Raw genomic sequence first — 57671 nt, 5'->3', positions numbered from 1 at the left:
TCACGCACTACGCCCTCACCCTCGACTACACCCCGGACGGCAACCACCTGACGGGCACCGCCGTGATCACCGCACGGGCCACCCAGGACCTGTCCCGCTTCACCCTGGACTTCGCGGGCCTGCGCGTGCGCCATGCCGACATCGACGGCTCGGACGCCCGCTTCAGCAGGAAGAAGAACAAGCTGACGCTCACTCCCGACCGGTCCATCGGCAAGGGGAAGACCTTCAAGACCACCGTCCGGTACGGCGGGACGCCCAAGATGCTCACGGCGGAGGACGGCGGCGACGAGGGCTGGATCGAGACGGACGACGGCGTGGCGGCGCTCGGCGAGCCCACCGGATCCATGACCTGGTTCCCCGGCAACCACCACCCGTCCGACAAGGCGACGTACGACATCGACGTCACCGTGCCGTCCGAGTACACCGCGGTCAGCAACGGAACCCTGCGCGAGACCCGGCAGCGGGGAAAGCGCACCACCTTCCACTGGCGCAACCCCGAGCCCATGGCGAGCCATGCCGCGACCGTCGTCACCGGCGTCTTCGACATCTCCACCGGCACGACGGACGACGGCCTGCCCGTCTACACGGCCGTCGACCCCGACGAGGCGGACGGGCCCGTCGACGTCCACGACCTGGTGCCCGAGGTCGTCGACTGGGCAACCGACCGCTTCGGCCCCTACCCCTTCTCCTCGACCGGCGCCGTCGTCGACCACCTCCCCGATCTCGGCTACGCCCTGGAGACGCAGACCAAGCCGTACTTCGAAGAGGCACCGGACACCCGCCTGGTCGTCCACGAACTGGCCCACCAGTGGTTCGGGAACTCCGTCACACCCCGCGCCTGGCAGGACATGTGGCTGAACGAGGGCTTCGCCACCTACGCCGAGTGGCTGTGGGACGAGGAGCACGGACACCGCACCGCCCAGGAGACCTTCGACTCCTTCTACGACGGCTCGCACCCGGAGAGCGAGGGCATCTGGGACTTCCCGGCAGCCGACCCGCCGAGCGCGACGCGGGTCTCCGACTCACCGGTGTACGGCAGGGGCGCCATGACGCTGCATCAGCTGCGCAAGGCCGTGGGGGACCGCACCTTCTTCGCCATCCTGCGCACCTGGACGCGCGAGCACCGGCACGGGAACGCCGACACCGAGCAGTTCATCGCGCTGTGCGAGAAGAAGTCGGGGAAGGATCTGTCGGCCCTGTTCGAGACGTGGCTCTTCTCGGCGGACAAGCCCTAGGGACCGCGGGTAAACCCTAGGGACGGTCGAGGTCCCGGCATGTGTGCTCGTCGGGGAGCAGGGGCCTGAACGCGACCGCATAGAGCGTTCCTCCGCTGCTCCAGCGGGTGTTCTGCCTTGTCCCCAGGGCGAGTTGACGGGCGCGTACGAGATCCTCGCCCGTCACCACCTCGCACCGGCCGGCAATCGGCCGCAGTGGCCACGGTCGCGCCGTGGCGTCGTCGGCGCCGACCCCGCCGGTGGCGAGAATCGCCAGGGCGGCCGGGCGGTAGGCGGTGGCCCCCGGCGGGGGAGTGTCCGAAGGCGCGGGCGGGACCCGGGTGCGTACGAAGTCCAGGACGCGGCCCCGGTCGCCGTCGCCCCCTGCTTCGGGCGCGATGACGCGCGTGCTGCGCAAGCCGTGCGGGGTGCGGTAGGTGACCGTCAGGAGGGAGGCGTCCGTGGACGTCGTGTCCTCGTGGCGGCGGGCGTGAGCGAGGCCCGCCGCGTGGGCCGCGTCGGTGAGTTCGCGGTAACGGGCTGGCGTCAGGCGGTACTTGACGGCCGTACGCAGCGCGCCCGAGGTCCGGGCGGGGGCGATCACGTGGCCGCCGCCGTAGAGGGAGAAGCGGGGCAGGTCGCCGCGTTCCCAGGGGCGTGGCGAGCTGTGGAGCTCCTGGACGCGCAGGACGAGCGTCCGGGGGTCCGAGGGTGGGGCGGGCGCCGGTGGGTCCCCGGGCTCGGAGCCGCAGGCGGTCACGGCCACGAGCAGGAGCAGCGGGAGCAGGGAGCCGCGCATGCGGGTGGGACGGTCGGGTGTCCCCGCCGGTTCCAGCCGCATGCACGGCTCCCTGTCGATCACGGTGCTAGGACTCGGTCACGGTGTACGTGCCGGACCCGGCCTTGTTGACGAGGACGACTCCGTAACAGCCGCCCTGCGACGTGAACTTGAACGACTCGGCCTGGCCGGGACCGTTCGCGGTCCCCGACGCGGTCGCCGCGTAGCGGCCGCGGACCGCCGTGTTGGGGCTTGCCGGGTCGGAGTCCATCAGGAACAGCTCCGCGTCCTGGCTCGCGTCGGACGGCGTCGCCGTGATGGTGACCTCGGTGCCTGCGGCCGGGCACGTGTCCCAGACGGCCGTCACGTCGTCGGCGCCGTTCATCACCTTGGTGTCGGACCCGATGAGCAGCTTGCCGCTGTCGGCGACCTCGATCCGATAGTCACCTGTACCTGTGCCGCCGAGCGGACGCTTGACGACCGGGTAATAGTCGCCGGGCCCCCGCGCGTTGGAGTCCACGGCGATGAAGTCGACGGTGTCCCCGGTGGCCAGGCTGACGTCCAGCCGCTGCTGGAGCGCCTGGTCGTCGTACAGGTCGAGGTCGTAGTCGACGCCCGCCGGAGGCCGCAGCGCCACGACCGACCAGAAGCGGAAGGTGGTGTCGTAGCGGTAGTTGTGCTGCGGGTCCGGTGCGGGCAGCGTCTTGGACTGTCCGTCGGTGAGCTGGTTGCGGAAGCCGTAGTCGATGCCGTTCTGGTAGAGCGCGCCGCCGGGGCCCGAGCCCACGTCGTGGCCCTCCTGGCCGCGGTGGGTCCAGAACTCCTGGAAGGTGTTCGACCGGCGGTCGAGCAGGGTGTCCCAGATGGCGTTCTTCGCGGACTCCTGGTGGTAGTCCCAGTAGCGCTCGCCGGACGGGTCCATGAGGTCCCACAGGGAACCGGTCACCCGGCCCTCGGTGTCGTCACCGGTGTTGTAGCCGGCGGTGTCCTCCACGTGCCAGCCCCGGTAGTTGTCATTGTTGAAGATCGCCATCGGATAGAAGTTGGCGAAGCCCTCGACCCAGGCGCACCCCTTCGAGCTGCGGGTGTCCATCGCGTGCGGACTGCAGTTGTCGATGGCGGGGGGCCTGTTGTCCTCGTACACGTCGGCCATCACCGCGTGGCCGTACTCGTGCACGGTGTCGGTACGGTCGTCCGGCGACGCGGCCTCCAGCCAGACGCTCTTGTCGCCCCACTGGTAGCGGCTGCCGTCGCCCGCGTCGTCGTCGGGGTAGACGATCTCCATGCGGCGGCAGTCGCCGGTGTCGCGGGCGTCCCAGCACTCGCCGGGCGTCCAGTTCTTGGCCTGGTTCGCCTGGTCGTACGCGTGGAAGACCCGGTTCATCGTCTGGTCGCCGGGGGCGATGCGGCCGAAGTCCACCGTGCGGCCGTCGCCGATGTCGTCGCGCTGGCCGGAGCGGAACTCGTAGACGTCGCGGCCGAAGAAGTTGTCCTCGACGATCCGCCACAGACCGCTCTCGGTGCGGACCTTGACGTACACGTCCTGACCGCCGGAGGTGTCGTTGTTGTCGAAGCACATCCGGAAGCCGCCGCTGCCGTCGGTCAGCGCGGAGTCCAGGAGGTCGTCGGCGCCGAAGGAGTCGTCGTCCCAGGCCTCGACCTGGATGTTCGGCGAGGGGTGCGCGCCGCCCGGCTCGGTGTAGCCGACCGTGCCGGTGACACAGGAGAGCGCCTTCACGGACGGTTCGGTGGAGGGGGCGTCGTCGCTGTGCGGCTTGGGGAGCTTCGTCCGCCCGGCCACCGGCTCGAACGGCCGGTCCGGCTTGGCGGGGGTCAGCTCGACGTCGTCGGGGAGCTGGCGCAGCGCGGTGGAGTTGCGGCGCTGGTCGAAGCCGAGGTGCGAGGCGGCGGGCGTGGCGCCGACCGTGAGGAGCTGGAGGTGCTCGTCGCGGTCGGTGGGCTCGGCGGCGGGGCCGTCGACGCGGGCGCGCACGGAGGTGGCGGCGGCCTTGACGCCCTTGACCGGGAGCGAGAAGCGCAGGGTCTTCCCGGCCGCCAGGTCGATGGTGCGCTGGGCGCGGTGCACCGCGCCGCCGTCCTCGGGCAGGAGCTGGCCGAGTTCCTTGAACTGCCATCCGGCGGGCGCGGACGCCCAGTCGACGGCGGCGGGGAGGTCGGCCTGGACGCGGGCTCCGGAGAGGTCGACCCGGGTGTCGACGGTGATGTCGAGGCGGGCCTGCTGTCCCACGGAGGGAGCCCGGTCGAGACGCGTGGTCACGTGCACACAGCTCGACCAGTCCTTGGGCGCCGCGCAGCTGCCTTTGGGCGCCTTGTCGGCCGCCGCGGGGTCGGCGGCGGACGCGGGGCCGAGGACGGTGAGGGGTGCGCCGATGGCGAGGGCGCCGATGACGGCGACGGCCTTGGAGCGGGCACCCGGTCTTCTTCGCCGTGAGGCCGGGGGTCTGGCTGATCTTCGTAACACGAAATGATCTCCCATCGATGGCGTGATCATGACAAAAGGTGTGTTACGAGGTGAGTCTGTATCCCTGAGGGGAGTGAGGACAGGTGTGTTCCGGCCAACGGTCCCGGCGGCCTCAGTGGGCGCATGCGAACGGGGGCGGGAGTGAACTCGCCACTCCCGCCCCCGCGTTGTGCGGTTCCTTCTGGTGGATCAGCTCAGGAGCTCGACCTCCGCGAGCGTCGAGGACCCGTCCGGCACGAGCCGGTAGTGCGCGTACGTCCCCGGCTTGTCGACCGTGAACACCCGGGTCTGCTTGTCCCAGGCGAAGGACTCGCCGGACCGCTTGTCCAGCTCCTTCCACTTCTGGCCGTCGGCGGAGCCTTCGAGCACCCAGCCGCGCGGCGCCTTCGCCTTGTCGGCGGACGACGTCAGCGTGTACTGAACGGCCTTGGTCTCCTTGGCGACCGGAAGGTCGACGGCGGAGTCCGAAGTGGCGTCCGTGGCCGAGGTGTTGTCGAAGAGCGCGCCGTCACCCTTGATGGCGTCACCGCGCGGCGACGGCACCTTGTCGTCCTGCGTGATGGACGCGGGCTGGGCGTTCTTGCCCGTGCCCCACGCCGACGGCTTCGGGCCCATGTCGAACTCCAGGACACCGCCCTTCGCGATCTCCTTGTGGGGCAGGGCGGTTGAGGTCCACTTCTTGCCGTTGACCTTCAGGCCCTGGACGTAGACGTTCTTCGCGCTGTTCTTCGGCGCCTTGACGACCAGGTCGCGCCCGCCGTCCAGGTGCACGGTCATCTTGGTGAACTGCGGTGAGCCGATGGCGTATTCGCCGCTGCCCATGACCAGCGGATAGAAGCCGAGCGAGGAGAAGAGGAACCAGGCCGACTGCTCGCCGTTGTCCTCGTCGCCGTGGTAGCCCTGCCCGATCTCGCTGCCGGTGTAGAGACGGGAGAGGACCTCGCGGACCTTCTCCTGCGTCTTGGACGGCTCACCGGCCGCGTCGTACATGTAGGCGGCGTGGTGGGCGACCTGGTTGGAGTGCCCGTACATGCCCATGCGTACGTCGCGTGCCTCGGTCATCTCGTGGATGACGCCCCCGTACGAGCCCGCGAACTCGGCGGACCCGGTCTCCGGAGTGGCGAAGTACGTGTCCAGCTTGTCGCCGAGGCCCTTGCGGCCGCCGTAGAGGTTGGCGAGGCCGCGCGAGTCCTGCGGGGCGGTGAAGGCATAGCCCCAGGCGTTCGTCTCCGTGTAGTCGTGACCCCACACGCGCGGGTCGAACTTCTCCGACGGGACGCGCCAGTCGCCCTTCTTGTCCTTGCCCTGGAAGAAGCCCGGCGCGGTGCCGCCTCCCGCCGCCTTGTCGTCGAAGAGCTTCACGTAGTCACGGGCGCGGTTGAGGAAGTACTCCGACTCCTCCTTGTAGTGCTTCTCGCCCGTCTTCTTGTACAGGGCCTGGCCCATGCGCGAGATGCCGTAGTCGTTGAGGTAGCCCTCAAGCGCCCAGGACAGGCCCTCGTGCGTCTCGCTCGGGGTGTAGCCGAGGAACGGGGAGGTCTCCATGCCCTTGCGGCCGACGCCCGAACTCGGCGGCACGACCGTCGCGTTCTTGAGTGCGGCGTCGTACGCGTCCTTGGCGTCGAAGTCCACGCCCTTGACGTACGCGTCGGCGAACGCCACGTCCGAGGAGGTGCCCGTCATCAGGTCCGCGTAGCCGGGCGAGGACCAACGCGACGTCCAGCCGCCGTCCTTGTACTGCTGGACGAAGCCGTCGACCAGCTCACCCGCCTTCTTCGGCGTGAGGAGCGAGTATGCGGGCCAGGTCGTCCGATACGTGTCCCAGAAGCCGTTGTTGACGTACGGCTTCCCGTCGACGATCTTCGCGCCCGTGTGGGTGGGGGTGTCGGGACCCGTCTGCGGAGAGAACGGCGACGCGTACTGGTACTTGGACTTGCCGTCCGCCGAAGTGACCTTCTCGAAGCCCGAGTTGGGGTAGAGGTAGAGGCGGTACAGACTGGAGTAGAGCGAGGTCTTCTGGCCCTCGCTCGCGCCCTCCACTTCGACCTTGCCGAGGATGTCGTCCCAGCTCTTCTGCGCGCCGTTCTTCACGCGGTCGAAGGAGGTGCCGGACGGGATCTCGCGGTCGAGGTTGGCCTTGGCCTGGTCGAGGCTGATGAGCGAGGTGGCCAGGCGCAGGTTGACCGTGCGGTCCTTGCCCGCCTTGAAGCGCAGATAGCCGGTGACATCACCGCCGCCACCGCCTTCGAGCTTGCCGCCCGCCGTGACGGGCGAGTCGAAGGTGCCGTACACGAAGAGGCGTGTGGCGCCGGTGGAGAGCCCGGACTTGACGTCCGAGAATCCGCTGACGATCCCCCTCTCCTCGTCGAGGGTGAGGCCGCCCTTCTCCGAGACGTTGTCGAAGATGACGCTCGCGTCGTCACCGGGATAGGTGAACTTCATCATCGCCGCGTGATCGGTCGGGGCCATCTCGGCCTTCAGACCGTTCTCGAACGTCACGCCGTAGTAGTGCGGGCGTGCCGTCTCCTTCTCGTGCTTGAAGGGAAGGGCGCGCTTGGTGCGGGACGCCGACGGGGTGTCCTTGTCGACCGACGGCATCATCTGGAAGGTCTGCCGGTCGCCCATCCACGGGCTCGGCTCGTGGCTCGCGCTGAACGCCTGGATCGTCGGCAGGTTGTCCGAGTTGTTGCCGCGCGCGTAGTCGTAGAGCCAGCTCAGGGAGCCCGCGTTGGTCACCGGAGTCCAGAAGTTGAAGCCGTGCGGCACGGCCGTCGCCGGGAAGGTGTTGCCGCGCGAGAAGCCGCCGCTGGAGTTGGTGCCACGGGTGGTGTCCGCGTAGTCCGAAGGGTGGGCCTTCGGCTTCGCCGGGGCCTTCTCCTTCAGGGACACGTCGTCCACCCAGCCACGGAACTTCGCCGGGCCCTTGGGGGAGTCGTACGCGAGGAGCACCCGGTCCACGGTCCTGCCGCGCGCGACCTGCCCGATCCGGGAGGCCACGTTGTTCCACTGGTTGACGTAGAGGCCCTTCGCGGCGCCCTGGCCCTGCGGATTCAGCGGGAAGCCGTGCTGGTCCATGGCCTTGAGGTCACTCAGATAGGTGCCGTCGGTGAAGGCCAGGTCCATGGACACGTTCGTGGCGTCGTAATCGAGGTCGCCCTCCGCCATGGACGGGAAGACCCGGTACGACAGCTCGGTGTCACGCCGCACCGCGACGTTCACGTCGAAGACCTTGTTGTACGAGTAGCCGCGGGCGTCCGCCTTGTGGGTGCCCGCGTAACGCATCGCGTGCTTGCCGGTGAACCCGGCGCCCGCCTTCGCGGTCGGGGAGCCGCTGGGGCCGCGGTCCACGAGGGAGAGCATGTCCTCGGGGACCGGCGCCTCGCTGCCGCCGACGGAGAGCTGGACGTCGGCGAGCTGGAGGGCGTCGGACGCGCCGTTGTTGGCGGTGATGTCCAGGCGGAAGTGCGCGTACGCCGTGTCGTTCTGGAAGTCGTACTTCTTCGTCTGGTGGCGCTTGTCGAACGCCTCACCCTTGCGGGTGTCGAGGACCTTCCAGTCCTTGCCGTCCGTGGAGCCCTGAAGGGTCCAGTCCTTGGGGTCGCGCTCGTCGTGGTCGTTGGCCGACGTGAGCGCGTATGTCACGACCTTGGCGGGTTCGTCCAGGTCGAACTCCGCCCACCCGGTGGGCTCGAAGGAGAGCCACTTGCTGGTGGGCTCACCGTCGACGAGGTTCTCCTTGACCTCGCCGCCGCCCGCGTTCTCGTCGCTGGCGCGGACCTCGGTCACGTGGTCGTTCACACTGCCGGGGATCCCCGAACTGAACGCGCCGTTGACGCCGGCGGTCCGCTTCTTGCCGTCGGGGCCGGTCTCGACGGTGTTCAGCCAGTCGGGCTGGGCTTCGCCCTCCTCGAACGAGGAGACGAACTCCTTGGCCGCTCTGGGCGGTTCCTCCGGCTTGGCGACGGCGGCGCCCTGCGCTGTCGCGACGAGCGTGAACGCGGCCGCTCCCAGGATCGCGGCCGAACGGTGGTGTCTGAAGCGAGGTCTGCGTGATCTGTGCGGCATCCCCGAGCCCCTCCCTGCGAGTTGGACAACGTTGTCACATCGCTGCGCAAGGTCCAGTAGTGCGTCAAGTTGCCGGTGGTGTCAAGGCTGTTGGAAGGGTCGGCGGGAGCCGGAGGGGAACGGATCGGGCCGCGGGACCAGGGGGAAAGTCCAAGGGGAGTGAGGGGAAAGTCCAACGAGGTGCGTGGCGGGGGGAGGCAAGATCGTGGGCGAGGCGGCGGGGTCCAAACACCCGCAAACCTCAAGGAAACGCCGTCGATACCTCGGGTCGAATTTGCTCACGCCGTGAACGAACCGGTCCACATCTCCGCGAGGTCTCAACTAGGGAAAGACTGCTGGCCGAAGCTGCATTCGATCTTGCTCTGCTGCCGATGAGTGGACTATACCTATCGGCACCCTGAGTGGCGGGTGCGAGCCCTTGCCATGTAGTTGTCGCACGTATCGCACCACCAAAGCTTCAACTGACCCGCGGTGTCGGGCCCTTCGCCTTCGGCGAGCTGTCGGGAGCCCCGTACGCCGCCTGAGTCCTGGAAGGCGAGGACTTGAGCATGGGATCCACCAGCATCAACCGTCGTGACGTGATGAAGAGGGCGGCGGCCACCAGCCTTCTCGCAGTACCGGCCGTGGGCGCCCTGAGCTCCTGCGCGAGCGGTGGCGGCGAAGAGAACAAGGCGGAGAAGGGCGAGAAGTCCAAGAAGAATCCGCTCGGCGTGAAGGCGGACGCCGGGCTCGCCGTGGTCGTCTTCAACGGCGGTTATGGCGACAAGTACGCCCAGTTCGTGACCGACATGTACAAGAAGCGGTACCCGGACTCGGACGCCGGCCAGAAGTCGACGACGAAGATCGCCACTCAGGTGCAGCCGAAGATCGTCCGTGGCAAGCCGACGGCCGACGTCATCAACAACTCCGGCGCCGACCAGATGAACCCCGGCAAGCTGGTCTCCAACAAGCAGGTGGCGGACCTCACCGAGCTGCTCGACGCGCCGTCGTGGGACGACCCGAGCGTCAAGGTGCGCGACATCCTCGAACCGGCGGTCGAGGCGAGCGGCAACTTCGGTGGCTCGGGGACGTTCCAGGCCGGCATCTCGCTGACGGTCTACGGCACCTTCTACTCCAAGAAGCTCCTTGAGGAGGGCCTGGACTCCGCGTACCCGAAGACGTGGGACGAGATGCTGGCCGTCTGCAAGAAGGCCAAGGCCAAGGGCATCCACGGCTGGAGCTACCCGGGCGGCCACCCCCGGTACATGTTCTTCAGCATCTACACGATGTTCGCGCAGCGCGGCGGGCGCGAGATCACCACGGCCATGGACCACCTGGAGCCGGGCGCCTGGAAGAACGACGCGGTCAAGGACGTCTTCGAGGCCTGGGAGGAACTGGTCGCCAAGAAGTACGTGCTTACCGGCTTCGACGGCACCGAGGCGCACACCGAGATGCAGACCGCCTGGACCAAGGGCGGCAAGTGCGTCTTCGTGCCCAACGGTTCCTGGGTGGAGAACGAGGCCAAGGACACCACCCCGAAGGACTTCGGGATGTCGTTCGGCCCGAGCCCGTCTCTGGATTCGGGCGACAAGATGCCGTTCGGCACGATCAACGCGCCGGCCGGTGAGTTCTACGTCGTCCCCGAGAAGGCGCAGAACCGGCAGGGCGGCCTGGAGTGGCTGCGGGCGATGTACAGCAAGGAGGCCGCCCTGAACAACTTCAAGGAGCTCTCCGCCCTCCCGGTGGTCAAGGGGGCCATCGACGGTCAGAAGATGCCGCACGGTGTGGCGAGCGTGCAGGCGGCGATCAAGACCGCCGGCGAGAACGTCGTCATCGCAAAGCACATGGACTGGTACAACGAGCTGTTCCGCGAGGACTTCAACAACATGATCGCCAAGTTCATGCTGGGCCAGATCGGTACCAAGCAGGCCATGGACATCATGGAGAAGGCCGGGGCCCGGATCCTCAAGGACCCTGACGTCGTCAAGGTCAAGAAGTCCTGATCAGCGGCGGATCGACCGAGAACGCGGGCACGTGAACGAGGCGGGGCGGAGTGGCGTGAAGACTGACACCCGGGTGGACGATTCCCCACCCTCGAAGAAGGCACCGGACCCGACAGGCCGGCCCAAGTCGCCGAACGGGCTGCTGTTCCTCCTGGCAGTACTGCTGCCGCCCCGCTTCACCCCGCAGAGCGTGCGCTACGACCGGCGCTACCGGACGCTCGACAAGTACCGCTTCATCGCGGGCTTCCTGGCGCTGCCGCTCGCGTTCTACGCCCTGTTCGTGATCTCGCCCTTCATCCAGGCGATCTACTACTCGTTCACGGACTGGTCCGGTGGGCCGGTGGCGAACTTCATCGGCTTCGACAACTTCACGAAGATGTGGAACGACGAGCGCTTCTGGGACTCCCTGGAAGTGAGCGTCATCCTGGCGGTCGTCGCCCCGCTGATCACGCTTGTGCTCGGCATGTTCTTCGCGTACATGATCACGTCGGGCGGCCGGCACCGTAAGGGCCAGGCCATCGCCGGTGTCGCGGGCTCGTCGTTCTACAAGGTCGTCTACTTCTTCCCCCAGGTCCTGTCCGTCGCGATCATCGCCGTGGTCTGGGGCCGCGTCTTCAACACCAACAGCGGCCTGATCAACGGCGGGCTCGACAAGGTGGGGTTCGACGGCCCCGCCTGGCTGGGCGGCGACCGCTCACTCGCGCTCATCGCGGTGATGATCGTGCTCTCCTGGAGCTTCGTCGGCTTCTATGTGGTGCTGTTCTCCGCCGCGATGGGCGCGATCCCCAGGGACATCTACGAGGCGGCGCTGCTCGACGGCGCGGGCCGGGGACGGACCTTCTTCAGCGTGACGCTCCCGCTGATCTGGGACACCGTGCGGACCGGCTGGATCTACATGGGCATCCAGGCGCTCGACTCGTTCGCGATCGTCCTGGTCATGGTTCCCGAACACGTCCTGAAGGTCACCCCGGTCTTCCTCTACGAACGGTTCCGTGACGGTCAGTACGGCTATGCCACGTCCATCGGCGTCGTCCTCCTCGTCCTCAGCATGGCGTTCTCGCTGATCGTCATGAGGATCGGGAACCGCGACCGGATCGAATACTAAAGACCGCGGGAGCACTGCATCATGACCACGACCACCGCGCCCCGCGCCGAGTCCGCCGACACATCCCGCCGAGAGGGCGATTCGGCGAGCGGCGCGACCCTGAACGTCTTCTCGCACGCCTTCCTCGTCCTGTGGGTGGTCCTCGCGGCGGGCCCCCTGATCTGGGTCGCCCTCACCGCGCTGCGCCCCTCGGTCGAGATCCTCAGCGATCCGATGGGCTGGCCGACCTCCTTCCACTGGGAGAACTTCACCAACGCGTGGACCGAGGCGAGCATCGGCCAGTACGCCATCAACTCGGTGATCATCCTGGCGGGTTCGCTGACCGGCACCATGCTGCTCGGCTCGATGGCGGCCTATGTGATCGCCCGCTTCACCTTCCCGGGCAACCGGTTCATCTTCATGCTCTTCGCGGGCGGCATGATGTTCCCCGTCATCCTCGCCCTCGTCCCGCTCTTCGCGGTCATGGAGAACTTCGGCCTCCTGGACACCAGGCCGGGCCTGATGATCGCGTACATCGCGTACTCGCTGCCCTTCACCGTCTTCTTCCTGACGTCCTTCTTCCGTACGCTGCCGACCGGCGTCCAGGAGGCGGCGATGGTCGACGGGGCCTCGCACACGCGGACGTTCTTCCAGATCATGCTGCCGATGGCCAAGCCGGGCCTGGTCAGCATCGGCATCTTCAACTTCCTCGGCCAGTGGAACCAGTACCTGCTCCCGCTGCTGCTCAACAACGAGGAGGAGAGCAGGTACGTGCTGCCGCAGGGACTGGCCACGCTGGCGGTCTCGCAGGGGTACCGGGGCGACTGGGGAGCGCTCTTCGCGGGCCTGACGATCGCGATGCTTCCGGTGCTCGTCGTCTATGCCGTGTTCCAGCGTCAGGTGCAGGCCGGGCTCACCGCGGGGGCTCTCAAGTGACCCTGACCGCCGGTGATTTCAGCTTGGCCACGAAAGTGGTCTAGGCCTGTCGCGTCAATTCCGGCCGTGAGTAATGTCGGCCCCACGGCGCCGCGGGGGGAACCTTTTGCCCGCGTTCAAGTCGACACCGATGTCGAAGGGTTGAACAGCATGAGGAATCGAGTAATCGCCACCGGTGCGGCAACGCTCGCGATGGCACTGGGACTTACCGCGTGCGGCGGTGACAGCGACAGCGGCGACGGCAAGACCATCAAGCTCGTCGCCGCCGACTACGGCGACAAGGCCTCCAACGCCTCCAAGAAGTACTGGGACGGCGTGAAGAAGGACTTCGAGGCGGAGAACAAGGGCTACAAGGTCGACGTCCAGGTCATCAACTGGAACGAGATCGACAAGTCCGTCAAGAACATGATCCAGGCGGGCAACCAGCCCGACCTGCTCCAGACCGGCGGCTACGCCGACAAGGTCGCCGACGACCTGCTCTACAAGGCGGACGAGGTCCTTTCGCCCAAGACGCGGGAGAACCTCATCCCCACCTTCGCCAAGGCCGGCGAGGTCGACGGCACCCAGTACGGCATCCCATGGGTGTCCTCGAGCCGCGTGATGTTCTACAACAAGGCCGTCCTGAAGAAGGCGGGCGTGAAGACGCCGCCCAAGACCTGGGACGAACTCGCCGCCGCCGCAAAGAAGATCAAGTCCTCCAAGGCCGCCGACACCCCGTACGCCCTGCCGCTCGGCCCCGAGGAGACCCAGGGCGAGACGATGATGTGGGAGCTCGGCAACGGCGGTGGCTACACCGACGCGAGCGGCAAGTACACGCTCGACAGCGCCAAGAACGTCGAGACCTTCGACTGGCTCCAGAAGAACCTGGTCAAGCCCGGCCTCACGTACTCCAACCCGGCCTCCACCGACCGCAAGACGGCCTTCGCGGACTTCGCGGCCGGCAAGGTCGGCATGCTGAATGGCCACCCGAGCCTGATCCAGATGGCCAAGGACGGCAAGGTCGACTACGGCGTCGCGCCGATCCCCGGCAAGACGGGCCCGCTGGAGTCCACCCTCGGTGTCGCCGACTGGATGATGGCGTTCAAGGACGGCGGCGCGGAGAAGGAAGGCGTCAAGAAGTTCCTGGACTTCACGTACTCCAAGAAGATGCTGGAGTTCGACGAGATGTACAACCTGATGCCCGTCACCCAGGACACGCTCAAGGAGATGCAGACCAACGGCAAGCACAAGGACCTGGAGCCGTTCTTCGAGGTCCTGCCGAACGCCAAGTTCTACCCGCTGGGCGACACCTCGTGGGACGTCATCTCCGCGGAGATGAAGAAGACCGGTGGCAAGGCCGCGAGCGACGACCCGAAGTCGGTCCTCGGTGACCTCCAGAAGAAGGCGGAAGACGCCGCGGCCGCGGCCAAGTAGCCCGCAGGCAGCGCCTCTTCGTCCCGTACATCTCGTACGTCCCGTTCGCTAGGAGACCTTGTGTCACTGAAGGCCCCTCCGCCCCCGGCCGACACCGGCCGGGGACGGAGCGGGCGCGCACCCAGGCCGGTGAGCCGTCGCAGCGGCATCGCCCGACTCGGCCCGCTGCCCTGGATAGCGCCCGTCATCCTGCTGATCCTCGCCGTGGTCATCTGGCCGGTCGTCGAGCTGATCCGCACCTCGTTCCTCAACATCTCCATCGCCGGGATCGTGCGCGGCAGCGCGGGGACCGACAAGTACAAGAAGCTCTTCGACGAGACCGACTTCGGGGCGGTCCTGCTCTGGACGGTCGTGTGGACCGTCGTCGTCGTGACCGTGACGATGCTGCTCTCGCTGGCCCTCGCCCAGCTGTTCAACCAGAAGTTCCCCGGCCGCACCGTCACCCGCTGGGCGCTCATCGCGCCCTGGGCGGCATCCGTCCTGATGACCGCCATCGGCTTCAAGTGGATGCTCAACCAGACCGCGGGCGTGCTCAACACGCTGATGCTGGACCTCGGCCTGATCGACAACTCCAAGGACTGGCTCGGCAAGCCGGAGACGGCCTGGCCGTGGATGATGGCCGTCGCGATCTTCGTGTCGCTGCCCTTCACCACGTACACGCTGCTCGCCGGGCTCCAGACCATCCCTGGTGAGGTCTACGAGGCGTCGCGGATCGACGGGGCGGGCGGCTGGCAGACGTACCGGCACATCACGCTGCCGATGCTGCGGCCCGCGTTCCTCGTCGGCGTGGTCATCAACCTCATCAACGTCTTCAACTCCTTCCCGATCATCTGGGCCATGACGCAGGGCGGTCCCGGCTATGACACCTCCACGACCATGGTGTTCATGTACAAGCTGAAGGAGACCGACATCGGCGAATCCGCCGCCATGTCCGTGGTCAACTTCGCGATGGTCGTCGTGCTCGTGCTGATCTTCCTGAAGGTCAGCCGGTGGAACGAGGAGGACTGATGGCCACCGCGACGGCTCCCCGGGCGGGGTCCCCGAAGGGCCCCGCGCCCCAGCACAAGCCCAGGCCCAAGCGCACGTTCCGGCCGCGCACCCTGGTCATCACGGTGGTCGCCTGGGCGCTCGCGGCGATCTTCCTCGCTCCGTACCTGGAGATGGTGATCACCGCGCTCCGCCCCAAGAGCGAGCTGCGCGACCGGACCTACCTGCCGCAGGACCTGGAGTGGTCGAACTTCATCGAGGTCTGGAAGGAGTCGGAGCTCGGCCAGAACCTCCAGGTGACCCTCCTTGTCGCGGGCGGGGCGACGCTCCTCGTCCTCCTGGTCTCGCTGCCCGCCGCGTACTACACGGCGCGCATGCGCTACCGCGGACGCAAGGCCTTCCTGCTCCTCGTCCTGATCACCCAGATGTTCCAGCCCACCGCCCTCCTGGTCGGTCTCTACCGCGAGTTCCACCAGCTGGACATGCTCAACTCGGTCTGGACGCTGATCATCACCAACGCGGCGTTCAACCTCGCGTTCGCGGTGTGGATCCTGACGGCCTACATCAGCTCCATCCCACCGGAGCTGGAGGAGGCGGCCATGGTGGACGGCACGAGCCGCTTCGGCGCGATGGTGAAGGTGACCCTGCCGCTCGCGCTGCCGGGCGTGGTCACCGCGGTGATCTTCACTTTCATCACCTCGTGGAACGAGTTCGTGATGGGCCTCACGCTCACCACCGAGCCCGACAAGCAGCCGCTGACCGTCGGCATCAACAACTTCATCGGCGCCTACACCGTGGAGTGGAACTACCTCTTCGCGGCCTCCGTGGTGGCGATCGTGCCGGTCATCGTGCTGTTCGCCTTCATCGAGCGGCACGTGGTCTCGGGTCTCACCGCGGGATCGGTCAAGTAACGGATCGGCCCTCGCAGGCCGGGTCTGGGTGGTTTGGGGTGCATCCTCGCCGCTTGGACCCGGCCTGTCCGCTGTTCAGGAGCGCCGATTTACGTCAAGGACTTGACTGCGCCAACCCGTTCAGCAGAGCTTGGAGTTCACAACTTGTACGGGCGGCGACGTAGCTGCCACTTCATTAACGTCATACGGAATAAGGGTGGCTGAGTCAATGGAGACTCCGGGGTCGCAGTCGTCGCTGCACCGGGCCAATCTCGAGCGGGTCGTACGTGCCGTACGGCTCGCCGGGTCGCTCACTCAGGCGGAGATCGCCAGGACGACGGGCCTGTCCGCGGCCACGGTCTCCAACATCGTCCGGGAGCTCAAGGACGGCGGAACGGTCGAGGTCACGCCCACCTCGGCAGGCGGCCGCAGGGCCCGCAGCGTCTCGCTCAGCGGCGACGCGGGCATCGTCATCGGCGTCGACTTCGGCCACACGCACCTGCGCGTGGCCGTGGGGAACCTCGCCCACCAGGTGCTCGCCGAGGAGGCCGAGCCGCTGGACGTGGACGCGTCGGCCGCGCAGGGCTTCGACCGCGCCGAGCAGCTGGTCAGCAGGCTGATCGCGGTGACCGGCGTGGACCGCACGAAGATCGCGGGCATCGGCCTCGGCGTGCCGGGCCCCATCGACGTGGAGTCGGGCACGCTCGGCTCGACCTCGATCCTGCCGGGCTGGACCGGCACCAAGCCCGCCGAGGAGCTCAAGGACCGCCTCGGCGTCCCCGTGCACGTCGACAACGACGCCAACCTCGGTGCGCTCGGCGAGCTGGTCTGGGGGAGCGGTCGCGGGGTCAAGGACCTCGCGTACATCAAGGTCGCGAGCGGTGTCGGCGCCGGTCTGGTGATCAGCGGGCGGATCTACCGCGGCCCCGGCGGCACCGCGGGGGAGATCGGGCACATCACCCTGGACGAGTCGGGCCCGGTCTGCCGCTGCGGCAACCGCGGCTGCCTGGAGACCTTCACCGCGGCCCGCTACGTGCTGCCCCTGCTCCAGTCCAGCCACGGCACCGAGCTGACCATGGAGCGCGTGGTCGCCCTCGCGCGTGAGGGCGACCCGGGCTGCCGCCGGGTGATCGCGGACGTCGGCCGGCACATCGGCAGCGGCGTGGCGAACCTCTGCAACCTCCTGAACCCCAGCCGTGTCGTCCTCGGCGGCGACCTGGCGGAGGCCGGTGAGCTGGTCCTGGGGCCCATCAGGGAGTCCGTGGGGCGCTATGCCATCCCCAGCGCGGCGCGCCAGCTCTCCGTCCTTCCAGGGGCCCTGGGGGGCCGCGCCGAAGTCCTCGGCGCCCTGGCTCTCGCACTCAGCGAAATGGGCGATTCAACCCTTTTGGACGGCTCGCTGCCCGCGACCGCACCTGCCTTCACTTAGATAACGCATGGCACCGTTGTCATCTCGTTAAGGATTTACTCCTTGACGCTGGTGTGGCGGCCGAGTTGACTTCGAGCCACCTCGGCCGCAACGACGCGGCCACGTCAGGGAGGTTGGACAGTGAACACCCATCTGCGTCGTGCCGCGATAGCCATGACCGCTACCGCGATGGCCGTTTCCCTTGCCGCTTGTGGCGAGGCTGGTGGCGGTGACAAGGGAGACGGGGACAACAAGACCATCGGTCTGTTGCTGCCCGAGAGCAAGACCACGCGTTACGAGTCCTTCGACTACCCGCTGATCAAGGCGAAGGTCCAGGAGCTCTGCTCCGACTGCAAGATCAATTACAAGAACGCCTCCGAGAACGTCTCGACCCAGAAGCAGCAGTTCGACGACCTCGTCGACTCCGGCGTCAAGGTCATCATTCTGGACGCGGTCGACTCCGGTGCCACCAAGGCGTGGGTGCAGGAGGCGAAGAAGAAGGACATCAAGGTCGTGGCGTACGACCGCCTCGCCGAGGGTCCGGTCTCCGCGTACGTCTCCTTCGACAACGAGAAGATCGGCAAGCTCCAGGGCCAGGGCATCATCAACGCCCTGGGGGACAAGGCCAAGGACTCCAATGTCGTCATGATCAACGGCAAGGAGTCCGACCCGAACGCCGCCCTCTTCAAGAAGGGCGCGCACTCGGTCCTCGACGGCAAGGTCAAGAAGGTCGTCTACGAGCAGACCGGTGAGTGGGACCCGAAGATCGCGGGCGAGAAGATGGGCACCGCCATCACCTCCCTGGGCAAGGACGGCTTCGACGCCGTCTACTCCGCCAACGACGGCATGGCGGGCGGCATCGTCGCGGCGCTCCAGTCGGCCAAGGTCAAGGGGATCCCGGTCGGCGGCCAGGACGCCGAACTCGCGGGCATCCAGCGGATCCTGAAGGGCACGCAGGCCTTCACGATCTACAAGCCCTACAAGCCCGAGGCCGAGAAGACCGCCGAGGTCGCGGTCAAGCTCCTCAAGGGCGAGAAGATCGACTCGCTGGTGACGGCCAAGCTCGACAGCCCCAGCGACAAGGCGATCCCGTCGGCCCTCGTCCAGGCCTTCGTCGTCACCAAGGACGACATCAAGGACACCGTGGTCAAGGACAAGTTCTACAAGACGAGCGAGATCTGCACCCCGGACTTCGCCAAGGCCTGCGCGGACGCCGGCATCAAGTAGCCGCGTTGCAGGCAACGGACTCGTACGGCGTCTCGGTCCCCTTCACGCTTGCCCCGCTGTCGGGGGCCAGGACGCCGTACGTCTGCTCGCCTTCCTGCCTCACCCCCCTTAGCCCACACATCAACATCCCGCCGTACGCCATGTCCGTACGGCCTCCGCCGCACCCCTCGGCGGACGAAGGAGATGGTTTGCATGTCCGCTCCGCCCGTGCTGGCGTTGCGCGGAGTCTCCAAGCGCTTCGGTGCCGTTCAGGCGCTCACCGATGTCGAACTGGAAGTACACGCAGGTCAAGTGGTCGCCCTGGTCGGCGACAACGGAGCCGGTAAGTCGACCCTGGTCAAGACGATCGCCGGGGTCCACCCGATCGACGAGGGCACCATCGAGTGGGACGGCAAGCCCGTCTCCATCTCGCGCCCGCACGACGCCCAGGGACTCGGTGTCGCGACCGTCTACCAGGACCTCGCACTCTGCGACAACCTGGACGTCGTGGCCAACCTGTTCCTCGGTCGTGAGCTCGGCCGCGCCAAGGTCCTCGACGAGGTGGCGATGGAGAAGCGTGCCAAGGAGCTCCTTGACACCCTCTCCATCCGCATCCCGAGCGTGCGCATCCCGATCGCCTCGCTCTCCGGCGGTCAGCGCCAGGTCGTCGCGATCGCGCGCGCCCTGGTCGGCAACCCCAAGCTGGTGATCCTCGACGAGCCCACCGCGGCGCTCGGCGTCGAGCAGACCGCACAGGTCCTCGACCTGGTCGAGCGGCTGCGCGAGCGCGGCCTCGCGGTGCTCCTCATCAGCCACAACATGGCCGACGTCAAGGCCGTCGCCGACGACGTGGCCGTCCTGCGCCTCGGTCGCAACAACGGTGTCTTCGACGTCAAGGACACCAGCAACGAAGAGATCATCGCCGCGATCACCGGAGCCACGGAGAACGCCGTGACCCGGCGCAAGGCGCGCAACGCGGAGGCCGCGAAGTGAGTGAGACCGTGAACACCCCACCGCAGAAGGTGGACGCTCAGGCCCCGGCCGCCGCCGCCATCCCGGTCGTCGACCCGCGCCTGCTCGTCCGTGAGCAGGGCTTCGCCGGCTACCTCACCGAGTTCAAGCGCAAGATCAAGGGCGGCGAGCTCGGCTCCATACCGGTCGTCACCGGCCTGATCGTGATCTGGGCGATCTTCGAGATAACGACCGGTCGATTCCTCGACCCGTCCAACCTCAGCAACATCGCGCAGTACATCGTCGGCCCCGGTCTCATCGCGACCGGCATCGTCTTCGTCCTGCTGCTCGGCGAGATCGACCTGTCGGTCGGCTCGGTCGCCGGTCTCACCGCCGCGGTCAGCTCGGTCCTCGCGATCAAGCAGGACGTGAACGAAGGCCTCGCCGTCATCGTCGGCCTGGCGGCCGCCGCCGCGATCGGCGCCCTGCACGGCTTCTTCTTCGCCAAGATCGGGGTCCCGGCCTTCGTCGTGACACTGGCGGGCTTCCTGGGGTGGAGCGGCCTTCAGCTGTACGTCCTCGGCAACACCCTGAGCCTGAACAACCTCTCCGACGGCATCATCTACAACCTGAACAACTACTACTTCAGCGATGTCGCCGCCGCCTACGGCCTCGCGACCGTCGCGGTCCTCGCGTACGGCTACTCCCAGTGGAGCCAGCGTCTGCGCCGCAAGGCCGCCGACCTGCCGCACCGCCCGGTCAGCGAGCTGGCCCTGCGCACCGGGGTCGTCGCGGTCCTCGCCTACGTCGTGGCCTTCGTCCTGAACCAGGAGGACGGCCTGCCCCTCGGCCTGACCGTCTTCGTCGCCGTGGTGGTCCTCGCCAGCTTCGTGCTGCGCCGCACCAACTACGGGCGCCAGGTCTTCGCGGTCGGCGGTGGCGTCGAGGCGGCCCGCAGGGCCGGCATCAACGTCGTATGGATCCGGATCTCCGTGTTCACGATCTCCGGCTTCCTCGGCGGCCTGGGCGGCCTCTTCATCGCCTCCCAGTCCGGCGTCGCCGACTCGAACCTCGGCGGCGGTGACACCCTGATGCTGGCGATCGCCGCGGCGGTCATCGGCGGCACCAGCCTCTTCGGCGGCCGGGGCACCCCCTGGTCGGCCCTGCTCGGCATCCTGGTCATCCAGTCGATCATGACGGGCCTGTACATGTCGGGCAGCTCCAGCAAGGCGGTGCAGTCGATGATCACGGGTGCCGTACTCCTTGCCGCTGTCGTGCTCGACTCCGTCTCCCGCAGGAGCCAGAAGGCGGCAGGACGCGCCTGACCTGGAAGAACCCAGAGCAGAGCTGCCCGGCACCGCAATGGAGCGGTGCCGGGCAGCTCTCTGTCCGCCGCCGATGTACGCCCGTTCGCGTGACACGGAACATCCGGCCCGGACGCCGTCCTCAGCTACGGAACATTAGACTCAACAGGCCCGGCAACAATCCGGTCAACGCTTGAACAGCTCTACTGCAAGGAGGCACGGGTGCCGCTGCTGACCCGCATCAGGGGACCGCGCGATCTGGACCGGCTCAGCCCGGAGGAGCTGAACCAGCTGGCCGGCGAGATCCGCGCCTTCCTCGTCGACGCAGTGTCCAAGACAGGCGGCCACCTCGGCCCCAACCTCGGCGTGGTCGAGCTCACGATCGCCATGCACCGCGTCTTCGAGTCCCCGCAGGACAAGGTGCTCTTCGACACCGGCCACCAGAGCTACGTGCACAAGCTGCTCACCGGCCGCCAGGACTTCGGCAAGCTGCGCACCAAGGGCGGCCTCTCCGGCTACCCCGCGCGCGCCGAGTCCGAGCACGACGTGATCGAGAACTCGCACGCCTCCACGGTCCTCGGCTGGGCCGACGGCCTCGCCAAGGCCAACGAGGTGCAGGGCAAGGACGACCACGTCGTCGCCGTCATCGGCGACGGCGCGCTCACCGGCGGCATGGCCTGGGAGGCGCTGAACAACATCGCCGCCGCCAAGGACCGCCCCCTGGTGATCGTCGTCAACGACAACGAGCGTTCGTACGCCCCGACCATCGGCGGCCTCGCGAACCACCTGGCGACCCTGCGCACCACGGACGGCTACGAGCGCTTCCTGGCCCGCGGCAAGGACCTCCTGGAGCGCACCCCGGTCGTCGGCAAGCCCCTCTACGAGACGCTGCACGGCGCGAAGAAGGGCCTGAAGGACTTCATCGCCCCGCAGGGCATGTTCGAGGACCTCGGCCTGAAGTACGTCGGCCCGATCGACGGCCACGACATCGAGGCCCTGGAGTCCGCCCTGGTGCGCGCCAAGCGCTTCGGCGGCCCGGTCATCGTGCACTGCATCACCGAGAAGGGCCGCGGCTACAAGCCGGCCGAGCAGGACGAGGCGGACCACTTCCACGGCATCGGCCCGATCCACCCCGACACGGGCCTGCCCATCGCCGCCTCCGGCATGGACTGGACGTCCGTCTTCGGCGAGGAGATGGTCAAGCTCGGCAGGGAGCGCGAGGACATCGTCGCGATCACCGCCGCCATGCTCCAGCCGGTGGGCCTGAAGAAGTTCGCCGAGGAGTTCCCCGACCGGGTCTACGACGTGGGCATCGCCGAGCAGCACGCGGCCGTGTCGGCGGCGGGCCTGGCCACCGGCGGCCTGCACCCCGTCTTCGCGGTGTACGCGACGTTCCTCAACCGCGCCTTCGACCAGCTCCTGATGGACGTGGCCCTGCACAAGTGCGGCGTCACCTTCGTCCTGGACCGCGCGGGCGTCACCGGCACGGACGGCGCCTCGCACAACGGCATGTGGGACATGTCGATCCTGCAGTGCGTGCCGACCCTGCGGATCGCCGCCCCGCGCGACGCCGACCAGGTCCGCCTCCAGCTGCGCGAGGCCGTCGAGGTCGACGACGCCCCGACCGTCGTTCGCTACTCGAAGGGCGCGGTCGGCCCGGCGGTCAAGGCCGTCGGCAAGGTCGGCGGCATGGACGTCCTGCGCAAGGCGGGCACGAACCGCCCCGACGTGCTCCTGGTCTCCGTGGGCGCCCTCGCGCCCATGTGCCTGGAGATCGCGGACCTCCTGAACAAGCAGGGCATCACGACCACGGTCGTCGACCCCCGCTGGGTCAAGCCCGTCGACGAGGCACTCGCCCCGCTCGCCGAGCAGCACCGCGTGGTCGTCACCGTCGAGGACAACTCCCGCGCGGGCGGCGTCGGTTCCGCCGTCGCCCAGGCCCTGCGCGACGCGGGCGTCGACGTACCGCTGCGCGACTTCGGCATCCCGCCGCGCTTCCTCGACCACGCGTCGCGCAAGGAGATCATGGCCGAGATCGGCCTGACCGCCCCGGACATCGCCCGCCAGGTCACCGGCCTGGTCGCCAAGCTGGACGGCCGGTTCGAGCGCACGGCGGCCGTGGACTCCGTCGAGGCGGGGGAGCCCGCGCGCGACTGAGTCAACATGCACCGCCGATGGGCCGGTTTCAGCACCCTGTACGGGTGGTGGAACCGGCCCATTCGCGTGAATAGGCTCGCGCCGGGGCCTACGGGGTACTCGCCCTCTCGATCATGTCGGGGACGACAAGCGTGGAGGTAGGTCCGTGGCAAGCAGTCTTTTCAGAACGAAGAGCATCGAGCAGTCCATCCAGGACACCGAGGAGCCCGAGCACGCGCTCAAGAAGTCGCTGTCCGCCCTCGATCTCACGGTCTTCGGCGTCGGCGTCGTCATCGGCACCGGCATCTTCGTGCTGACCGGAGCGGTGGCCAAGGAGACCGCGGGGCCCGCCACCGCGATCGCCTTCGCCGTCGCCGGCGTCGTCTGCGCCCTCGCGGCGCTCTGCTACGCGGAGTTCGCCTCCACCGTGCCGGTGGCCGGATCGGCGTACACCTTCTCGTACGCCTCGCTCGGCGAGCTGCCCGCCTGGACCATCGGCTGGGACCTGGTCCTGGAATTCGCCCTCGGCACGGCGGTGGTCGCCGTCGGCTGGTCCGGCTACGTCCGCTCGCTGATGGACAACGCGGGCTGGCATCTGCCCGAATCGCTCTCCGGGCCCGATGCCGCCGAGGGCTTCAGCTTCGACATCCTCGCCACGGGCCTGGTGCTGCTCCTCACGGTCGTCCTCGTCCTCGGCATGAAGCTGTCCGCGCGTGTCACCACGGTGATCGTCGCCATCAAGGTGGCCGTCGTCCTCATCGTCATCATCGCGGGCTCCTTCTTCATCGACACCGACAACTACAAGCCGTTCATCCCGAAGGCAGAGGAGGTGACGGCGGGCAACAGCATCGATTCCCCGCTCATCCAGCTGATGTTCGGGTACGCGCCCACCAACTTCGGCGTCCTCGGCATCTTCACCGCCGCCTCCATCGTCTTCTTCGCCTTCATCGGCTTCGACATCGTGGCCACCGCCGCCGAGGAGACCAAGATGCCGCAGCGGGACATGCCGCGCGGCATCCTCGGCTCGCTCCTCATCTGCACGGTCCTGTACGTCGCCGTGTCGATCGTGGTCACGGGCATGCAGCACTACAGCGAGCTGTCCGTGGACGCCCCGCTGGCCGACGCCTTCAAGGCCACCGGGCATCCCTTCTACGGGGGCGTGATCAGCTTCGGCGCCGCCGTCGGTCTCACCACCGTCTGCATGATCCTGCTGCTCGGCCAGACCCGCGTCTTCTTCGCGATGAGCCGCGACGGACTGCTGCCCCGGTTCTTCTCCCACGTCCACCCGAAGTACCGGACGCCGCACCGGCCGACCATCCTGCTCGGTGTCCTCATCGCGATCCTGGCGGGCTTCACCAGCCTCGACGAACTCGCCGAGCTGGTGAACATCGGCACGCTCTTCGCCTTCGTCGTGGTCGCCCTGAGCGTCATCATCCTGCGCCGCACCCGCCCGGACCTGCCCCGCGCCTTCCGCACCCCGCTGGTGCCGCTGGTGCCGATCCTGTCGGTGGCGGCCTCGGTGTGGCTGATGCTGAACCTGCCGGCCGAGACGTGGTTGCGGTTCGGCGTCTGGATGGCGCTCGGCTTCGTCGTCTACTTCGTCTACGGGCGTTCGCACAGCCTGCTGGGCCGGCGAGGGAAGCAGGAGACCCAGGCCGGTGACGCCCAGTAGTCAACTCGGTCACTTCCGGCCAATCATCCGGCCCCGTATGTCCCGATCGATGGGGGACTGCGGGGCCGGATAGCGTGCTCCACATGCTCGCCGAGCCCTCCGCATCACTACGCTCCGTACGCACGCTCGGGCCGCCACGCCCGCGTACGGAACAGGCCCCGGCGCCTTCCGCGCGGTACTGGCCGCGCCTGCTCCCCCTCCTCGCGGCCCTGGCCTGCGTCACCCGGATTCCCTCCTTCCGGTGGCCGCTGTGGAGCCCGGACGAGGGCTATCTCGCCGTCCAGGCACGGATGCTGGCGGACGGGGGAGAGCTCTACGAAACGGTCGTCGACCGCAAGCCCCCGCTCGTCCCCTGGCTGTACGAGGGGGCGTTCGCGCTCTTCGGCGATGCGACGCTGCTCCCGCTGAAGGTGCTCGCGGTGGCGGCCCAGTTCCTGACCGCCGTCCTCCTCGTGTGCGTGGCCCGGCGCCGCTGGGGCGACGGCGCGGGCCGCACGGCGGGCGTGCTCTACCTCCTCGTCTCGGTCGGCCTGAACCCCGAGGACGCCCAGGCGGCCACCTTCGAGGTCTTCATGCTGCCCTGCACGGCGGCCGCCATATGGTGCGCGGACCGCCGCCGCTGGAGGGCGGCGGGCGCCGCGGTGGCCTGCGCCTTCCTGGCCAAGCAGACCGGGGGAGCGGTCCTGGTGCCGGTGGCGTGGCTGCTGTGGCAGGCGGGTGGCGCCCGAAGGGACGTACTGCGCCTGGGAGTTGGCCTGTGCGGGCCGGTCCTCGCGGTGGCCGCGGTCACGAATCCGGCGGGGTTCCTGTTCTGGACGGTGACGGGATCGGGCGCGTACGCCTCCTTCACCGGGTCCGAACTCCACGTGCTGTCGCGGTGGTTGACCAACGCGGCGATCCTCGCGGCGGCCTGCGCGGGGATCATCCCGCCGGTCGTACGGGTCCTGCGCATCGCCCGCACCGGTGCGACGGAGCTGTGGCTCTGGCTCGCCTCGTCGGCGGGCGCGGTCCTCGTCGGCTTCCACTTCTTCGGGCACTACTACCTCCAACTGACGCCGCCCCTCGCGCTGTTGGGCGCCGCAGCGCTCCAGATCCTGCCCCGGGAGCGCACCCTGACGGCGGTGTCGGTCTCGGCCGGGGCGTGCGCGCTGTTCCTGGCCTGGGGGATGCTCGCGCCGCGCCCCGAGCTCGCGCACGCGGAGCGGATCGCGGGGGAGGTCCGGGCACGCACGTCACCCGGGGACCGCGTGCTGGTGTGGGGCATGCACCCCGAGACGTACTGGCTCGCCGACCGTGCTCCCGCGAGCCGCTACCTCACGGCGGGGCTCCTGACCAACTACAGCGGGGGCCGCGACGGGCCTCAGGTGGGGGAGAAGTACGCGGTGGACGGAGCCTGGCCGGTCTTCCGCGGCGAGCTCGCGGCCGGTCCGCCCGCGCTGATCGTGGACGACTCACGGGGCAAGCCGTACGGCCCCGACCGGGTGCCGTCGCTGCGGCGGATTCTCGCGGTGAGCTACCGGCCGGTGCTGCGGGTCGAGGGAGCGGTGGTGTACGAGCAGGTGGGCCGGGCGCGGTGAGGGGGGCGATGGGGGGCGGTGAGGGGCGACGGCGGGCTAGTCGGGGCGCCGCCAGGTGCGCGTGACGTCCGCGAGCGCCTCGACCACTTCCCGCGAGCGGTCGCGGTCCTCGCGGATGCGGGCGTCGAACTCGACGTGCAGGAACGGCACATCGCGCGCCGCCGCCGTCCGCCCCTGCACATTGGAGCGGCCCGCGAGCGGACAGGACCGGGCCCAGGCCCGGCAGACGTCGTATCCCCGCTCCCGCAACGCGTCCGCGAGGTCGCGGCCCTCGGCGATGGCGTCCCTGCCCCGGCCCGTGGAGGCGACGACATCGTGCTTCGGCGCGGAGGCGTCGTCCATCCCGTGCAGCTGCACGCCGGGGAGCCCGCGGCGTACGAGTTCGGCGCAGATCGCGTGAAAGACGCTGTCCCTGCGGTGCGCCACATCCGCCTCGTCACCGCGCCCGGCTTTGCGATGTGCTCCCGCGACGACAAGGACGCCGCCCTCGGCGTGGCTCAGGAGCTGTGCGCCGAGCCGTTCCGTGTACCGGTCGGCGACGGGGTGGGGAACCTGGACCGACCAGCGGACGGGGGAGTCGAGGTCGATGTAGACGCGGCCCCAGCCGCGCGGTGCCGCGCCGCCTTCGGAGCGGTCGGCGACCTCGGCGAACCGGCGGCCGCCGACCGGGTCGGTGACCGTGCGCACCGCGAAGTCCACGTCGGTCAGGCGGCGTTCGGCCTCCGTGCGCCGGTGGTCCAGGAGCAGCGCGATGCCCGCGGCCATCGTGCGCCGGTCCTCGCGGGTGGGGTGGCGGTATCCGCTGTCCTTGTCGAAGCCGGAGGTGTAGTCGGTGATCAGCCGTTCCGGGCCGCCGCCGGGGCTGCCGTCCGGGCTCGGGCCGGAAGGGCTCCGGTCCGCCCTTGAGGGCTTGTGGTCCTTGTCCGAGGGGGTCGCGTCGCACTGTACGAGGCTGAGGGCGACGGCCGTCACGGCGGCGAAGATCCCGAGCCTCTTCGCGATCGTGACCAGTCGGGTACGGGAGTGCTTCATGGTTGTATAAAGATATCCCTGTGATGACACGTCCCTTGCGCAGGCATTTCGTGACCTGTGTGGCCTCCGCGTCCCTGCTCGCCGGCACCGCCACGGCCTGCGGCCCCTTCGGCAGCGATGACAAGCCCGCCGCCGACGGCGGTCCCTCGTTCACCGTCGCCGCGGCGGGCGACATCCTGATCCACCCGCAACTGACCGATCAGGCCCGCAAGGACGCCAAGGCCTCGGGCAAGGGCGAGAAGGGCATCGACTTCCGGCCGATGATGGCCGGGATCAAACCCGTCATCAGCAAGGCCGACCTCGGCATCTGCCACTTCGAGCCGGTGGTGGGCAGGCCGGGCGGCCCCTTCCAGAGCTACCCCGACTTCCTCGTGCCGCCGCAGATCGCCACGGCGGTCAAGGACGTCGGCTACGACCAGTGCTCGACCGCGTCCAACCACACCCTCGACCACGGCCCCGCCGGAGTCACCCGCACCCTGGACACGCTCGACAAGGCGGGCCTGGAGCACACCGGTTCGGCGCGCAGCGCGGCGGAAGGGAACAAACCGCTCATCACCGAGGTGAAGGGCGTCAAGGTCGCGCAGATAGCCTTCGCCTTCGGCTTCAACGGCCGCGAGGTCCCCAAGGACAAGCCGTGGATCGTGAACCAGAACAAGTTCGACGCGATCGCCGCCGCCGAGAAGAAGGCGCGCGCCGCGGGCGCCGACGTCGTGATCCTCAGCATCCACTGGGGGCGTGAGAACCAGCCCAACGCCAGCTCCTCGCAGCTCAGGCTCGCCCGCAGGATCGCGCGCGAGACCGGGATCAACCTCGTCATCGGCCACCACGCGCACGTCGTCCAGCCGATGGAGAAGGTCGACGGCACCTGGATCGCGTACGGACTCGGCAACCAGATCGCCCGGCACGACGTGCCGAGCGGGCTGACCGAGGAGGGCGCCATCGGCTGGTTCGAGTTCGTCCAGCGCGGCGGGAAGTGGGACGTCGACGCCAAGTACGTGCCGACGTTCGTGGACATCCCGCCCGACCCGGACGAGACGGGAGCCCTGCCCAAGGACGCCGTCCATGACCACCGACTGCTGGACGTGGCCGCCACGCTGCGCGACGGCGACGGCCTCAGCGAGGAGCAGCGCTCCCGCTACCGCCTCGCCTTCGAGCGCACCCAGGGCACGCTCCTGAACCGGGGCGCGAGCAAGGACGGCCTCTCGCCGCTGGAAGCGCTGCCCGGCTCCTGACGCCTGCCGTTTCCCCTGTGTGCACCCGTCGTACACCGCCCGGGATCCGCCTGCGTCGGCCGGCGGATGAGTCGTGCGTCTCCTGACGTACCGGGCGTCGGGCGATCAGCGCGAGCTAGCTCACATTTCCCATATCTCGTACATCCTCTTGGGTGCCTCGGAGGTCCAAGCTCTCCGGAACGCATCACCCTGCGCTCGTGCGTCCCCGCTGTCGCCCCACGTCCCCGCGTCACTCCAGGAGAGGAGCACCCCTTGGCCGCTTCGCGTTCGAAGCGGCGGCACAAGGTCCGCCGAAGAACCGACATGTCCCTGCTGGGTGGCATACGTCCCCCCATCGCCGTGCTTTCGGTTCTGCTCCTCGCCCTCGCGGGCATCACCGCCCTGACCCTCGGCCGCGCCGGTCAGGAAGCCGTACCCCAAGCGATCAAGTCGTCCCAGCAGCACTTCGCCGAGGACGGCGCCATCGCACTGCGCGCCTCCATCGACGAGTCCGTCACCGACCTGACCCGGACCGCCGGGCTGTTCAGCGCCGGTGAGCCGGTCCCCGCCGACGCCGTCCTCGACAAGATCGGCAGCGTCTACCAGAAGTGGATGGGCACCGCGGTCGTCGAGATCTCCTCGGGCAAGCTCCTCGCCGCCCGCGGCGAGAACCTGCCGCTGACCGCCATCGACCGCGGCGCGCTCGCGGACGAGGACGGCCTCGCCCCGCGCATGGTGCGCCTGGAGAACGGCGAGACGCGCCTGCTCTCCTTCGCCCTGCTCACCTGGAAGGGACAGCCGCAGCAACTCCTCGTCGCCTCCGGCAGCCTGCGCTTCCCCGGCATCAGCCTCGGCAAGTTCCGCTCCATCGCCGTCGTCGGCCAGGACGGCAAGGTGCTGAGCACCGACGGCATCCCCGAGCCCGAGCAGGTCCTCACCGATCTGCAGCGCGACGAGGTCAAGCAGTCCAACAAGCAGCTCAGGTCCTTCGCCACGACCGCCGCCAAGAAGGCCCGCGCGCACCCGCTCAAGTCCAAGGAGCCCGGTTCGGGCGGCTTCCTCGGCGTCAGCGGCCACCTCACCGGCGAGCGCTACCTCGGTGAGCGCGCCGTCGCCGGTTACGCGAGCCTCGCCGGACCCGAGGCGGGCAAGGCCACCGTCGCCACCCGGCTCGGTCTCGCCGTCGTCGCGATGGTCCCGGTCGCCGAGGACCCGACGGCCACCAGCAGCTCGGCCTTCGGCATCCTCGCCGCGGCCGCCCTGCTGCTCATCGGCGGCGTCACCGTCTTCCTGCTCCTTCGGACCGTGCAGCGCCCGCTGATCCAGCTGTTCCTGGAGGGCCGCAGGCTGACCCGCGGCGACCTCGAACGGCCGGTCTCCGTGCCGCGCCGCGGCGAGGCGGCCCGCATCGGCGCCGCCCTCGAACGGCTGCGCCGCCAACTGCTCGGCGCGCCCGCCGATACGCAGCGGGAGCCCGGCCGCCGCCGCAGGTTCGGCAGCCGCACGCTGCTCGCGGTCTGCGCGGTGCTCCTGCTCGCGTGGTCCGCGCCGCTCATGCTGCTGCTCAACCGCGCGGGCGACACCGTCGTCGTACCCCAGCAGCTGGTCAACGACCAGCGCGAACGCACCGACACCCTCACCGACCGGGTCCGCCGCGCCCTCAACGAAGGCCACGCCGACCTCACGTCGGTCGCCTCCCTCATGGGCGACCGCACCGAGGCGTCGGACATGACCACGGTCCTCGAGAGCACCCTGAACCAGCACGCCCGCTACCAGTCGCTCTACGTGCTCGACGCGCAGGGCAAGGTCCTGGCCGAGGCGGGCGGCGACCCGCGCAGCCCGTCCGGCAAGGGACCGTCCGACGAGGCCATCCGGGTCGTCGACGAGGGCGGCAAGGAACCCGTCATCTTCGGTACGGCCGAGGTGCCGGGCCGTGAAGGGGCCGCCGTGGTCGGCGAGTTCCGTATCGAGTTCCTCAACTCGCTGCTCAAGCGCCCCGGCCTCGGTGCGGTCCGCGTGGTCGACGAGAAGCGCCGGGTGATCGGTGCCAACACCGGCTACCGCGAGTTCGAGGGCCTGCCGAACGGGCGGCTCAAGGCGCTCGCGGAAGGCACCGGCCAGAAGGTGGGCCTCAGCCCGCGCCCCAGCGGCGTCCTCTACCGCGGTGGCGGCGACGGGATCGAGATCGCGGCCGCCGCACCCTTCGTCGGCGGCGGCGCCGCGGGGTCGCTGCGCTGGACCGTGCTCAGCTGGCAGCCCGCGTCGAACCTCGCCATCCCCGAGTACAGCCTGCAGAACCGCACCGTCCTCGCCGGTCTGCTCGGCATCACCGCCGCGGCCGCCTGTCTCGGCTGGCTGCACATCGTCGTCGTACGGCCGCTGCGGCACCTCGCCGACCAGGCCGAGGCACTCGCCGACGGTGACCGTCGCACGGTCCTCTACCCGCGCCACCACGACGAGGTCGGCGCCGTCACCCGCAGCCTGGAACTCCTGCGGCAGCAGCTGCCGACGGGCACACAGCGCAAGCGGGACGGCGTCACGGCCGGCCTCGCCGGAAGGAACTGAACCCCCGTGCTCTTCCTCTACACCGTGCTCGTGGTGTGCGGCGCCATCCTGTTGGTGGCCGGAGTCGTCGAACAGCGGCGGCACTTCACCAACCTGGAGCACATCCCCTCGCGGGTCCTGGTCAACGGCATCCGCGGCAAGTCCTCCATCACCCGCCTGTGCGCGGGCGCCCTGCGGGGCGGCGGGCTCACCACGGTCGCCAAGACCACCGGTACCGCGGCCCGGTTCATCCACCCGGACGCCACCGAGGAGCCCGTCTACCGCAAGTTCGGCATCGCCAACGTCGTCGAGCAGATCGGCATCGTGCGGCGGGCCGCCGCGTACAACCCGGACGCCCTGGTCATCGAGTGCATGGCGGTCATGCCGGCGCTCCAGGAGATCAACCAGTCCAAGCTGATCCGCTCCACGATCGGCGTGCTCTGCAACGTCCGTGAGGACCACCTCGCCGAGATGGGCCCGACCCTCGACGACGTGGCGCGCTCCCTCTCGCGTTCCATGCCGGAGGGCGGGATCTGCGTCACCGCCGAGCAGGACCGCTTCGACATCCTCAAGGAAGAGGCGGACGCGCGGAACTGCGAGCTGATCTACGCCGACCCCGAGACGGTGAGCGACGAGGAGCTGCGCGGCTTCAGCTGGTTCACCTTCAAGGAGAACGTGGCGATCGCGCTGAAGGTCGCCGAACTGCTCGGCGTCGGCCGCGAGGTCGCCCTCCAGGGCATGTACGACGCCCCGCCGGACCCCGGTGTCCTCTCGGTCGAGCGGTACGCGACCGAGGACGGCAAGAAGGTGCGCTTCGCCAACGTCTTCGCGGCCAACGACCCCGAGTCGACGCTGATGAACATCAACCAGCTGCTCGACCTCGGCGCCGTCCACCGCCCGCTGCACGTCGTCATCAACTGCCGTCCCGACCGCGTCGAGCGCAACGGCCAGATGGGCGAGATCATCCCCGACCTCCGGCCGGAGAAGGTCTTCGTCATCGGCCACCCCGCCAAGTCGGCGATCGACGCGATCCCCGCCGAGTGGCGCGGGCGCGCCGTGGACCTCGGCGGCGACCGGCGCGACCCCGAGGAGTTCATGCACCAGATCCTCGGGCAGCTCGGCCCCGACTCCTCGCTGGTGGCGATCGGCAACATCCACGGCCAGGGCGAGCTGCTCCTCGAACACCTCGCGGAACTGCCGCCGGACGAGAGCGAGGAGCAGGCCCCCGAGGAGCCCGCCCCGTTCTACGAGCCGCACGTCGACCCCTACCAGCACTACCCGGAGGCGTACGAGTCGCGGTACTCCACGGCCCAGCTCCAGCAGGTCCAGATTCCGCAGGTGCACGTCCCCGTACAGCGCACACCGGACCAGCAGTACGAGACCTACGCGCCGCACGAGCAGTTCGCGCCGCACGAGCAGTACGCACCGCACGAGCAGTTCGCGCCCCACCAGGCCCACCCGCCCCAGGAACCACACCCCCAGCCACCCGCGCCCCGCGGCATGTTCGAGCCGAGGATCGCGCCCGTACCGCCCGCCCAAGACGACGACCAGCAGTGGTACAGCCCAGGAGAGCCCCGTTGATTCCCTCCGTCCTCACCCCCGAGATCGCCGCGGTCGGTATCGCGCTCGGGTTGCTGTTCTCCCTGGTCTGCTATCTGACGACCAACCTCTCGCCCGGCGGCATGATCACCCCGGGCTGGCTCGCCCTGACCCTCGTCGAGGATCTGCAGCGCGCGGCCATGGTGCTCGGCGTGACCGTGCTGACCTACGTCGGCACCCTGCTGATGCAGAAGTTCGTGATCCTGTACGGCAAGCGCCTCTTCGCCGCGGTCGTGCTGCTCGGCGTCACCCTCCAGGCGACCGTGATGATCGTGCTGTCCATCGAGTTCCCGCTCATGTACGCGAACCAGACCCTCGGCTTCATCGTCCCCGGCCTGATCGCCTACCAGCTGGTGCGCCAGCCCAAGGGCCCCACCCTGCTCGCCACCGGCTCGGTGACGCTCATGGCCTACGTCGTCCTCACTGCCGGGATTCTCCTCGGCTTCATGCCGTCCGCCTGATTCCCAGGAGTCATTCATGCCGCCCAAGAAGAAGCGTCCCGTCCTGCACGCGGCGACCGTTCTCGCCCTCCTCGCGGGCAGCGCGTACCTGACCGTGGAACTGCGCAAGGACGAAGAGGCCAAGGCCCCCAAGGTGCAGGCCGTCACCGACACCCCCGGGGGCCTGCAGAACAGCAACGGTCAGCCGGGGAGCGGGAAGCAGAAGTGGGAGCGCCTGAAGAACCCCGACCGCTCCGTCCTGCGCACCGAGAGCGGCAAGGTCGTCGCGACCTTCACGGACGGCGCCCGCAGCGCGACGCTGACAGGACCGAGCCGTACGTTCACCGAGCCCGCGAACACCAAGTCCCGCGTCGTGACGAACGACTGGGTACGGCTCATGCCCGAGACGTGGCGCGAGGGCGCCGAGAAGGAGAAGTGGTTCAAGGACTGGTACAAGGAGTTCTCCGGCAGCGAAGAGGACGACATCTTCGCGATGGCGTTCCAGTACGTGGAGGGGGCGCCGGTCAAGAAGGACGACGAGGGCATCTCCTACGCGGGCGACGCCGACTTCGGCCCGATCAACCCCGACGGCAGCGCGGGCAACGACCTGCGCCTCGAACAGTCGGACTTCTTCGACTACCTCGGCATCCCGTACACGTTCCGCAACGGCACCACCATCCAGCCGGAGACGAAGCGGGCCCGCTCCATGGACTGCTCCGGATTCATCCGCACGGTCTTCGGCTACCGCGCCCGCTACCCCCTGATGGCCAACGACCAGTCGGGCGACGGCCTGCCCCGCACCGCCAACGGCATGGCGCGCGGCAAGGCCGGCACGGACGTCATCAAGCTCAAGGGCGTCGGCTCGGCGGACCGCCCCAAGTCCATCGACGTCGTCCAACCCGGCGACCTGGTCTTCTTCAAGCTGGACGCCCGCACCAAGCAGCGCATGGACCACGTGGGGATCTTCCTCGGCCACGACGCCGACGGACACAAGCTCTTCATCTCGAGCCGAGAAGAGGTCAACGGTCCGACGATCGGCGACAAGGGCGGCACGTCGCGCCTCGACGGCAACGGCTACTACGCCTCCACCCTGCGCAGCGCGAAGCGGCTCTAGGACGGCCCCAGAGGCAGACCTGGCCGTCCTAGGGGCGAACCGTACGGGGGCCCGCGCACCGGGCCCCCGACTCGCCCACCCTGTGCCGCAGTTCACGGTCGGCCGTGACGACCAGGCAGGGGCGGCCCGCGGCCTGCGCGGCCAGCTCCGCGATGAGGTCGTCGCCGCTGCCGGGCGCGCTCTCGACGCGTACGCCGGGCACCGATTCCACGCCGCGCGCCGCGCCCTCGACGACGAGGACGATCTCCAGCGGCCCCGGGTGCTCCGGCAGGCCGTCTTCCGCGTACGCGACGAGAGAGTCCCGCAGGCGCTCCGCGGCCCCGCGGCGATCGCGCCACCAGCCGTCGGGGACGGAGCCGACGACGTTCGCGGCGTCCACGACGACGAGAGTTCTCATCCGGCAAACGTAAACTAATCGGCGAACGTTGTGCGTATGTGGACGTGGAAGGGTGCCACCGAGTCATGTCGTCGAGGTCGAGAACCGTGAGCACCGGTGCCCTTCAGAGCGCCCGCTGGCTGCTGCGCGGCCAAGACGGCCGGCTCACCGCGTACACCCGGACCGAAGGCGGACTGCTGCGCTGGACGGAGAGCGCGCCCGGCGGCCCCAGCTGGTCGGGACCGGAGTTCTTCGAGGCGCCCGATCTGACCTGCCTCACCCTGGCGCAGGGCGCCGACGGGTACGTGCACTTCCTGGGCCGCAGGGAGGTGCGCGACGGCGAGGGGAAGACCGCCGTCGACATCGTGCACTCGATCCAGTACCAGTCGGGCCGGCCCCTCATGGACTGGCGCTCGCTCGGCAACCCGCACACCAAGCTCGTCGAGCGCGCACCGCACCTGGGCGACCCGACCGCAGCGGTGGACGCGGCGGGCACGGTCCACGTCTTCGTGCGGGACGCCGTGAACAGCGTGCGGCTGCGGCGCGAGGGCAAGGGCGGCAAGTGGGAGGGGTGGAAGGACCTCAAGGTCCGCGAGGTCCTGGACGGCATCACGGCGGTCGCCACCTCCACGGGCCGCATCGAGGTCTTCGGCCCGGCGGAGAACAAGACGCTGCACTGGACCCAGGACAAGCAGGGCGCCGAGTTCCAGCGCACCGACGACATCCCGCTGCCCCCGGCCACCGGCTCGGGCACGGCCCTGGAGACCGCCCCCGACCGCCTCACGTACTACGCCGCCGACGCCCGCGGCAAGGGAGTCGTCGCCCACCGCGGCGACGACGAGGACCTGCGGCCCCTCGGCGGAACCCCCGGCACGGGCCCCATGGCGGCCCTGCGCGCGACGATAGAGGGCCACGACTGCACGGTCCTCGCCCACCGGGGCCAGGACGGGCGCCCGGTGATAGCGGCGTACCCGACGCAGGACGAGAAGGCGGGCGTCTGGTGGGCAGGGACGGGTGAACCCTGCCTGGGCTCCCCGGCGTTGGCCCTCGACGCGCACGACCGCGTGGTCATGGCGGCCATCGGCCTCGACGGCACGCTGCGGGTCGCGCGCCAGAAGGCGGAGTCGGGGCTCGCCCTCGACGCGTGGACGCGGGTGTAGCAGGCCTGGACGGCAAGCGTGCGAAACGGGCGATGCCCGGCAGGCCCTGAGGCCGGCCGGGCATCGCCCGTACGCGGAGGTGCTACGCGGGAACGCTGGCCACGCCCGGCGCCAGGAACCGCTTGCCGTTGACGCGCTCGCTGACACCGGCACGGTCCAGGTACGGCGTGACGCCGCCCAGGTGGAAGGGCCAGCCGGCGCCCGTGATCAGGCACAGGTCGATGTCCTGCGCCTCGGCGACGACGCCCTCGTCGAGCATCAGGCCGATCTCCTGCGCCACCGCGTCCAGGACGCGGTCGCGGGTCTGCTCCTCGGTCAGGACGACGTCGCCCTGCTTGAGGAGAGCGGCGACCTCGGGGTCCAGCTCCGGCTTGCCGGAGTCGTAGACGTAGAAGCCGCGCTTGCCGGCCTTGACGACGGCGGCGAGGTTCGGCGACACCGTGAAGCGCTCCGGGAAGGCGCGGTTCAGGGTCTCCGAGACGTGCAGACCGATGGCCGGACCGACCAGCTCAAGGAGGACCAGCGGCGACATCGGCAGACCGAGCGGCTCGACGGCCTTCTCGGCGACGGCGACCGGGGTGCCCTCGTCGATGACGTTCTGGATCTCGCCCATGAAGCGGGTGAGGATGCGGTTCACGACGAACGCCGGGGCGTCCTTCACCAGAACCGCGGTCTTCTTCAGCTTCTTGGCGACACCGAAGGCCGTGGCCAGCGAGGCGTCGTCCGTCTGCTCGCCGCGCACGATCTCAAGGAGCGGCAGGATCGCGACGGGGTTGAAGAAGTGGAAGCCGACGACCCGCTCGGGGTGCTTCAGCTTCGACGCCATCTCGGAGACCGAGAGCGAGGAGGTGTTGGTGGCGAAGATCGCGTGCGCCGGAGCGACGGCCTCCACCTCGGCGAACACCTGCTGCTTGACGCCGATCTCCTCGAAGACGGCCTCGATGACGAAGTCGGCGTCGGAGAAGCCCTCGGCCTTGTCGAGCACGCCGGAGACGAGCCCCTTCAGACGGTTCGCCTTGTCCTGGTTGACGCGGCCCTTGAGGAGGAGCTTGTCGATCTCCTCGTGGACGTAACCGACGCCCTTGTCGACACGAGCCTGGTCGATGTCGGTCAGCACGACCGGCACCTCAAGGCGGCGCAGGAACAGGAGCGCGAGCTGCGAGGCCATCAGACCGGCGCCGACGACGCCGACCTTGGTGACCGGGCGCGCCAGGTTCTTGTCCGGGGCACCCGCCGGGCGCTTGGCGCGCTTCTGGACGAGGTTGAACGCGTAGATGCCGCTGCGCAGTTCGCCGCCCATGATGAGGTCGGCGAGCGCCGTGTCCTCGGCGTCGAAGCCCTTCTGCAGGTCGCCGTCCTTGGCGGCCTCGATGATCTCCAGGGCGCGGTAGGCGGCCGGGGCGGCGCCGTGCACCTTGGAGTCCGCGATGCCGCGGCCACGCGCCACAGCGGCGTCCCAGGCCTCGCCGCGGTCGATCTCGGGGCGCTCCACCGTGAGCGAGCCGTTCAGGACGGAGGCCGTCCAGATCAGCGACTGCTCCAGGAAGTCGGCACCTTCGAAGAGCGCGTCGGCGATGCCGAGCTCGAAGACCTGCTTGCCCTTGAGCTGGCGGTTCTGGTTGAGCGAGTTCTCGATGATGACCGAGACGGCCTTGTCGGCGCCGATCAGGTTCGGAAGCAGCGCGCAGCCGCCCCAGCCCGGTACGAGACCGAGGAAGACCTCGGGCAGCGAGAAGGCCGGGAGCGCCTTGGAGACGGTGCGGTACGAGCAGTGCAGACCGACCTCGACACCGCCACCCATCGCGGCACCGTTGTAGTACGCGAAGGAGGGAACGGCGAGGGTGGAGAGCCGCTTGAAGACCTCGTGCCCGCCCTTGCCGATGGCGAGGGCATCCTCGTGGCGCTTCAGGATCTCGACGCCCTTGAGGTCGGCGCCGACGGCGAAGATGAACGGCTTGCCGGTGACACCGACACCGACGATCGTGCCCTCGGCCGCCTCCTTCTCGACCTGGTCGATCGCGGCGTTCAGGTTCGCGAGCGAACCAGGGCCGAAGGTGGTCGGCTTGGTGTGGTCGAAGCCGTTGTCGAGCGTGATGAGCGCGAAGCGCCCGGCGCCCGCGGGCAGGTCGAGGTGGCGTACGTGCGCCTGCGTGACGACCTCGTCGGGAAACAGCTCGGCTGCACCCTTCAGAAGCTCGGTGGTGGAGCTGGTGGAGCTGCTCACTTGTCGCCTCCGGCGTCCTTGTGGTTCGGGTTCTCCCAGATGACGGTGGCGCCCATGCCGAAGCCGACGCACATCGTCGTCAGGCCGTAGCGGACGTCCGGCTGCTCCTCGAACTGCCGCGCCAGCTGCGTCATCAGACGCACGCCGGAGGAGGCGAGGGGGTGGCCGTAGGCGATGGCGCCGCCGTACTGGTTCACGCGGGTGTCGTCGTCCGCGATGCCGTAGTGCTCCAGGAAGGCGAGCACCTGCACGGCGAAGGCCTCATTGATCTCGAAGAGACCGATGTCGGAGATGGAGAGCCCCGCCTGGGCGAGCGCCTTCTCGGTGGCCGGGATCGGGCCGTAGCCCATGACCTCGGGCTCGACACCAGCGAACGAGTACGAGACGAGCCGCATCTTGACCGGCAGGTTGTGCTCGCGGGCGAAGTCCTCGGAGGCGATGATCGACGCCGTGGCGCCGTCGTTGAGACCCGCGGCGTTGCCCGCGGTGACGCGGCCGTGCGTACGGAACGGCGTCTTCAGCCCGGCGAGGCTCTCCAGGGTGGTCCCCGGACGCATCGGCTCGTCGGCGGTGGCGAGGCCCCAGCCGGTCTCACCGGCCTCCTCGTTCGTCCGTCGTACGGAGACGGGCACGAGGTCCTGCTGGATCTTGCCGTTGGCGTAGGCCTTGGCGGCCTTCTCCTGCGAGCGCACGGCGTACGCGTCGGCACGCTGCTTGGTGATCGTGGGATACCGGTCGTGCAGGTTCTCGGCGGTCATGCCCATGAAGAGGGCGGACTCGTCGACGAGCTTCTCGCTCACGAACCGCGGGTTCGGGTCGACGCCCTCGCCCATGGGGTGGCGGCCCATGTGCTCGACGCCACCGGCGATGACGGCGTCGTACGCGCCGAACGCGATGGAGCCCGCGGTCGCCGTCACGGCGGTCAGGGCGCCCGCACACATGCGGTCGATGGAGTACCCGGGCACGGACTGGGGCAGGCCCGCCAGGATGCCGGCGGTGCGGCCCAGCGTCAGACCCTGGTCGCCGATCTGCGTGGTCGCGGCGATGGCGACCTCGTCGATCTTGGCGGGGTCGAGGGCCGGGTTGCGGCGGAGCAGCTCCCGGATGGCCTTCACGATGAGGTCATCCGCACGGGTCTCGTGGTAGATGCCCTTCGGGCCCGCCTTGCCGAACGGGGTGCGGACGCCATCAACGAAGACGACGTCCCTGACGGTACGAGGCACGATGGCTCTCCTCCAGGGTGCGGGTGCGCCTGCCGGCGCGCTTCCGGGTTCCATGCTACTTGCCGGTAACTATGCGGCCAAGGGCTGCCCAGCCCCGGCTCGGGGAGGCGAAGGTCACACTTGCGGGTGGGGGCGGGGGCGGCTGGGGCGGGGGCGTTGCTGGGCCGGTGGCTTTGACTTGTTGCCGGGGCCGCCCGGTTGTCCTGAGGTTGGCGGTTCCGGGCCGGGTGTAAAGGGCGCTCCTGCGTCGCGTCGGCTGCGCCGATTCCGCTGCGCTCCACCCTTGACACCCGTCCCTCCACCGCGCGAAGCGATATGACCGGGCGGCCACGGGGGAGGACTCTCGACCACTCCCGCCGGGCCATCACCCTTTCGCTGCCGGGTGCGGCCCGGCCCATTGCGGGTGACCCCCACGGGAAGAAGGGCGGGCGCCCGGTCCGCGATCGCTCCGGTGGGGGGTGCCGATCTCGTCAAGCGGCTGCCGACCGGATCTTCCGGCGTGACCGTCACGCGGAGAAGGGGCGGACGCCCGGTCCGCAGCCGCTCCGGGGCGGGGTGCCGGTTTGGTCAAGCGGCCGTCGGCCGGATCTTCCGGCGTGACCGTCACGCGGAGAATCGGCGGGCGCCCGGTCCGCAGCCGCTCCGGGGAGAGTTGCTGTCTCGTCAAGCGACTGCGGCCTGGTTCTTCCGGCGTGACCGTCACGCGGAGAAGGGGCGGGCCCCCGGTCGGCGATCGCTCCAGGGAGGGGTGCCGGTCTCGTCAGGCGGCCATCGGTCGGATCTCCTGGGGCGGCCGTCAGCGGTACGGGTGGGTGCCTGGGCCGCAGCCGCTTCCGGGGAGGGGGGCCGGTCTCGTCAGGCGACAGCCGACCGGGTCTTCCGCCCGTGGCCGTCACGGGGTGAGGCGCGCGGGCGGTCGGGGGGTGGGGCCGTTCTTGCCGAGCGGGCTGCCGGGCACTGCGAGGGGGTTGCATAGGCGGGGCGCAGAGCCGATTGCAGGAAAGTGCCACGCCAGCCCGTGTGTTGGAGGCACATGGGTGGGAATTTTCTGCAATCCGCTCGCTCGGGGCGTGCCCTGCCCCCCTTCGGGGTCGGCTCCCCGCGAAACCATGCGTGATGCCCTCACCGCTCGCCACCGATACCTCGGTGCAGAGGTTCATCAAGGCGATCCGGATGGTGTGGCGCACCTACTTTCGCAAAGTTGTGTTCTGGCAGAAGGGGGGCGCGCGCGTTGCGTAACGCGCCTTCTCGAAATTAGGTGCCGGACCCCCACCCCCTCGGAGCCGACCGACCCACGTCAGCCGCGACCTGCACACCCCCACCGCCACCGGTCGGCACGCGCGCGACGAAACCCGCACCCACCAGCAGGCCCTCGCCCGCCCCGCCCCCTGACGGCCACTCCGGAAGATCCGGTCGGCAGTCGCTTGACGAGACCGGCACCCACCCCCGGAGCGGCTACGGACCAGGCGCCCGCCCGTCCCCCTGGCGGCCACGCCGGAAGAACCAGGCCGCAGCCGCTTGACGAGACCGGGCCCCTCCCCGAAGCGGACGCGGACCAGGCGCCCGCCCCTTTCTCCCCGTGACGGTCACGCCGGAAGATCCGGTCGGCAGCCGCTTGACGAGACCGGCACCCTTCCCTGAAGCGACGGCGGACCGGGCGCCCGCCCTTCTCCCCCTAGGGGCCACCCGCAATGAGTCGGGCCGCACCCGGCAGCGAGACCCCCTGATTTGACGGGAGTGGTCGAGAGTCCCACCCCGTGGCCGCCCGGTCATATCGCTTCGCGCGGTGGAGGGACGGGTGTCAAGGGTGGAGCGCAGCGGAATCGGCGCAGCCGACGCGACGCAGGAGCGCCCTTTACACCCGGCCCGGAACCGCCAACCTCGGGACAACCGGGCGGCCCCGGCAACAAGTCAAAGCCACCGGCCCAGCAATGCCCCCCGCCCCTACGGCGCCGGGCGGCTCAGCGCGGTCACCAAGGCCGGGGTGACCTGGGTGATCTGCCAGCGGCGCGCACCGTGAGCGGCCAGCGCGGTGGAGACGGACTCGGCGGAAACCTCCGTCGGCGGCTCCCAGCACACCCTTCGTACCGTGTCCGGAGTGATCAGGTTCTCCTGAGGCATGTTCAGTTCCTCGGCCAGCGCCGAGACAGCCGCCCGCGCCGCGGAGAGGCGCGCCGCGGCGGCCGGGTCGCGGTCCGCCCAGGAGCGGGGCGGCGGGGGCCCCGACACGGCCGCCCCCGGCTGCGGAAGCTCGGAGTCGGGCAGGGCCTTGGCCCGGTCCACCGCGGCCTGCCACTGCTCCAGCTGACGGCGGCCCATGCGATGCCCGAAGCCGGTGAGCCCGGCGAGCGCGTGCACGTTGGGGGGCAGCCCCAGCGCCGCCTCCACGATCGCGCCGTCACTGAGGACCTTGCCCGGCGACACGTCACGCCGCTGGGCCACCTTGTCGCGGGCGGTCCACAGCTCACGTACGACCGCCATCTGACGACGGCGCCGCACCTTGTGCATGCCGGACGTACGCCGCCAGGGGTCCACGCGAGGCGGAGGCGGCGGAGCGGAGGAGATCGCGTCGAACTCCTCGCGGGCCCACTCCAGCTTGCCCTGCCGGTCGAGCTCCTTCTCCAGGGCGTCCCGCAGGTCCACGAGCAGCTCGACGTCGAGCGCCGCGTAGCGAAGCCAGGGGTCGGGCAGTGGGCGCGTCGACCAGTCGACCGCCGAGTGGCCCTTCTCCAGGACGAAGCCGAGCACGCCCTCGACCATCGCGCCGAGGCCGACCCGGGGGAAACCGGCGAGGCGCCCGGCGAGTTCGGTGTCGAAGATGCTGGTGGGGATCATGCCTATTTCGCGGAGGCAGGGCAGGTCCTGCGTGGCGGCGTGCAGCACCCACTCCGCACCGGCGATCGCCTCGCCGAGCCCCGACAGGTCGGGGCAGGCCACGGGGTCGATCAAGGTGCTGCCCGCGCCTTCACGGCGCAACTGCACGAGATAGGCACGCTGGCCGTACCGATAGCCGGACGCACGTTCGGCGTCCACGGCCACGGGGCCACTGCCAGCCGCGAAAGCGGCGATCACCTCTGCGAGGGCGGTCTCGTCGGCGACCACCGGAGGAATGCCATCACGCGGCTCGTCCAAAGGGATCGGCGCCGTTTCGACGTCGTCCGGAGGGCCGCCTCCGGTGGTTCGCAGTGAGCTGTCTGCTGCGGTCTCTTGGGCGTCGGTCACCTGTCAAGGGTATCTGTGTATGCACAGCGCCCGTCGACGGAACGTTCCGTCGACGGGCGCACGAGGGGTGTAAATGAGTCAGTGGATGATTCCGGTGCGCAGGGCCACCGCTACCATCCCGGCTCGGTCACCCGTGCCGAGCTTGCGTGCGATCCGGGCGAGGTGGCTCTTCACGGTCAGTGCCGAGAGCCCCATCGAGACGCCGATGGCCTTGTTCGACTGGCCTTCCGCGACCAGGCGGAGAACCTCCACCTCACGGCCGGACAGCTCGCGGTAGCCACCGGGGTGGCTCGGGGCGCCGGGCGGGCGGCGGTGCATTCGGGCGGCGGCCGAGCCGATGGGCGCGGCGCCGGGACGGGTGGGGAGACCGACATTGTTGCGGGTGCCGGTGACGACGTAGCCCTTGACGCCGCCCGCGAGGGCGTTGCGTACGGCACCGATGTCATCGGCGGCGGAGAGGGCGAGGCCGTTCGGCCAGCCCGCCGCGCGGGTTTCTGAGAGGAGCGTCAGGCCGGAGCCGTCGGGGAGGTGGACGTCTGCGACGCAGATGTCACGGGGGTTGCCGATGCGGGGACGAGCCTCCGCGATCGACGAGGCCTCGATCACGTCGCGTACACCGAGGGCCCACAGGTGGCGGGTGACGGTGGAGCGTACGCGAGGGTCGGCCACGACGACCATGGCGGTCGGCTTGTTCGGGCGGTAGGCGACCAGGCTTGCGGGCTGCTCGAGGAGAACGGACACCTAGGCCTCCTGGGGTGCGGGACTGAACCGGCTCGGGGATGAAGCCGGGACGAACCGTGCTTTCAAGGTCACCAACCTCTTCGGCACCAAACCCGCCCGCCTTTAGAGAATGATCACGATTTGGTGAGTAACAATTCGGACCATTCGGACATGTGATCGATCATCCGAAGATCGACCCGAATCGGAGTCGTTCAGAATCGCTCATCCGCATGACCGTTCGGTCCCGTCAGCGCTCCGTCAGCGCCCCGTCCGGTCTCGTCCGGTCCCATCCGCTCCCGTCCGGTCCCGTCCGGTCCCGCCGTCGGTCACGGCGTCTGCGGCCCCCGTCGCTGTGGCAGCGACACCACGGACCCGGACCCGGACCCGGCCCCTGGCCCGTCGCCGTGCCCCTGGTTCACCGGCGGCAACCCCGCCACCTGGCAGAGCAGATCGCACCACGCCGCGAGATGCGCCGCCGTGTCCGGCACCCCGCCGCGCCCCTCGCGCGGCGTCCACGACGCCCGGATCTCGATCTGCGACGCGGGCGGCCGCTCGGAGAGCCCGCCGAAGTAGTGCGAACCCGCGCGCGTGACGGTGCCGCTCGGCTCCCCGCAGGCCAGGCCGCGCGCCTGAAGGGCGCCCGTCAGCCAGGACCAGCAGACCTCCGGAAGCAGCGGGTCCGCAGCCATCTCCGGCTCCAGTTCCGCGCGGACGAGCGTGACGAGGCGGAAGGTGCCCTGCCACGCGTCGTGCCCGTCCGGATCGTGCAGCAGGACCAGGCGCCCGTCCGCGAGGTCCTCGTCGCCCTCGACCACCGCCGCTTCCAGCGCGTACGCATAAGGGGCAAGACGCTGCGGAGCCCGCGTCGGGTCGATCTCGATCTCGGGCCGAAGCCGTGCCCCGCGCAGCGCGTCGACCGCCGCGCGAAAGGGCAACGGAGTCGATTCCGCCACCTTCCCCTCCGTACTTTCCATCTCGCCAGCGCCGTCCGACCGTTGTCCTTGAGCCGCAGCCATGCGGGGAAGATTAAGGGGAACGGCGGCTTCGCGCAGGGAGAGACACCCGTGAGAGGGGCCCCGGTCAAGGCAGGGTGTCCCTCAGGACAGGGGGCGCACCGGCCCGTGCGAGACTTTCCGCGTGAGTGCCAACAACAGCCCTGCGGGCCAGAACCCAGCGACGTACGACTCCGCTTTCATGAAGGCCTGCAGGCGCGAGCCCGTGCCGCACACGCCGGTCTGGTTCATGCGGCAGGCGGGGCGCTCACTGCCCGAGTACCGCAAGGTGCGCGAGGGCACGGCCATGCTGGAGTCCTGCATGATGCCTGAGCTGGTCACGGAGATCACGCTGCAGCCCGTGCGCCGCCACAAGGTCGACGCCGCGATCTACTTCAGCGACATCGTCGTGCCCCTCAAGGCCATCGGCATCGACCTCGACATCAAGCCGGGTATCGGCCCGGTCGTCGCCAACCCCATCCGCTCGCGCGCCGACCTCGCCCAGCTGCGGGACCTGACGCCGGACGACGTGAGCTACGTGACGCAGGCGATCGGCATGCTGACGGCCGAGCTGGGGTCGACCCCGCTCATCGGATTCGCCGGTGCGCCTTTCACTCTCGCGAGTTACCTGGTCGAGGGCGGTCCGAGCCGTAATCACGAGCACACCAAGGCGCTCATGTACGGCGACCCGCAGCTGTGGGCGGATCTGCTCGACCGGCTCGCGGAGATCACCGGCGCCTTCCTGAAGGTGCAGATCGAGGCGGGCGCAAGCGCCGTGCAGCTCTTCGACTCGTGGGTGGGCGCGCTGGCCCCCGCCGACTACCGGCGCTCCGTGATGCCCGCGTCGCAGAAGGTCTTCGACGCCGTGGCCTCGTACGGCGTGCCGCGCATCCACTTCGGAGTCGGCACGGGCGAACTGCTCGGTCTGATGGGCGAGGCGGGCGCCGACGTGATGGGCGTCGACTGGCGCGTCCCGATGGACGAGGCAGTCCGCCGTGTCGGTCCCGGCAAGGCGCTCCAGGGCAATCTCGACCCGGCGGTCCTCTTCTCCACGCGGGAGGCGATCGAGGCCAAGACGGACGAGGTCCTGGACGCCGCGGCCGGGCTCGAAGGGCACATCTTCAACCTCGGCCACGGTGTCCTGCCCTCCACGGACCCCGAGGCGCTGACGCGTCTCGTGGAGCACGTCCACACGCGGACCGCGCGCTGACGGAAGCGGTTCGCAACCGGTTCGCAACCGGTTCGTAGTTGGCTGAAAATCTCGCCTGAATGTGACGGGTGAGGCGGGGGAGAGGAGCCGGTCTCGCGAGGGTCCCGCCCCGTAAGGGGCGCGGGGAGCTGCGCGACCGGCCCCCACCGGCCCGCAGATCCATCACCGCGATGCCTACCGAGTGCTCCGCACCGCCGCGACCGCCTTGCGCGCCGCCACCAGAACCGGGTCCCACACCGGTGAGAACGGCGGTGCGTAGCCGAGGTCGAGCGCGGTCATCTGGTCCACCGTCATCCGGGCCGTCAGGGCCACGGCCGCGATGTCGACGCGCTTGGCCGCTCCCTCGCGGCCGACGATCTGCACGCCGAGCAGCCGCCCCGTGAGGCGCTCGGCGAGCATCTTCACGGTCATCACGGCCGCGCCGGGGTAATAGCCGGCGCGGCTCGTCGACTCGATGGTCACCGTCGCGTACTGAAGGCCCGCCGCCCGTGCCTCCTTCTCGCGCAGGCCCGTACGGGCGATCTCCAGGTCGCAGACCTTGCTGACGGCCGTGCCGACGACACCGGGAAACGTCGCGTAACTCCCGCCCACGTTCGAGCCGATGACCTGGCCGTGCTTGTTGGCGTGGGTGCCGAGCGCGATGTGGCGCTCGCGGCCCGAGACCAGGTCGAGGACCTCGACGCAGTCACCGCCCGCCCAGATGTTCTCGTGCCCGCGCACCCGCATCGCGAGATCCGTGAGCAGCCCGCCGTGCTTGCCGAGCGGCAGCCCCGCCGCGCCGGCGAGCTCCGTCTCGGGGCGCACGCCGATGCCGAGCACCACCACGTCCGCCGGATACTCCGCGTCCTCGGTGGCCACTGCCCTGACCCGGCCGTCGTCACCGGTGAGGATCTTGGTGACCTCCGCGCCGTTGACCATCTCGATGCCCATGCCGGACATCGCGTCATGGACGAGGCGGCCCATGTCCGGGTCGAGCGTCGACATCGGCTCCGTGCCGCGGTTGACCACCGTGACCTCGTAGCGGCGCTGGATCAGCGCCTCGGCCATCTCGACGCCGATGTAGCCCGCGCCGATGACGACCGCCCTGCGGCCCGGCGTGCGGGCCAGCGTGTCCAGGAGCGCCTGGCCGTCGTCCAGGGTCTGTACGCCGTGCACGCCGGGGGCGTCGATGCCGGGCAGGGCGGGGCGGATGGGGCGGGCGCCCGTACCGATCACGAGCTTGTCGTACGACGTCCAGGCCTCGGACCCCGACTCCAGGTCCCGGGTGCGGACCCGGCCGCCCTCGACGTCGATCTCCTCGACCTCCGTACGCATCCGCAGGTCGATGTCGCGCTCCCGGTGCTCCTCGGGCGTACGCGCGATCAGCTCGTCCCGCGAAGGGACGTCGCCGCCGACCCAGTAGGGGATGCCGCAGGCCGAGTACGAGGTGAAGTGGCCGCGCTCGAACGCGACGATCTCCAGCTCGTCGGGGCCCTTGAGCCTGCGTGCCTGCGACGCGGCGGACATCCCCGCCGCGTCGCCCCCGATGATCACCAGTCGTTCTTTCGCGCTCCTCATACGGACACGCTACGACTCGGCGGCAGTTGACGGGCCGCTAGTCGTCGTCGCCCTCGCGCGCCGGTGCCTGCGGAACCGCCGGTGCCTGCGGAACCGTCGGAGCCGCAGGCACCGCGGGGGCCGTCGCCACCGAGGGCCTGCGCGGCAGCCGGGTCCGCACCAGACGCCGCCACAGCAGGAACAGCAGCACCGCCACCGCCGCGAACGGCAGGATCGCGCCGAGGGCGACCGCAAGCCACCGCAGCATCGTCACGAAGGCGTTCCAGCCGCCGGACAGAGCGTCCACGAACGTCGGGTCGTCGTCGTCCGCGGCCGCCTTCTTCACGGCCGTCTCGCTGAGCGAGAGCGTGATCGTCGACATGCTCGTACGGTCCTTGAGCGAGGACTGCTGCGCGAGCAGCGCCTCCAGTTCGGACTGACGGCTGCTCAACTCCCCTTCCAGGGTGACGACATCGCTCAGTTTCGTCGCCTTGTCCATCAGCTCCCGCACGCGCGCCACGCTCGCCCGCTGCGACTTGACGCGGCTCTCGACGTCGACGACCTGGTCGGTGACGTCCTGTGCCTTGGCCTTGCGCTCGATCAGTTTGCCCGTGCCCTCCAGGGACGTGAGGACCTCGTCGTACTGGTCCTGCGGGACGCGCAGCACGATGCGGGAGCGCTCGTGGCCCCGTCCGTCGCGGTCCGTGGTCTCGTCGCCGACGACGCCGCCCGCGTCGGTGGCCGCCGCGCGCGCCTCGTCCAGGGCCTTCGGCACGTCCTTGACGCGGACAGTCAGGGTGGCGGTGCGGATGATGTGCGTGCCGGTGAGCTCGGGTGGCTTCTTCTTGCCGCCGGACTGATCCGCCCGGCCGCCGCCCATCCCCTTGTCGTCCTTGCTGCCGGCCGCGGCCTTGTCGCTGTCACCGCCGCTGTCGCCGCCCGCGCTGCACCCGGTGAGCGCGAGGGCGACCGCGAGCAGGACGGCCGAGAGTGCCTGGACGGTGCGGTGCCTTGACGTACTGGACGCGAGCATCTCGACGTACCCCCCGAGGATCGTGGTGACTGGTGCTCCGTTGTCTGCTCCTTTGACGCCGGGGAGAGGCGAAACGGTGGTTGCCGACCGGTCCCGATGGGGTCACGGTCGGGACTCGCCCGGCTCGAAGTAGCCGCCTCGTAGAGTGGAGGCATGCGCGAAACGGACACACGTACGGGTCATGTCGTTGTCATCGGTGGCGGGATCGCCGGACTGGCCGCCGCACACCGATTGCTCGACACCGGGTCCCGCGTGACCGTCCTGGAAGCCTCCGACCGGCTCGGCGGCAAGCTGCTCCCCGGCGAGATCGAGGGCGTCCGCGTCGACCTCGGCGCCGAGTCGATGCTGGCCCGCCGCCCGGAGGCCGTCGCCCTCGCCCGCGAGGTGGGCCTCGCCGACCGGATGCAGGCGCCCGCCACCGCGACCGCCGCGATCTGGACCCGCGGGGCCCTGCGGCCGATGCCCAAGGGCCACGTCATGGGCGTACCCGGCGACGCGTCGGCCCTCTCCGGAGTGCTCTCCGACGAAGGGCTCCACCGCATCGAGCAGGACCGTGAACTGCCGCCCACCAAGGTCGGGGACGACGTCGCGGTCGGTGAGTACGTCGCCGCGCGCCTGGGCCGCGAGGTCGTCGACCGGCTCGTGGAGCCACTGCTGGGCGGGGTGTACGCGGGGGACGCCTACCGCATCTCCATGCGCTCGGCCGTCCCGCAGCTCTTCGAGGCCGCCCGTACGCACGCCTCGCTCACGGAGGGCGTGCGTGACATCCAGGCGCGTGCCGCGCAGAACCAGCAGACCGGCCCCGTCTTCATGGGCATCGAGGGCGGCGTCGGCCAACTGCCGCTCGCCGTCGCCGATTCGGTACGCGCGCGTGGCGGTGAGATCCGCACCGGGGTGCCCGTCACCGAGCTGCGGCGCACCCCGGAGGGCTGGCAGGTGAGCACCGCCGAGCAGACCATCGACGCCGATGCCGTGGTCGTCGCCGTGCCCGCGTACGCCGCTGCCGCGCTGCTCGGCGTCGAGGCGCCCGCCGCCGCGGCCGAGCTCGCCACCGTGGAGTACGCCTCCATGGCCCTGATGACCCTCGCCTACCGCCGCAGCGAGATCGACCTCCCCGAAGGCAGCGGTTTTCTCGTGCCGCCGATCGACGGGCACACCATCAAGGCGTCCACCTTCGCCTCGCGCAAGTGGGGCTGGATCGCCGAGGAGAACCCTGACCTGCTGGTTCTGCGCACTTCGGTGGGGCGGTACGGCGAAACAGCGATTCTGGAGCGCGACGACGCCGACCTCGTCGCCCTCTCCCGGCGCGACCTGCGCGCGGCCACCGGCCTCGACGCCGAGCCCGTCGCCACCCGCGTCACCCGCTGGCACGACGGCCTGCCGCAGTACCCCGTCGGCCACTACGCGCGCGTGGCCCGCGTCCGCGAGCACGTGAGCAAGCTGCCCGGCCTCGCCGTGTGCGGAGCCGCGTACGACGGCGTGGGCATCCCCGCGTGCATCGCGAGCGCCTATGCCGCCGTCGACCAGCTGGGCGGCGACCTGGCCAGTGTGCAGGAGCTCACCGCCAACCCGGTGCAGAGCCTGCACGGCGGCGGAGGAGAATAGGGCCATGAGTGACGACGCCCCCGCCAAGAGCCCGAACGCGGGCAAGAAGGCCAAGGACCTCAACGAGGTCATCCGCTACACGCTGTGGTCCGTCTTCAAGCTGAAGGACCTGCTCCCTGAGGACCGCGCCGGCTATGCCGACGAGGTCCAGGAGCTGTTCGACCAGCTCGCCGCCAAGGACATCACCGTCCGCGGCACGTACGACGTGTCGGGCCTGCGCGCCGACGCCGACGTCATGATCTGGTGGCACGCCGAGACCTCCGACGAGCTGCAGGAGGCCTACAACCTCTTCCGCCGCACCAAGCTCGGCCGCGCCCTGGAGCCGGTCTGGTCGAACATGGCGCTGCACCGCCCCGCCGAGTTCAACAAGTCGCACATCCCGGCCTTCCTGGCCGACGAGACGCCGCGCAACTACATCAGCGTCTACCCCTTCGTGCGCTCCTACGACTGGTACCTGCTGCCCGACGAGGACCGTCGCCGCATGCTCAAGGACCACGGCATGATGGCCCGCGGCTACCCCGACGTGCGCGCCAACACGGTCGCCTCGTTCTCGCTCGGCGACTACGAGTGGCTGCTCGCCTTCGAGGCCGACGAGCTCTACCGCATCGTCGACCTCATGCGGCACCTGCGCGCCTCCGAGGCCCGCATGCACGTCCGCGAAGAGGTGCCGTTCTACACCGGCCGCCGCAAGTCGGTGGCCGACCTCGTGGCGGGCCTCGCCTAGTTAATTCGGTTGCCGCGTCCGTCCGGTGCGGGTTTCATCGAGAGGTCGAAGCCAAGGACAGAGAGACGGTGAATGTATGCCCAGGGCCCTGCGGAACAGCTCGGAGTCATCCCCTTCCGCAACGCTCAGGAGTCATCCTCACCATGTCCCGCAACACCTCTCGGCGGGCCCGCACTGAAGCGCGCGCCCAGTCCTTCCGCTGCCTCCAGTGCGGTCTCGACGTCTCGATGACCGCCCCCGGCACCGACCACCGCAATCACTGTCCCAACTGCCTGTGGAGCCGTCACCTCGACGACACCCCGGGCGACCGGGACGCGGACTGCGGCGCCAGGATGGAACCCCTCGCCATCTCCGTACGAGGAGACGGCGAGTGGGTCCTCGTCCACCGCTGCACCCACTGCGGCGTCCTGCACGCCAACCGCACGGCGGGCGACGACAACGCCCTGCCGCTGACCAGGCTCGCGGTGCGACCGCTGGCCCAGCCGCCGTTCCCGCTGGAGCGGCTCAGCGCCCTGTAACGGCTAGTGCTCCTTGGGCAGAGCCGCCGCCCGCTCGCCGGACAGCGGCTCGGGCTCCTTGTGCGGTGCGCACGCCGCGCGCCGCACGGGGAGCCTGCCCTCCAGGAGGTACGCCTCCATGTGGCCGTTGACGCACTTGTTGGGGCCGCCGCCGATGCCGTGCGTGCCCGCGTCCCGCTCGGTCACCAGGACCGAGTCGCCCAGCCTCCGGTGCAGCTCCTTGGCGCCCGTGTACGGGGTCGCCGCGTCACGCTCGGCGGCCAGGATCAGCGTCGGGGGCAGCTCGCCCTTGTCGGTGCCGACGTCGACGGGACGCTGCCGGGGCGCGGGCCAGTAGGCGCACGGCAGGTTCATCCAGGCGTTGTCCCAGGTCTCGAAGGGAGCGCTGCGGGCCAGGCGCGAGTTGTCGCGGTTCCAGGTCGCGAAGTCCGTCGGCCAGGGCGCGTCGTTGCACTCCACCGCGGTGTAGACCGCGTTGCCGTTCTCCTGCTCCTTGGCCGCCTTCGGCTCGGGCGCGGCCTGCTCGATGAGCGGCTTCGGGTTGCCCTTCAGATACGCCGAGAGCGCCGAGGCACGCGTCGGCCAGTAGTCGTCGTAGTACCCGGCCTGGAGGTACGCCGACTGGAGCTGGCCGGGGCCGACCTTGCCGCCCGCGGGCTTGGCCGCCAGCTTGTCGCGCACCTTCTCGTAGCTGCGCAGGACCGCTTCGGGCGTCTTGCCCAGGCGGTACGTCTTGTCGTGCTTGGCCACCCACGTGCGGAAGTCGCCCCAGCGGTGCTCGAAGGCCGCGGACTGGTCGAGGTTGTTGCGGTACCAGATCTGCGCGGGGTCGGGGTTGACCGCCGAGTCGAACACCATGCGGCGCACGTGGGAGGGGAAGAGCGAGGCGTACACGGCGCCGAAGTAGGTGCCGTACGAGGCGCCCATGAAGGTCAGCTTCTTCTCGCCGAGCGCCGCCCGCAGCACATCCAGGTCACGGGCGTTGTTCAAGGTCGAGTAGTGCTGCACGGCCTTCCCGGAGCGCTCGACGCAGCCCTCCGCGTACGCCTTCGCCTGCTTGATGCGCTTCAGCTTGTACGCGGCGTCGGGGTGGGTCGGCGACTGCGTGGGCGCCTTGGCGAACTTCTTCGGGTCCTGGCAGGAGATCGGGGCCGAGCGGCCGACACCGCGCGGGGCATAGCCCACGAGGTCGTACGCCGCCGCGATGCGCTTCCACTCGGGGAGCATGCCGACCATCGGGAAGTACATGCCGGACCCGCCGGGACCTCCCGGGTTGAACACGAGGGCGCCTTGGCGCTTGACGGCCTTGCCCCGCCGCGGTTCGGCCCTCTTCGTGGCCTTGGTGCGGCTGACGGTCAGCTTGATCTGCTTGCCGTCCGGGCGGGCGTAGTCGAGCGGCACCGTGACGGTGCCGCACCTGATCGAGGGGGGAAGGTTCTCCGCGGCGGGGCAGGCACCGAAGCGGACACCGGCCGCCGTGGCGCGCTGGGCGGCGACGAGGGTGCCGTGCGCCTCCGGGTAGGGGGAGGTGTCGGCCGCGGACGCGCTTCCCGTGGGGGCGGCGACGAGTGCGGTCAGGACCAGGGATCCGGCGGTTCCGTAGAGGGCGGCTGCTGCTCTCATCGCTGTTCATCCTTCATTCGGCCGTGCATTGCTCGAATAAAGGGATGATTCGTTCGGTAAATGGCGAAGTAAAGCACCGCCCTGCCGGTGTCGGGCGTGTCGGGCTCAATGACCCCGATGCGCCGCGTCCCGGTGTGCGAACGCCGCACGCAGCTCCGGGTCGGCGAGCGCGCGCGTGCCGCGTACGGCCACGGCGGTGAGGTCGGAGCCGCCGCGCGCCGGGAGCGCGCTCAGGAGGAGCTGGCCCGCGGGCGACGCCCAGCGGGGGTAGGGGTGGATCTCGAAGCGGGCGACGGCGAGGCAGCTCGCGTTCAGGACCAGGGGCAGTGCGAACCAGAGCGCCACGGGCACCTCTCCCGGCGGCTCCTGGACGGGCATCAGCAGGGCGACGGCCCCCAGCGCGACCACCGCCACGGTGGCCGCCCGCACCTGCCGGACCGCTCCCGCGACCCCCGACCAGACGCCGTCCGGCTGGGCCAGGCCCGCGGCGACCAGGCGGTCCGCGAGGGCGCGCATCGCGTCGGTGCCCGCCGCGGCCCGGCGCACCGGCGCTATCGGCGACTGTCCGGCAGGGCCTATCGCGCCGAGCACGGAGCGCTCCATGTCGTCGCCGCCCACCGGGTCGACGACGGTCGCCCAGCCGGTGTGCGCGAGCAGCAGCCGCCGGGTGCGGGCCATCGACACCAGGGTGAGGTCGGTGACGCGCCCGGGGCCGCCGGAGAGGAACGCGGCTTCGTAGAGCGTCAGTTCACGGCGGTGCCCCGGGGCCGCGCCGTGCGGGGCGGTGCGGTACGCCGTGAGGCACAGCCGCGCGCAGGAAAGGCCCGTCGCGACCCAGGCCACGAGAAGGAGCGGAAGCCAGAACATGCCGGTGTTGTATGCGAGGGGGCGGGGGCCGCGCCATGGGTTATTCAGCATGCGGACGGGGGATCGCGGGTACGTAACGTTCCGCTTTGCTGCGGGGCTCGCCCTTCTCCTTGCCCTCCTCCTTGTCCTTCTCCTTTTCCTTCCTCTTGTCCTCCTTGTCTGCCTCGGACTCCGCCGACTCCGTGGGCTTGGGGCGGGACGCAGGCGGGGGCAGCGGGAACGTGGGGGAGGGGGAGACCGGGGTCGCCGGATCCGGGGACGCGGCCGGGCCCGGCGGTGCGGGGGAGCGGGTCACCGGGGCGGGGGCCCCCGACGCCGCGTCGCGCGCCAGGTCGTCGAAGTCGACGAGGCCCGTGCCCTCCAGGACCGTGATGTGGTCGAGGACCGTCGTGTTGGCGTCGTCGGCGAGCGTGCGCACCAGCGAGTTGCGGGTGGTCGCGCGGACCTCCGCGACCACCGAGAAGACCTTGCCGTGGGCGGCGCGCAGGATGTTGGCGAACTTCTCGTCGTACGCGTCGCCGTGCGCGTCGCTCATCTCGTCGAGCCAGCCCCGCTGCTGCGAGGTCGGCTGATTGGGCAGCTCAAGATTGAGCTGCGTCGCCACCTCGCGCACCCGCGCGTCCAGGAACGTATGGCCCTCGACGAGATGCTCGCCCGCGGTCTGGACGGCCTTGGTGGTGCCGCGCACCTCGGCCTGCTGTCCGGCGGGGAGCTCCCAGAGGCCCGCGAGCCGCACCTTGGTGATGAAGTCGCGGTCGAGCGCGGAGAGCGGGCCGAACTCCGTCGACACGGTCTCCGCGTCGAGTCTGTCCAGGGCGGTGCCCGACCTGTCCTCGTACGACCAGAGCGGGAAGAGCAGCGCGGCCAGCGTCGCGACGAGCCCCGCGACGATCAGGCCGGTGCCGTTGATGGATCGCATGACGCCTCCTGTTGCACCGCCGCACGTTAGTGCGCGGCGGGGAGGCGCTCGCGGATTACCGCCCGGAGTACGTCAACTTCCGTACGGGTGAGGGGTATTGCGTGCGGGTGGGCCCGTGCCCATGGCAGAGCGGTCAGGAACCGCCGCCTCCGCCTCCGCCGCCACCCCCGCAGCCGCCCCCGCCTCCGCCGCTGGAACTTCCGCAGGATGACCCGCCTCCGCCGCCGGAACTTCCGCAGGATGACCCGCCTCCGCCGCCGGAATTTCCGCAGCCGCCGCCCCCGCAGGCCGAGCCGCCACCCCCGCCGCACCACGAGGGGCTGCTCGACGAGCACACGTACCCCGAGCCGCTCGAATGCGACAGCAGATGGGGGGCCGCCGGACGCCTGGGCCGGATCCCGTACGCGGCGGTCAGCTGTGCCCGCAGCTCGGGGTCGAGCACGCCGTTCAGGCCGCCGATGGCCACTCGGTTCATCGCGTCGTACGCATGGGCGTTGGCGGCGCGGTACTGGTCGAGCGCGGTCCGTCCCGCGGTGCTGACCCGGCTGTCGGCGGACTTGGCGCAGAGCGAGCCCGTGAGGCCCCCGATGAAGACCCCGACGAACAGCAGGACCATCGGGCCGGTCACGGAGCCGCCCGACGGCCCGTCGCCGGCGCCCGCGAAGCCGAGGACGCAGACGACGAAGAACCCCGCGAAGGTCACGACGTTGTGCAGCCTCGACTTGACCCGCCAGCGGGCCAGGGCCTCGGGTCGTACCATCAGGCCGCGCCAGGCCAGCGCGTCGCCCAGTGCCTGCACGGCGGGGCTGCGCATCACGCCGATCCGCAGCCAGTGCAGGGCGCCGCTCGGCGCGGCGGCGTGCACCTGGAGCAGGGCGCCCTCCACCGGGTTGCGGGCCTCGGACCGCTGGATGCCGACGATGCCGGGTCCGGCGACGGCCAGTCGGCCGTCCTCGTGCATGGCCGTGATCACGGCATCGGTGACCCTGCCGGGCCCGCCCGCGAGGAACGCGGCCTCCAGGGGGTCGAACACGGCTTGGTGCTGGGCATCGGGCTGCCGGACATCGGCGTGCAGCGCCGTGGACAGGCCGACGGCGAGCACCGTCGACGAGGCCATGACCAGCACGAAGTAACAGATCGTCAGAACTTCCACGGTATTTCCCTATCCCCCGTATACAGCTGTCTATCCCCGTCGCAGCGCGAAGCGCGCCGCCCGCAGCCACCGCGTGACCGGCCGCGCGTCCAGCGGCGCGGGCCCGGACCGCTCCAGCCACCACTGGGTCAGCTCGCCGCGCGTCTTCGCGTCCTCGGGCTGCCCGGCGAGCAGCAGCCGCTCGGCGAAGTCCAGCGCGTCACGGCGGTATCCGCCGGACATCGGCCGTGCCTGGGCGTAGGCGGAGAACTCGGCGCGATAGGCCTTGCCGAGAATCTCCGGCAGCTCGGGCGCCACCTTCGCCACGACATCCGCCCGCTTGCCGGTCAGCGCCCGGCTCTGCACGGCAAGCCGGGCCCGGTCGAACCCTTCGGGCGCGGGCGTCCCCGCGACGAGCGCGGAGAGAAGCGCGGTCTGGGCGAGGGCGAGACGCTGGCGGGTGGGGGCCGGGACGTCGGCGGGACGCGCGGCCGGTGCCGTGCCGGTCGCGCACTCACCTGAGGCCGGTGCCCGGGTCCGCACGGTCGCCCGTATCGCGTCCAGCTCCCGTTCGAGCTCCTGCGGCGCGGGGAAGTTCTCGTCCCGCTCCAGGAGGACGCCCGGCGGGGTCACCCGTGACGCCAGGTCCGCCAGGATCGCGAGGACCGGCTCGGGGACCGGGTGGGCGTGGCTGTCGTGCCAGACGCCGTCCCGCTCGAAGCCGCCCGCGACATGGACGTACGCGATGGCCTCGACGGGCAGCTCGTCCAGGGCCTTGGCAGGGTCCTCGCCGCGGTTGACGTGGTTCGTGTGGAGGTTGGCGACATCGATGAGGAGACGTACGCCCGTGCGTTCGACGAGCTCGTACAGGAACTGCCCCTCCGTCATCTCCTCGCCGGGCCAGGAGATCAGCGCCGCGATGTTCTCCACCGCGAGCGGCACCGGCAGGGCGTCCTGCGCGATGCGTACGTTCTCGCAGAGCACGTCGAGGGCGTCGCGGGTGCGCGGCACCGGGAGCAGGTGGCCCGCCTCCAGCGGCTGCGAAGCGGTCAGCGTGCCCCCGGCGCGTACGAACGCGATGTGCTCCGTGACGAGCGGGGAGCCGAGGACCTGAGCGCGCTCGGCGAGCGCCGCCAGGCGGGTCTCGTCGGGGCGGTCGGCGCCGCCGAGACCGAGCGAGACGCCGTGCGGCACCACCGTGACGCCGCGCTCGCGCAGCCGCAGGAGGGAGTCGGGGAGGTGTCCCGGGCACAGGTTCTCCGCGACGGCCTCGACCCAGTCGATGCCGGGCATCTTCTCCACGGCGTCCGCGATCTCCGGACGCCACCCGATTCCGGTCCCCAGATGTTTCATGTTCCCCCTCCTCCGCCAAGACCCCGCGTCGTGCCCGTGTCTTGTGAACGTGTGCAGGGGTCATGGCCCCCGCACACGCCGCCGAACCCCTGAGGAGGGACGTTCAGAGCTACATTTGAGGTTCCGGCCGGTCCGTGTTGACCTCTCCGGGCGGGGCCGGCGAAGGCCGTGACGTCGTGGACACATCGCCCGTCGGCCCGGCGGGAGGCGGCTCCGGGGGAGCGACGCCGGAGGGTGGCGGAGGACCGGTGGGGCTGGTCGTGGCGGTGGCGGCGCCACCGTTCGCGATGTCGTCGAAGTCGACGAGTCCGGTGGCCTCCAGCATCGTGATGTGGTCGAGGACGGTCTGGTTGGAGTCGCTGGCGAGCTGCCGTATCAGCGTGTTGCGGGTGCTGTCCCGCACCTGCGCGATCACCGCGAACACCTTGCCGTGTGCGACCCGCAGCAGATTCGCGAACTTCCGCTGGTACTCCATGCCTTCGGCCTCGGTCAACTCCTGGAGCCAGCCCTGCTGTTGGGCGGTGGGCTGGTTCGGCAGCTCCACGCCAAGCTGCGCCGCGACCGCACGGGCCCGCTTGTCGAGGTCCGTGTGGCCGACGATCAGGTGGTCACCCGCCTCCTTGATCGCCTCGGTCGGCGCGCGTTCGACGGCCTGCTGGCCCGCGGGCAGCTCCCACAGTCCCGCGAGCCGCACCTTCACCAGCAGATCGCGGTCGGCCGCCGAGAGCGGACCCCACTGTGTGGCCACGGATCCGGCGGCCAGGTTGGCGGGCCCCGTGCCCGAGCGGTCGGCGTAGGACCACATGGGGAACGCGAGTGCGCCCAGTGTGACCACGAGTGCCGCGATGATCAGAGCCGTGCCGTTGATGCGCCGCAATGTGCCGTGCCTCCCTGCCCGTGAACCTGCCGTGGAGGCAAGCTACTTCCTGGTACCGGGAGATACGGAAGAGGCGTGCGTGATGTTCAACGCTTCGCCTCACCGGTGCGAGGACGCGGGCTCCCGTCCCAGGAGAGCCAGCATCTCCTCCAGCGGGGACGCGTCCTCCGGCGTGGGCAGGACCGGTGCGAACGCGGCGCCGGGGCCCCGGCGTTCGGGGTCCTTCGGCACCCGGCGGGCGATGTCGAGTGCGGCCTCGACGACCGGCAGGGGGAGGTCGATGGTGACGTCCAGGGTCGTCGCCACGTCCCAGGAGTGCACCACGTAGTCCA

General features: G+C 69.9%; 42 protein-coding genes and 1 pseudogene (2 of these 43 only partly in view). 24 read left to right on the top strand and 19 right to left on the bottom strand.

Annotated features, from left to right (window positions below; genetic code table 11):
• Window positions 1-1235, top strand: the 3' portion of a protein-coding gene (locus tag M4V62_RS11540; RefSeq protein ID WP_249587164.1) for a M1 family metallopeptidase. The gene continues 421 nt to the left of window position 1, outside the view; the window shows 1235 of its 1656 coding nt (coding positions 422-1656); its start codon lies off the left edge, out of view; it ends in the stop codon at window positions 1233-1235.
• Between the two features lie 16 nt (window positions 1236-1251).
• Here the strand turns inward: M4V62_RS11540 and M4V62_RS11535 are convergent, their stop codons facing one another.
• From M4V62_RS11535 to M4V62_RS11525, 3 genes are all read right to left on the bottom strand, one after another.
• Window positions 1252-2055, bottom strand: a complete 804-nt coding sequence (locus M4V62_RS11535) for a hypothetical protein (protein WP_249587163.1) — start codon at window positions 2053-2055, stop codon at window positions 1252-1254.
• A gap of 25 nt (window positions 2056-2080) precedes the next feature.
• A complete protein-coding gene (locus tag M4V62_RS11530) occupies window positions 2081-4474 on the bottom strand; it encodes a transthyretin-like family protein (RefSeq protein WP_249587162.1) in 2394 nt (797 codons plus the stop codon).
• Between the two features lie 189 nt (window positions 4475-4663).
• Entirely contained in the window at window positions 4664-8539 is a 3876-nt protein-coding gene (locus tag M4V62_RS11525) for a GH92 family glycosyl hydrolase (RefSeq protein WP_249587161.1), read from the bottom strand.
• 548 nt (window positions 8540-9087) lie between these two features.
• Here M4V62_RS11525 and ngcE point away from each other — a divergent pair.
• The 13 genes from ngcE to M4V62_RS11460 all read left to right on the top strand — a co-directional run bounded on the left by ngcE (window position 9088) and on the right by M4V62_RS11460 (window position 26085).
• On the top strand, window positions 9088-10521 hold the full coding sequence (gene ngcE, locus M4V62_RS11520) for an N-acetylglucosamine/diacetylchitobiose ABC transporter substrate-binding protein (RefSeq protein WP_249587160.1): 1434 nt from the start codon (window positions 9088-9090) through the stop codon (window positions 10519-10521).
• Window positions 10522-10711: 190 nt separating this feature from the next.
• Entirely contained in the window at window positions 10712-11626 is a 915-nt protein-coding gene (locus M4V62_RS11515; RefSeq protein ID WP_249592790.1) for a carbohydrate ABC transporter permease, read from the top strand.
• A 21-nt stretch (window positions 11627-11647) separates the two neighbouring features.
• On the top strand, window positions 11648-12541 hold the full coding sequence (locus tag M4V62_RS11510; RefSeq protein ID WP_249587159.1) for a carbohydrate ABC transporter permease: 894 nt from the start codon (window positions 11648-11650) through the stop codon (window positions 12539-12541).
• A gap of 150 nt (window positions 12542-12691) precedes the next feature.
• A complete protein-coding gene (locus tag M4V62_RS11505; RefSeq protein WP_249587158.1) occupies window positions 12692-13954 on the top strand; it encodes an ABC transporter substrate-binding protein in 1263 nt (420 codons plus the stop codon).
• A gap of 129 nt (window positions 13955-14083) precedes the next feature.
• Window positions 14084-14962: a carbohydrate ABC transporter permease gene (locus M4V62_RS11500; RefSeq protein WP_249587157.1), complete on the top strand. Its 879-nt coding sequence runs from the start codon at window positions 14084-14086 to the stop codon at window positions 14960-14962.
• Window positions 14962-15852, top strand: a complete 891-nt coding sequence (locus tag M4V62_RS11495) for a carbohydrate ABC transporter permease (RefSeq protein ID WP_249587156.1) — start codon at window positions 14962-14964, stop codon at window positions 15850-15852. The genes M4V62_RS11500 and M4V62_RS11495 overlap by 1 nt, the downstream gene beginning before the upstream one ends.
• Window positions 15853-16060: 208 nt before the next feature.
• The gene (locus M4V62_RS11490) at window positions 16061-17260 is read left to right on the top strand and encodes an ROK family transcriptional regulator (protein ID WP_249587155.1); all 1200 of its coding nucleotides are present in this window, start codon (window positions 16061-16063) and stop codon (window positions 17258-17260) included.
• 120 nt (window positions 17261-17380) lie between these two features.
• Complete coding sequence (locus tag M4V62_RS11485; protein ID WP_249587154.1) at window positions 17381-18466, top strand: substrate-binding domain-containing protein; 1086 nt, start codon at window positions 17381-17383, stop codon at window positions 18464-18466.
• Between the two features lie 192 nt (window positions 18467-18658).
• The gene (locus tag M4V62_RS11480) at window positions 18659-19438 is read left to right on the top strand and encodes an ATP-binding cassette domain-containing protein (RefSeq protein ID WP_249587153.1); all 780 of its coding nucleotides are present in this window, start codon (window positions 18659-18661) and stop codon (window positions 19436-19438) included.
• Entirely contained in the window at window positions 19435-20721 is a 1287-nt protein-coding gene (locus M4V62_RS11475; RefSeq protein WP_249587152.1) for a sugar ABC transporter permease, read from the top strand. The genes M4V62_RS11480 and M4V62_RS11475 overlap by 4 nt, the downstream gene beginning before the upstream one ends.
• Window positions 20722-20922: 201 nt before the next feature.
• Window positions 20923-22857, top strand: coding sequence for a 1-deoxy-D-xylulose-5-phosphate synthase (dxs, locus tag M4V62_RS11470; RefSeq protein WP_249587151.1), 1935 nt, complete (start codon window positions 20923-20925; stop codon window positions 22855-22857).
• Between the two features lie 145 nt (window positions 22858-23002).
• Entirely contained in the window at window positions 23003-24508 is a 1506-nt protein-coding gene (locus M4V62_RS11465; RefSeq protein WP_249587150.1) for an amino acid permease, read from the top strand.
• A gap of 83 nt (window positions 24509-24591) precedes the next feature.
• A complete protein-coding gene (locus tag M4V62_RS11460) occupies window positions 24592-26085 on the top strand; it encodes an ArnT family glycosyltransferase (RefSeq protein WP_249587149.1) in 1494 nt (497 codons plus the stop codon).
• A 36-nt stretch (window positions 26086-26121) separates the two neighbouring features.
• Here the strand turns inward: M4V62_RS11460 and M4V62_RS11455 are convergent, their stop codons facing one another.
• Window positions 26122-27117: a hypothetical protein gene (locus M4V62_RS11455; protein WP_249587148.1), complete on the bottom strand. Its 996-nt coding sequence runs from the start codon at window positions 27115-27117 to the stop codon at window positions 26122-26124.
• A 23-nt stretch (window positions 27118-27140) separates the two neighbouring features.
• Between M4V62_RS11455 and M4V62_RS11450 the strand changes: the two genes are divergently transcribed.
• The 5 genes from M4V62_RS11450 to M4V62_RS11430 all read left to right on the top strand — a co-directional run bounded on the left by M4V62_RS11450 (window position 27141) and on the right by M4V62_RS11430 (window position 34025).
• Complete coding sequence (locus tag M4V62_RS11450; protein ID WP_425575001.1) at window positions 27141-28349, top strand: CapA family protein; 1209 nt, start codon at window positions 27141-27143, stop codon at window positions 28347-28349.
• Between the two features lie 303 nt (window positions 28350-28652).
• Complete coding sequence (locus tag M4V62_RS11445) at window positions 28653-30893, top strand: cache domain-containing protein (RefSeq protein ID WP_249592789.1); 2241 nt, start codon at window positions 28653-28655, stop codon at window positions 30891-30893.
• A gap of 6 nt (window positions 30894-30899) precedes the next feature.
• Complete coding sequence (gene pgsB, locus M4V62_RS11440) at window positions 30900-32453, top strand: poly-gamma-glutamate synthase PgsB (protein WP_249587146.1); 1554 nt, start codon at window positions 30900-30902, stop codon at window positions 32451-32453.
• Complete coding sequence (locus tag M4V62_RS11435; RefSeq protein WP_249587145.1) at window positions 32450-32932, top strand: poly-gamma-glutamate biosynthesis protein PgsC/CapC; 483 nt, start codon at window positions 32450-32452, stop codon at window positions 32930-32932. Before pgsB ends, M4V62_RS11435 begins: the two co-directional genes overlap by 4 nt.
• Window positions 32933-32948: 16 nt before the next feature.
• Window positions 32949-34025, top strand: a complete 1077-nt coding sequence (locus M4V62_RS11430; RefSeq protein WP_249587144.1) for a C40 family peptidase — start codon at window positions 32949-32951, stop codon at window positions 34023-34025.
• Between the two features lie 28 nt (window positions 34026-34053).
• On the opposite strand, the gene M4V62_RS11425 is transcribed toward M4V62_RS11430, so the two are convergent.
• A complete protein-coding gene (locus tag M4V62_RS11425) occupies window positions 34054-34422 on the bottom strand; it encodes a PIN domain-containing protein (protein WP_249587143.1) in 369 nt (122 codons plus the stop codon).
• 86 nt (window positions 34423-34508) lie between these two features.
• On the opposite strand from M4V62_RS11425, the gene M4V62_RS43575 reads away from it, so the two are divergent.
• Entirely contained in the window at window positions 34509-35561 is a 1053-nt protein-coding gene (locus tag M4V62_RS43575; protein ID WP_283779077.1) for a PLL family lectin, read from the top strand.
• Between the two features lie 82 nt (window positions 35562-35643).
• Here M4V62_RS43575 and M4V62_RS11415 read toward each other — a convergent pair whose 3' ends face one another.
• The 5 genes from M4V62_RS11415 to M4V62_RS11395 all read right to left on the bottom strand — a co-directional run bounded on the left by M4V62_RS11415 (window position 35644) and on the right by M4V62_RS11395 (window position 43966).
• On the bottom strand, window positions 35644-37785 hold the full coding sequence (locus M4V62_RS11415) for a 3-hydroxyacyl-CoA dehydrogenase NAD-binding domain-containing protein (protein WP_249587142.1): 2142 nt from the start codon (window positions 37783-37785) through the stop codon (window positions 35644-35646).
• Window positions 37782-39008: a thiolase family protein gene (locus M4V62_RS11410; protein WP_249587141.1), complete on the bottom strand. Its 1227-nt coding sequence runs from the start codon at window positions 39006-39008 to the stop codon at window positions 37782-37784. Before M4V62_RS11410 ends, M4V62_RS11415 begins: the two co-directional genes overlap by 4 nt.
• A 1944-nt stretch (window positions 39009-40952) precedes the next feature.
• On the bottom strand, window positions 40953-42230 hold the full coding sequence (locus tag M4V62_RS11405; RefSeq protein ID WP_249587140.1) for a ribonuclease D: 1278 nt from the start codon (window positions 42228-42230) through the stop codon (window positions 40953-40955).
• Window positions 42231-42308: 78 nt separating this feature from the next.
• Window positions 42309-42971 carry a response regulator transcription factor gene (locus tag M4V62_RS11400; RefSeq protein ID WP_160507754.1) on the bottom strand — a complete coding sequence of 221 codons (663 nt, stop codon included), beginning with the start codon at window positions 42969-42971 and terminating at the stop codon, window positions 42309-42311.
• Window positions 42972-43276: 305 nt separating this feature from the next.
• Window positions 43277-43966, bottom strand: coding sequence for a DUF3000 domain-containing protein (locus M4V62_RS11395; protein ID WP_249587139.1), 690 nt, complete (start codon window positions 43964-43966; stop codon window positions 43277-43279).
• Between the two features lie 121 nt (window positions 43967-44087).
• Here M4V62_RS11395 and hemE point away from each other — a divergent pair, with 121 nt between their 5' ends.
• Window positions 44088-45152, top strand: coding sequence for a uroporphyrinogen decarboxylase (gene hemE, locus M4V62_RS11390; RefSeq protein WP_249587138.1), 1065 nt, complete (start codon window positions 44088-44090; stop codon window positions 45150-45152).
• Window positions 45153-45326: 174 nt separating this feature from the next.
• On the opposite strand, the gene M4V62_RS11385 is transcribed toward hemE, so the two are convergent.
• Both M4V62_RS11385 and M4V62_RS11380 read right to left on the bottom strand, forming a co-directional pair.
• Window positions 45327-46709 carry an FAD-dependent oxidoreductase gene (locus tag M4V62_RS11385; RefSeq protein WP_249587137.1) on the bottom strand — a complete coding sequence of 461 codons (1383 nt, stop codon included), beginning with the start codon at window positions 46707-46709 and terminating at the stop codon, window positions 45327-45329.
• A 37-nt stretch (window positions 46710-46746) separates the two neighbouring features.
• Window positions 46747-47721 carry a DUF4349 domain-containing protein gene (locus tag M4V62_RS11380; protein WP_249587136.1) on the bottom strand — a complete coding sequence of 325 codons (975 nt, stop codon included), beginning with the start codon at window positions 47719-47721 and terminating at the stop codon, window positions 46747-46749.
• Window positions 47722-47874: 153 nt separating this feature from the next.
• On the opposite strand from M4V62_RS11380, the gene hemG reads away from it, so the two are divergent.
• The 3 genes from hemG (at window position 47875) to M4V62_RS11365 (ending at window position 50568) form a co-directional block, all read left to right on the top strand.
• Window positions 47875-49326 carry a protoporphyrinogen oxidase gene (hemG, locus tag M4V62_RS11375; protein ID WP_249587135.1) on the top strand — a complete coding sequence of 484 codons (1452 nt, stop codon included), beginning with the start codon at window positions 47875-47877 and terminating at the stop codon, window positions 49324-49326.
• Between the two features lie 4 nt (window positions 49327-49330).
• Window positions 49331-50050 carry a hydrogen peroxide-dependent heme synthase gene (hemQ, locus tag M4V62_RS11370; RefSeq protein ID WP_249587134.1) on the top strand — a complete coding sequence of 240 codons (720 nt, stop codon included), beginning with the start codon at window positions 49331-49333 and terminating at the stop codon, window positions 50048-50050.
• Window positions 50051-50193: 143 nt separating this feature from the next.
• Complete coding sequence (locus tag M4V62_RS11365; protein WP_249587133.1) at window positions 50194-50568, top strand: RNHCP domain-containing protein; 375 nt, start codon at window positions 50194-50196, stop codon at window positions 50566-50568.
• Between the two features lie 3 nt (window positions 50569-50571).
• On the opposite strand, the gene M4V62_RS11360 is transcribed toward M4V62_RS11365, so the two are convergent.
• The 7 genes and pseudogenes from M4V62_RS11360 to M4V62_RS11330 form a co-directional block, all read right to left on the bottom strand.
• Window positions 50572-52191 (bottom strand): alpha/beta hydrolase, encoded by a 1620-nt coding sequence (locus tag M4V62_RS11360; RefSeq protein WP_249587132.1) that lies wholly within the window; start codon window positions 52189-52191, stop codon window positions 50572-50574.
• A 105-nt stretch (window positions 52192-52296) separates the two neighbouring features.
• The gene (locus M4V62_RS11355; RefSeq protein ID WP_249587131.1) at window positions 52297-53058 is read right to left on the bottom strand and encodes a TIGR04222 domain-containing membrane protein; all 762 of its coding nucleotides are present in this window, start codon (window positions 53056-53058) and stop codon (window positions 52297-52299) included.
• A 184-nt stretch (window positions 53059-53242) separates the two neighbouring features.
• Window positions 53243-53977 (bottom strand): annotated as a pseudogene (locus M4V62_RS11350) (DUF4142 domain-containing protein); the annotation flags it as partial.
• A 133-nt stretch (window positions 53978-54110) separates the two neighbouring features.
• Window positions 54111-55130, bottom strand: a complete 1020-nt coding sequence (locus M4V62_RS11345; RefSeq protein WP_249587130.1) for a TIGR04222 domain-containing membrane protein — start codon at window positions 55128-55130, stop codon at window positions 54111-54113.
• Window positions 55131-55160: 30 nt separating this feature from the next.
• Complete coding sequence (locus M4V62_RS11340) at window positions 55161-56462, bottom strand: MbnB/TglH/ChrH family RiPP precursor modification enzyme (protein WP_249587129.1); 1302 nt, start codon at window positions 56460-56462, stop codon at window positions 55161-55163.
• A gap of 109 nt (window positions 56463-56571) precedes the next feature.
• Complete coding sequence (locus M4V62_RS11335) at window positions 56572-57339, bottom strand: DUF4142 domain-containing protein (protein ID WP_249587128.1); 768 nt, start codon at window positions 57337-57339, stop codon at window positions 56572-56574.
• 99 nt (window positions 57340-57438) lie between these two features.
• Window positions 57439-57671, bottom strand: the 3' end of a protein-coding gene (locus M4V62_RS11330) for a TIGR03086 family metal-binding protein (RefSeq protein WP_249587127.1). It continues 358 nt past the right edge of the window; 233 of the gene's 591 nt are visible here — the last part of the coding sequence; its start codon lies off the right edge, out of view; its stop codon occupies window positions 57439-57441.

The organism is Streptomyces durmitorensis, assembly GCF_023498005.1.
Classification (GTDB): Bacteria; Actinomycetota; Actinomycetes; order Streptomycetales; family Streptomycetaceae; genus Streptomyces; species Streptomyces durmitorensis.
The sequence above is the reverse complement of the archived record's forward strand: the minus strand, read 5'-3'. Positions and strand labels throughout refer to the sequence as shown.

What these genes read in the sequence shown, in the direction of transcription:
- M4V62_RS11490 (WP_249587155.1), top strand. Translation starts at nt 16,061, where the DNA reads ATGGAGACTCCGGGGTCGCAGTCGTCGCTGCACCGGGCCAATCTCGAG.
- M4V62_RS11455 (WP_249587148.1), bottom strand. Translation starts at nt 27,117, where the DNA reads ATGAAGCACTCCCGTACCCGACTGGTCACGATCGCGAAGAGGCTCGGG.
- M4V62_RS11460 (WP_249587149.1), top strand. Translation starts at nt 24,592, where the DNA reads ATGCTCGCCGAGCCCTCCGCATCACTACGCTCCGTACGCACGCTCGGG.
- M4V62_RS11505 (WP_249587158.1), top strand. Translation starts at nt 12,692, where the DNA reads ATGAGGAATCGAGTAATCGCCACCGGTGCGGCAACGCTCGCGATGGCA.
- M4V62_RS11510 (WP_249587159.1), top strand. Translation starts at nt 11,648, where the DNA reads ATGACCACGACCACCGCGCCCCGCGCCGAGTCCGCCGACACATCCCGC.
- M4V62_RS11445 (WP_249592789.1), top strand. Translation starts at nt 28,653, where the DNA reads ATGTCCCTGCTGGGTGGCATACGTCCCCCCATCGCCGTGCTTTCGGTT.
- M4V62_RS11535 (WP_249587163.1), bottom strand. Translation starts at nt 2,055, where the DNA reads ATGCGGCTGGAACCGGCGGGGACACCCGACCGTCCCACCCGCATGCGC.
- M4V62_RS11360 (WP_249587132.1), bottom strand. Translation starts at nt 52,191, where the DNA reads ATGAGAGCAGCAGCCGCCCTCTACGGAACCGCCGGATCCCTGGTCCTG.
- M4V62_RS11430 (WP_249587144.1), top strand. Translation starts at nt 32,949, where the DNA reads ATGCCGCCCAAGAAGAAGCGTCCCGTCCTGCACGCGGCGACCGTTCTC.
- M4V62_RS11380 (WP_249587136.1), bottom strand. Translation starts at nt 47,721, where the DNA reads ATGCTCGCGTCCAGTACGTCAAGGCACCGCACCGTCCAGGCACTCTCG.
- hemG (WP_249587135.1), top strand. Translation starts at nt 47,875, where the DNA reads ATGCGCGAAACGGACACACGTACGGGTCATGTCGTTGTCATCGGTGGC.
- hemQ (WP_249587134.1), top strand. Translation starts at nt 49,331, where the DNA reads ATGAGTGACGACGCCCCCGCCAAGAGCCCGAACGCGGGCAAGAAGGCC.
- M4V62_RS11385 (WP_249587137.1), bottom strand. Translation starts at nt 46,709, where the DNA reads ATGAGGAGCGCGAAAGAACGACTGGTGATCATCGGGGGCGACGCGGCG.
- M4V62_RS11365 (WP_249587133.1), top strand. Translation starts at nt 50,194, where the DNA reads ATGTCCCGCAACACCTCTCGGCGGGCCCGCACTGAAGCGCGCGCCCAG.
- M4V62_RS11495 (WP_249587156.1), top strand. Translation starts at nt 14,962, where the DNA reads ATGGCCACCGCGACGGCTCCCCGGGCGGGGTCCCCGAAGGGCCCCGCG.
- ngcE (WP_249587160.1), top strand. Translation starts at nt 9,088, where the DNA reads ATGGGATCCACCAGCATCAACCGTCGTGACGTGATGAAGAGGGCGGCG.
- M4V62_RS11355 (WP_249587131.1), bottom strand. Translation starts at nt 53,058, where the DNA reads ATGTTCTGGCTTCCGCTCCTTCTCGTGGCCTGGGTCGCGACGGGCCTT.
- M4V62_RS11450 (WP_425575001.1), top strand. Translation starts at nt 27,141, where the DNA reads ATGACACGTCCCTTGCGCAGGCATTTCGTGACCTGTGTGGCCTCCGCG.
- M4V62_RS11425 (WP_249587143.1), bottom strand. Translation starts at nt 34,422, where the DNA reads ATGAGAACTCTCGTCGTCGTGGACGCCGCGAACGTCGTCGGCTCCGTC.
- M4V62_RS11340 (WP_249587129.1), bottom strand. Translation starts at nt 56,462, where the DNA reads ATGAAACATCTGGGGACCGGAATCGGGTGGCGTCCGGAGATCGCGGAC.
- M4V62_RS11525 (WP_249587161.1), bottom strand. Translation starts at nt 8,539, where the DNA reads ATGCCGCACAGATCACGCAGACCTCGCTTCAGACACCACCGTTCGGCC.
- M4V62_RS11395 (WP_249587139.1), bottom strand. Translation starts at nt 43,966, where the DNA reads ATGGCTGCGGCTCAAGGACAACGGTCGGACGGCGCTGGCGAGATGGAA.
- M4V62_RS11480 (WP_249587153.1), top strand. Translation starts at nt 18,659, where the DNA reads ATGTCCGCTCCGCCCGTGCTGGCGTTGCGCGGAGTCTCCAAGCGCTTC.